55 protein-coding genes (2 of these 55 only partly in view) are annotated in these 57,671 nt (G+C 65.2%); 29 read left to right on the top strand and 26 right to left on the bottom strand.

What is annotated here, in order from left to right:
• The 3 genes in view from G6N27_RS04145 to G6N27_RS04135 are tightly spaced (at most 47 nt apart) and all read right to left on the bottom strand, a layout consistent with a single transcriptional unit that may run on beyond the window.
• Positions 1–289, bottom strand: the 5' end (the start) of a protein-coding gene (locus tag G6N27_RS04145; RefSeq protein ID WP_163775202.1) for an ABC transporter substrate-binding protein. It extends 608 nt beyond the left edge of the window; the window shows 289 of its 897 coding nt (coding positions 1–289); its start codon is at positions 287–289; its stop codon lies beyond the left edge, outside the window.
• Between the two features lie 47 nt (positions 290–336).
• Positions 337–1,083: an SDR family NAD(P)-dependent oxidoreductase gene (locus tag G6N27_RS04140; protein ID WP_163775201.1), complete on the bottom strand. Its 747-nt coding sequence runs from the start codon at positions 1,081–1,083 to the stop codon at positions 337–339.
• Positions 1,084–1,106: 23 nt separating this feature from the next.
• Positions 1,107–2,660, bottom strand: coding sequence for an FAD-dependent monooxygenase (locus G6N27_RS04135; RefSeq protein WP_163775200.1), 1,554 nt, complete (start codon positions 2,658–2,660; stop codon positions 1,107–1,109).
• Positions 2,661–2,758: 98 nt separating this feature from the next.
• On the opposite strand from G6N27_RS04135, the gene G6N27_RS04130 reads away from it, so the two are divergent.
• The gene (locus G6N27_RS04130; protein WP_163775199.1) at positions 2,759–3,079 is read left to right on the top strand and encodes a hypothetical protein; all 321 of its coding nucleotides are present in this window, start codon (positions 2,759–2,761) and stop codon (positions 3,077–3,079) included.
• Between the two features lie 8 nt (positions 3,080–3,087).
• On the opposite strand, the gene G6N27_RS04125 is transcribed toward G6N27_RS04130, so the two are convergent.
• Both G6N27_RS04125 and G6N27_RS04120 read right to left on the bottom strand, forming a co-directional pair.
• Entirely contained in the window at positions 3,088–3,429 is a 342-nt protein-coding gene (locus tag G6N27_RS04125; protein ID WP_163775198.1) for an STAS domain-containing protein, read from the bottom strand.
• Entirely contained in the window at positions 3,429–7,541 is a 4,113-nt protein-coding gene (locus G6N27_RS04120; protein WP_163775197.1) for a SpoIIE family protein phosphatase, read from the bottom strand. The genes G6N27_RS04125 and G6N27_RS04120 overlap by 1 nt, the downstream gene beginning before the upstream one ends.
• Positions 7,542–7,867: 326 nt before the next feature.
• Here G6N27_RS04120 and G6N27_RS04115 point away from each other — a divergent pair, with 326 nt between their 5' ends.
• From G6N27_RS04115 to G6N27_RS04105, 3 genes are read left to right on the top strand one after another with little or no spacing between them, the layout of a single operon-like run.
• Positions 7,868–8,557: a C39 family peptidase gene (locus tag G6N27_RS04115; protein ID WP_163775196.1), complete on the top strand. Its 690-nt coding sequence runs from the start codon at positions 7,868–7,870 to the stop codon at positions 8,555–8,557.
• 24 nt (positions 8,558–8,581) lie between these two features.
• Positions 8,582–9,136, top strand: coding sequence for a MarR family winged helix-turn-helix transcriptional regulator (locus G6N27_RS04110; protein ID WP_163775195.1), 555 nt, complete (start codon positions 8,582–8,584; stop codon positions 9,134–9,136).
• A 4-nt stretch (positions 9,137–9,140) separates the two neighbouring features.
• Positions 9,141–10,385 carry an FAD-dependent oxidoreductase gene (locus G6N27_RS04105; protein ID WP_163775194.1) on the top strand — a complete coding sequence of 415 codons (1,245 nt, stop codon included), beginning with the start codon at positions 9,141–9,143 and terminating at the stop codon, positions 10,383–10,385.
• A 1-nt stretch (position 10,386) separates the two neighbouring features.
• Here the strand turns inward: G6N27_RS04105 and G6N27_RS04100 are convergent, their stop codons facing one another.
• The 4 genes from G6N27_RS04100 to G6N27_RS04085 form a co-directional block, all read right to left on the bottom strand.
• The gene (locus tag G6N27_RS04100) at positions 10,387–11,244 is read right to left on the bottom strand and encodes an ABC transporter permease (protein ID WP_163775193.1); all 858 of its coding nucleotides are present in this window, start codon (positions 11,242–11,244) and stop codon (positions 10,387–10,389) included.
• On the bottom strand, positions 11,244–12,080 hold the full coding sequence (locus tag G6N27_RS04095; RefSeq protein WP_163775192.1) for an ABC transporter ATP-binding protein: 837 nt from the start codon (positions 12,078–12,080) through the stop codon (positions 11,244–11,246). Before G6N27_RS04095 ends, G6N27_RS04100 begins: the two co-directional genes overlap by 1 nt.
• On the bottom strand, positions 12,077–17,590 hold the full coding sequence (locus G6N27_RS04090; RefSeq protein ID WP_308207568.1) for a type I polyketide synthase: 5,514 nt from the start codon (positions 17,588–17,590) through the stop codon (positions 12,077–12,079). The genes G6N27_RS04095 and G6N27_RS04090 overlap by 4 nt, the downstream gene beginning before the upstream one ends.
• 85 nt (positions 17,591–17,675) lie before the next feature.
• Entirely contained in the window at positions 17,676–19,448 is a 1,773-nt protein-coding gene (locus G6N27_RS04085; RefSeq protein WP_179963345.1) for an NAD(P)/FAD-dependent oxidoreductase, read from the bottom strand.
• Between the two features lie 187 nt (positions 19,449–19,635).
• Here G6N27_RS04085 and G6N27_RS04080 point away from each other — a divergent pair, with 187 nt between their 5' ends.
• Entirely contained in the window at positions 19,636–20,928 is a 1,293-nt protein-coding gene (locus tag G6N27_RS04080; protein WP_163775191.1) for a cation:proton antiporter, read from the top strand.
• 137 nt (positions 20,929–21,065) lie between these two features.
• Positions 21,066–21,419: a DUF732 domain-containing protein gene (locus G6N27_RS04075; RefSeq protein ID WP_443677584.1), complete on the top strand. Its 354-nt coding sequence runs from the start codon at positions 21,066–21,068 to the stop codon at positions 21,417–21,419.
• Positions 21,420–21,431: 12 nt separating this feature from the next.
• Here the strand turns inward: G6N27_RS04075 and G6N27_RS04070 are convergent, their stop codons facing one another.
• The 6 genes from G6N27_RS04070 to G6N27_RS04045 form a co-directional block, all read right to left on the bottom strand.
• Entirely contained in the window at positions 21,432–22,430 is a 999-nt protein-coding gene (locus G6N27_RS04070) for a lytic transglycosylase domain-containing protein (RefSeq protein ID WP_372513000.1), read from the bottom strand.
• A gap of 123 nt (positions 22,431–22,553) precedes the next feature.
• Positions 22,554–22,697, bottom strand: a complete 144-nt coding sequence (locus G6N27_RS04065) for a hypothetical protein (RefSeq protein ID WP_163775190.1) — start codon at positions 22,695–22,697, stop codon at positions 22,554–22,556.
• Between the two features lie 31 nt (positions 22,698–22,728).
• The gene (locus G6N27_RS04060) at positions 22,729–23,004 is read right to left on the bottom strand and encodes a cytochrome C oxidase subunit IV family protein (protein ID WP_163775189.1); all 276 of its coding nucleotides are present in this window, start codon (positions 23,002–23,004) and stop codon (positions 22,729–22,731) included.
• Positions 23,004–23,570 (bottom strand): cytochrome c oxidase subunit 3, encoded by a 567-nt coding sequence (locus tag G6N27_RS04055; protein ID WP_163775188.1) that lies wholly within the window; start codon positions 23,568–23,570, stop codon positions 23,004–23,006. The genes G6N27_RS04060 and G6N27_RS04055 overlap by 1 nt, the downstream gene beginning before the upstream one ends.
• 28 nt (positions 23,571–23,598) lie before the next feature.
• The gene (locus G6N27_RS04050; RefSeq protein ID WP_163775187.1) at positions 23,599–24,375 is read right to left on the bottom strand and encodes a hypothetical protein; all 777 of its coding nucleotides are present in this window, start codon (positions 24,373–24,375) and stop codon (positions 23,599–23,601) included.
• Positions 24,376–24,550: 175 nt separating this feature from the next.
• Entirely contained in the window at positions 24,551–25,324 is a 774-nt protein-coding gene (locus G6N27_RS04045; RefSeq protein WP_163781306.1) for a FadR/GntR family transcriptional regulator, read from the bottom strand.
• Between the two features lie 97 nt (positions 25,325–25,421).
• Between G6N27_RS04045 and G6N27_RS04040 the strand changes: the two genes are divergently transcribed.
• The 14 genes from G6N27_RS04040 (at position 25,422) to G6N27_RS03975 (ending at position 37,993) form a co-directional block, all read left to right on the top strand.
• Complete coding sequence (locus tag G6N27_RS04040; RefSeq protein ID WP_163775186.1) at positions 25,422–26,501, top strand: acyl-CoA dehydrogenase family protein; 1,080 nt, start codon at positions 25,422–25,424, stop codon at positions 26,499–26,501.
• A 105-nt stretch (positions 26,502–26,606) separates the two neighbouring features.
• Entirely contained in the window at positions 26,607–27,773 is a 1,167-nt protein-coding gene (locus G6N27_RS04035) for an acyl-CoA dehydrogenase family protein (protein WP_163775185.1), read from the top strand.
• Positions 27,773–28,540 (top strand): SDR family NAD(P)-dependent oxidoreductase, encoded by a 768-nt coding sequence (locus G6N27_RS04030; protein ID WP_163775184.1) that lies wholly within the window; start codon positions 27,773–27,775, stop codon positions 28,538–28,540. The genes G6N27_RS04035 and G6N27_RS04030 overlap by 1 nt, the downstream gene beginning before the upstream one ends.
• On the top strand, positions 28,540–29,742 hold the full coding sequence (locus G6N27_RS04025; protein ID WP_163775183.1) for a thiolase family protein: 1,203 nt from the start codon (positions 28,540–28,542) through the stop codon (positions 29,740–29,742). Before G6N27_RS04030 ends, G6N27_RS04025 begins: the two co-directional genes overlap by 1 nt.
• Entirely contained in the window at positions 29,739–30,965 is a 1,227-nt protein-coding gene (locus G6N27_RS04020) for an acetyl-CoA hydrolase/transferase family protein (RefSeq protein WP_163775182.1), read from the top strand. Before G6N27_RS04025 ends, G6N27_RS04020 begins: the two co-directional genes overlap by 4 nt.
• Positions 30,962–31,903: a hydroxymethylglutaryl-CoA lyase gene (locus G6N27_RS04015; protein ID WP_163775181.1), complete on the top strand. Its 942-nt coding sequence runs from the start codon at positions 30,962–30,964 to the stop codon at positions 31,901–31,903. Before G6N27_RS04020 ends, G6N27_RS04015 begins: the two co-directional genes overlap by 4 nt.
• A 29-nt stretch (positions 31,904–31,932) precedes the next feature.
• Positions 31,933–32,691: an SDR family NAD(P)-dependent oxidoreductase gene (locus G6N27_RS04010; RefSeq protein WP_163775180.1), complete on the top strand. Its 759-nt coding sequence runs from the start codon at positions 31,933–31,935 to the stop codon at positions 32,689–32,691.
• Positions 32,692–32,722: 31 nt separating this feature from the next.
• Positions 32,723–33,508: an enoyl-CoA hydratase/isomerase family protein gene (locus tag G6N27_RS04005; protein WP_372513001.1), complete on the top strand. Its 786-nt coding sequence runs from the start codon at positions 32,723–32,725 to the stop codon at positions 33,506–33,508.
• Positions 33,509–33,526: 18 nt separating this feature from the next.
• On the top strand, positions 33,527–34,339 hold the full coding sequence (locus tag G6N27_RS04000) for an enoyl-CoA hydratase/isomerase family protein (protein ID WP_163775178.1): 813 nt from the start codon (positions 33,527–33,529) through the stop codon (positions 34,337–34,339).
• 2 nt (positions 34,340–34,341) lie between these two features.
• Complete coding sequence (locus G6N27_RS03995; protein WP_163775177.1) at positions 34,342–35,148, top strand: enoyl-CoA hydratase/isomerase family protein; 807 nt, start codon at positions 34,342–34,344, stop codon at positions 35,146–35,148.
• A complete protein-coding gene (locus G6N27_RS03990) occupies positions 35,145–36,077 on the top strand; it encodes a DUF7064 domain-containing protein (RefSeq protein ID WP_163775176.1) in 933 nt (310 codons plus the stop codon). Before G6N27_RS03995 ends, G6N27_RS03990 begins: the two co-directional genes overlap by 4 nt.
• On the top strand, positions 36,077–37,102 hold the full coding sequence (locus G6N27_RS03985; protein WP_163775175.1) for a phosphotransferase family protein: 1,026 nt from the start codon (positions 36,077–36,079) through the stop codon (positions 37,100–37,102). The genes G6N27_RS03990 and G6N27_RS03985 overlap by 1 nt, the downstream gene beginning before the upstream one ends.
• 127 nt (positions 37,103–37,229) lie before the next feature.
• Positions 37,230–37,592 carry a DUF732 domain-containing protein gene (locus G6N27_RS03980; protein WP_163775174.1) on the top strand — a complete coding sequence of 121 codons (363 nt, stop codon included), beginning with the start codon at positions 37,230–37,232 and terminating at the stop codon, positions 37,590–37,592.
• A 14-nt stretch (positions 37,593–37,606) separates the two neighbouring features.
• The gene (locus G6N27_RS03975) at positions 37,607–37,993 is read left to right on the top strand and encodes a DUF2834 domain-containing protein (protein ID WP_163775173.1); all 387 of its coding nucleotides are present in this window, start codon (positions 37,607–37,609) and stop codon (positions 37,991–37,993) included.
• Between the two features lie 6 nt (positions 37,994–37,999).
• On the opposite strand, the gene G6N27_RS03970 is transcribed toward G6N27_RS03975, so the two are convergent.
• From G6N27_RS03970 to G6N27_RS03920, 11 genes are read right to left on the bottom strand one after another with little or no spacing between them, the layout of a single operon-like run.
• The gene (locus G6N27_RS03970) at positions 38,000–38,641 is read right to left on the bottom strand and encodes a CAP domain-containing protein (protein WP_372513008.1); all 642 of its coding nucleotides are present in this window, start codon (positions 38,639–38,641) and stop codon (positions 38,000–38,002) included.
• Positions 38,642–38,690: 49 nt separating this feature from the next.
• Entirely contained in the window at positions 38,691–39,296 is a 606-nt protein-coding gene (locus G6N27_RS03965; RefSeq protein WP_163775171.1) for a hypothetical protein, read from the bottom strand.
• Positions 39,293–39,874 carry a mammalian cell entry protein gene (locus G6N27_RS03960; RefSeq protein WP_232064856.1) on the bottom strand — a complete coding sequence of 194 codons (582 nt, stop codon included), beginning with the start codon at positions 39,872–39,874 and terminating at the stop codon, positions 39,293–39,295. Before G6N27_RS03960 ends, G6N27_RS03965 begins: the two co-directional genes overlap by 4 nt.
• A 29-nt stretch (positions 39,875–39,903) precedes the next feature.
• Positions 39,904–41,364, bottom strand: a complete 1,461-nt coding sequence (locus G6N27_RS03955) for an MCE family protein (RefSeq protein ID WP_163775169.1) — start codon at positions 41,362–41,364, stop codon at positions 39,904–39,906.
• Complete coding sequence (locus G6N27_RS03950; RefSeq protein WP_163781305.1) at positions 41,365–42,483, bottom strand: virulence factor Mce family protein; 1,119 nt, start codon at positions 42,481–42,483, stop codon at positions 41,365–41,367. It abuts the gene before it with no gap.
• A 35-nt stretch (positions 42,484–42,518) separates the two neighbouring features.
• Complete coding sequence (locus G6N27_RS03945) at positions 42,519–43,823, bottom strand: virulence factor Mce family protein (protein ID WP_276044783.1); 1,305 nt, start codon at positions 43,821–43,823, stop codon at positions 42,519–42,521.
• The gene (locus G6N27_RS03940; protein WP_163775167.1) at positions 43,823–45,154 is read right to left on the bottom strand and encodes an MCE family protein; all 1,332 of its coding nucleotides are present in this window, start codon (positions 45,152–45,154) and stop codon (positions 43,823–43,825) included. The genes G6N27_RS03945 and G6N27_RS03940 overlap by 1 nt, the downstream gene beginning before the upstream one ends.
• On the bottom strand, positions 45,151–46,179 hold the full coding sequence (locus G6N27_RS03935; protein WP_163775166.1) for a virulence factor Mce family protein: 1,029 nt from the start codon (positions 46,177–46,179) through the stop codon (positions 45,151–45,153). Before G6N27_RS03935 ends, G6N27_RS03940 begins: the two co-directional genes overlap by 4 nt.
• 56 nt (positions 46,180–46,235) lie before the next feature.
• The gene (locus G6N27_RS03930; RefSeq protein ID WP_163775165.1) at positions 46,236–47,585 is read right to left on the bottom strand and encodes an MCE family protein; all 1,350 of its coding nucleotides are present in this window, start codon (positions 47,583–47,585) and stop codon (positions 46,236–46,238) included.
• A gap of 4 nt (positions 47,586–47,589) precedes the next feature.
• A complete protein-coding gene (locus G6N27_RS03925; protein ID WP_163775164.1) occupies positions 47,590–48,444 on the bottom strand; it encodes an ABC transporter permease in 855 nt (284 codons plus the stop codon).
• A 9-nt stretch (positions 48,445–48,453) separates the two neighbouring features.
• Positions 48,454–49,224 (bottom strand): MlaE family ABC transporter permease, encoded by a 771-nt coding sequence (locus tag G6N27_RS03920; RefSeq protein WP_163775163.1) that lies wholly within the window; start codon positions 49,222–49,224, stop codon positions 48,454–48,456.
• A gap of 332 nt (positions 49,225–49,556) precedes the next feature.
• On the opposite strand from G6N27_RS03920, the gene G6N27_RS03915 reads away from it, so the two are divergent.
• From G6N27_RS03915 to G6N27_RS03875, 9 genes are all read left to right on the top strand, one after another.
• On the top strand, positions 49,557–50,288 hold the full coding sequence (locus G6N27_RS03915; RefSeq protein WP_163775162.1) for a FadR/GntR family transcriptional regulator: 732 nt from the start codon (positions 49,557–49,559) through the stop codon (positions 50,286–50,288).
• Between the two features lie 137 nt (positions 50,289–50,425).
• Positions 50,426–51,535, top strand: a complete 1,110-nt coding sequence (locus tag G6N27_RS03910; protein ID WP_232064855.1) for an amidohydrolase family protein — start codon at positions 50,426–50,428, stop codon at positions 51,533–51,535.
• Complete coding sequence (locus G6N27_RS03905) at positions 51,441–52,514, top strand: DODA-type extradiol aromatic ring-opening family dioxygenase (protein ID WP_163775160.1); 1,074 nt, start codon at positions 51,441–51,443, stop codon at positions 52,512–52,514. Before G6N27_RS03910 ends, G6N27_RS03905 begins: the two co-directional genes overlap by 95 nt.
• A complete protein-coding gene (locus G6N27_RS03900) occupies positions 52,514–53,350 on the top strand; it encodes an alpha/beta fold hydrolase (RefSeq protein WP_163775159.1) in 837 nt (278 codons plus the stop codon). The genes G6N27_RS03905 and G6N27_RS03900 overlap by 1 nt, the downstream gene beginning before the upstream one ends.
• A complete protein-coding gene (locus G6N27_RS03895; RefSeq protein ID WP_163775158.1) occupies positions 53,347–54,657 on the top strand; it encodes an aromatic ring-hydroxylating oxygenase subunit alpha in 1,311 nt (436 codons plus the stop codon). The genes G6N27_RS03900 and G6N27_RS03895 overlap by 4 nt, the downstream gene beginning before the upstream one ends.
• On the top strand, positions 54,654–55,157 hold the full coding sequence (locus G6N27_RS03890) for an aromatic-ring-hydroxylating dioxygenase subunit beta (RefSeq protein ID WP_163775157.1): 504 nt from the start codon (positions 54,654–54,656) through the stop codon (positions 55,155–55,157). The genes G6N27_RS03895 and G6N27_RS03890 overlap by 4 nt, the downstream gene beginning before the upstream one ends.
• Positions 55,154–55,918, top strand: coding sequence for an SDR family NAD(P)-dependent oxidoreductase (locus G6N27_RS03885; protein WP_163775156.1), 765 nt, complete (start codon positions 55,154–55,156; stop codon positions 55,916–55,918). The genes G6N27_RS03890 and G6N27_RS03885 overlap by 4 nt, the downstream gene beginning before the upstream one ends.
• Positions 55,919–55,954: 36 nt before the next feature.
• A complete protein-coding gene (locus G6N27_RS03880; protein ID WP_163775155.1) occupies positions 55,955–56,758 on the top strand; it encodes a 2-keto-4-pentenoate hydratase in 804 nt (267 codons plus the stop codon).
• 91 nt (positions 56,759–56,849) lie between these two features.
• Positions 56,850–57,671, top strand: the 5' portion of a protein-coding gene (locus G6N27_RS03875; protein ID WP_163775154.1) for an AMP-binding protein. It continues 723 nt past the right edge of the window; the window shows 822 of its 1,545 coding nt (coding positions 1–822); it begins with the start codon at positions 56,850–56,852; the stop codon falls past the right edge of the window.

The following is a 57,671-nucleotide window of genomic DNA, read 5'->3' as shown; positions in this document are numbered from 1 at the left end:
GGAGGTCCGCCATGGACTGCACCTCGGCGTTACCCAGAAACCAGAACAGCGGATGGTCGGTGCTGACGCTGAGCGCGGTCCAACCGATTCCATCGGTCAGCCTGGATAACAGCGTGCGGCCCAGGCCGATCACCGCACCGCGGCGCAGCCGCTCCGCCGACCAACCAATCCCGTCGCGGATGGCGACGTGGACCTTCTCGGCCTCGAAGTAGCCTTCCTGATCAGCGACGTAGGCGACCAGCTCCTCATGCAGGCCACGGCCGACATAGGCAAGATCGATCGTGTCCATCAGCTGACCCTTTCCGATCAGAGAATTATTCTGCGCCGCAAGCTGTTTCAGTCCATTGCCAACCCGCCGTTGACCTCCAGGCAGTGGCCGGTGGTGAAACCGGAATCCTCACTCGCCAGGAAAGCCACCGTCTTGGCCACTTCCTCGGGACGGACCAGGCGCCCCATGGGGTTGGTGGCGCCCAGTCGACGAACCTCTCCGGCCTCGAGCAGCGCATCCGGCGTCGCAGTCGCCACCGTGGCCGGTGAAACGAGATTGGCGGTGATGCCGTGTGGCGCCACCTCGAGCGCGACGTACCGGACGAACTGGTCCATCGCCGCCTTGGCGGTACCCAGCGTGATCATGCCGTCGCGCGGTCGGCGGGACAGCACCGTGGTGAGAAAAATCAGCCGTCCATAACTACGGGAAATCATCCCCGGCACAACCGCTTTCGTCACCAGGAATGCGGCGTGCAACTCGCGCTCCAGTTTGCCACCGAGCTGCTCCCAGCTCAGATCGGCAAACGAGGTGACATCGTAAGGAATCAAGGCGTTGTGCACGAGCACGTCGACTCGGCCCCAGCGCCGATTGGTGTGCTCGAACATTGCGGCCACATCATCAGGTGCGGTGACGTCGGCGCGAATCGCGACGGCCTCACCGCCGGCCGCGGCCGCGGCCCGCACGACCTCCTCGGCTTCCGGTGCGCTGGACCGGTAGTTGACTACCACCCGAAAACCCTGCTGTGCGAGGACGAGTGCGGTTGCGGCACCGATCCCGCGGCTGGCTCCGGTGACAACGGCAACACGGTCGCTCATGCTTTCTCCTGTTGGGTGGGCGGTCAGATGCCGAACCACTGGGTGAGCACGGCACGTAGCTGGTGTGTGTCCTCGCGCGCGGGCTGGGCCTGCGACGACGCCCAGGCCACGTAACCGTCGGGGCGCACCAGCACGGCCGTGGCGCCCACCGCGTCGACAGGCCGTCCGACCGCGACCGTGAGCCGGTCGTCGGTATCGGTCACCGCGGCTGCGAACGCGCCGTCCTCGGTCAGATCGACCAGTACCGGTAGCCCGGCGCGGGCGAGCTCGGCGACGCGTTGCCGCCCGGAGGCGCTCGCCACGGTGAAGTCGGGCACCCACCGTCCGACGAACGGATGGGCGCCGTTGCCTGCCGTGTAGTGGTTGTCCGCGCCGGAGAGCAGGTCACTGATCCGCAGGACATTGTTGGGATCGCTGAGTAGTTCGGTGAAAAGATCGCGCAGCGCGGTGACTTCCGGGCCCGGACGGAAAAGTGCCAGTTGTGCTCGGGTCTGCATGACGAGGCGTTCGGCAGCGGGCCGCCGCTCGACCTCATAGGTGGCAAGCAACGCGGGTGCCACCCGCCCACTCGACACCGCCGCCAACTTCCAGCCGAGGTTCACGCCGTCCTGCAAACCAAGGTTGAGGCCCGGTCCACCGATCGGCGCATGGACGTGCGCGGCGTCGCCGACCAGGAACACCCTGCCGACCTGATAGTGGGACGCAATCCGAGAGTTGATGCCGGCGACGCGCCGTAGATCAAGGGGTGCGTCACGAGATACCGGCCGCAGCGGCACATCGGTGCCAAGCACACGCTCTGCGCTGGCCTGCAATTCGGCCAGGCTCATGGGCGGCTCACCGGCGGTGCCGTCGTTGCGTTGTTCGTGAGGAGCGTTGTCGAGCTCGTAGGTCATCATCGCCACGCGGCTACCCATCTCGCCGTAAACGAAGACGCCGCGGTCAGTTCGGTGGAACTGCTGGGGCGGGAGGTGGCCGGGTCCGCGTGGATCCGGCGGGATCGGTTCAATCCACTCGTCGGGTGGCACTACGTCGAACCCGATCCGGATGACCAGGTCGTAGGACGACATTCCGGGAAACTCGATGCCGGCGAGGTGGCGTGTTGTGCTGGTGCCGCCGTCCGCGCCGACCAGGTATTGCGTCGTGAGATCGTAGCTGCAGTCGGGGCCGGCGACATGGACCGTGATGCCGTCGTCGCGTTGATCGAAACCGGTCAGGGCATGGCCCCACCGAATGTCCGTCCCGTAGTTGCCCGCCCGCTCGGCAAGCAGCTGAACGAGACTGAATTGTTGGACAGGGATGGCGAACAGTTGGGAGGCCGGCACCGCGGCGAGATCCAGGGAAAGGCCGGCGAAGTTCGCATGCGGGACGGGTATCGGCGCATCCGCACCGGTTAGCGCGCTGTAGAGACCTCGGTAATCAAGGATCCGCGCCGCTTGGCCCACTATGCGGTTCACCCGCGCTGCCGGATTAGGGCCAGGTGCCGGATCCAGCACGATCGGCCGGATCCCGGCGAGTCCCAATTCGCACGCCACCATCAGCCCATCCGGGCCAGCCCCTGCGATCACGACGTCAATCACGGGCTCACCTGGCTTCTTCAGGGGGCGTGCAGCACCGTGGAAAATGCTACGACGCGACACGTCCCTGGTACAGGTGTCGATCCTGACTGCCGGCGCCAATGGCCGCAAATGGGCGAGGTCCATACGGCCGTGACCTGATCGGCCACGTCGAGGAGCCCTTCCCCGATCTGACGCTGGGAGTCGGTCGCCGCCTGCGGCCCGTCGACGTGATCGTCGTCGGATGGAGTTGCAACTACGGCGACGGACGCCTGTACCGCAACGTCAGCATCGCGGAGTTACGCGACGGCTGTGCCACCACGGTCACCGACTACTGGGGTGAACCTGCCGCCAAACCGGAAAGGCGCCACTCGATCACCGACCGCCTGGACATGCCGCCTGACGGAATCTGTAATGCCGCACAGCATCTCGACCATCACTGAGCTACGCGTCAGGCCGGCGTCGAACCGCCGCCGTCCGGCGTAGGCGCCGGTTGAACCGTGGCGATCTCGCTGAGCCCGGTGATCGTCAGGACCCGCATGAGGAATGGGTGGACGATGAGGTGCAGGCGATCAATCTCGTCGGCGTGCTTGAAAAGTACATTGATGCCCGCGCTGTCGAGGTATTTGACCGCGCTCATGTCGACGGTGATCGGTCCGCGGGTGCCGTTGGTGGCGCTGGTCAGCGCCTCGGTGAAGACATGGATGTTGCTGGTGTCGATTTCGCCCGCCGCAATGACCCGTGGCGTCCCATCGGCGCCACGGTCCGTTTCAAGGGTGAGCGGGGTCATCATTACGGGATCCTTGCGTACATGTGAACTGTAGTACCCGCGTCATTGGAATGGATGCTCAAGTCCTGCACCAGACATCGCATGAGCGAAATGCCGCGACCCCGGTAGTCGCTGGGCACGTGGCGCGGTGTCTTCCAGACGCCGGTGTCGACGACGCTGACCTGGAGCCCGTCGGCGACGGCGGACGCACGCAGCGAGATGGTGCCCTCGGGATGGCCGCGGTGACCGTGTTCGATCGCATTGGCGACGGCTTCGCCGGTGGCGATGAGCATGTCCTGAACCTGATCCGGCTCGACACCGGCCTGGGTGAGCCACGTTCTCAACGCAGCGCGGCTCGGGGCGAGATGGCGCACGTCGGCGGTGAAGTCCATCTCCAGCGGAGCCGGCTGCCGATAGAGCAGGATGGCGACGTCGTCGGGATAGCCGCCGGTGGGCTCGAGCTCAGACATCAACTTGTTTGCCACGTCGTCCAACTCGCTCGAGCGGCCGTTGCCGACGAGGCCGGCGGCGCGGGCCATGCCGTCCTCGATGGAGTTGCCGCGACGTTCGACCAAACCGTCGGTGTAGAGCAGCAGTGTCGAGCGGGGCGCCATTGTGGCGTGAGCCTCGGGCCTGGGCTGATTTGGGCGAACCGTCAGGGGAAAGCCCTGTCCGCCGTCGAGCATCCCGGTGGTGCCGTCGGCGTGCACGATGATGGCCGGCGGATGGCCGGCGCTCGAGTACACCAGTTCGCCGGTGGCCAGGGTGAGCACGGCGCAGAACGCCGTGGTACAGCCGGCGCCGGGCAACCGCGCGGCGAAACGGTCCAGCCCGGCAAGCACAGCGCGGGGACTGGATTTCTCCAGCAGCAACGCCCGGCAGGCGCTCCGCAGCTGACCCATCACCGTGGCGGCGGCCAAACCATGACCGACGCAGTCGCCGACGATCAATGCGACGCGGCCGTGGTCGAGCTTGACGACGTCGTACCAGTCCCCCCCGACCTGCAGCGGCAGGCTCGCGGGGTGGTAGCGCACGGCGAATCCTCCGGGCAGCGTCTCGGGCCCGAGCATCGCATGCTGCAGCGCCACAGCGGTTTCGCGTTGCGCGTCCACCTCGTAGACCCGCTGCAGGCCCTGGCCTAGGCGTCCGGCCAGCACCGTGAGCAGCGTGTGGTCTTCGGTGCTGAACGGCCGCTGCTCAGCGAGTTCGACCCAGATGACCAGTACTCCGCCCGGGTGGCGCAGCGCGATCCCTGCCGCGCCCGCCTCGTCGGTCAGGGTGGTCAGCAGGTCGGCGGCTCGCAGCGACGCGATCAGCTGCTGCTCCCGCGGCAACAGCTCGGCCCATCCGACGGGATCCCCCGCGCAGATCACTTCGGGGGCGGCGGCCTCGCTGAACGTAACGGCGAGAACGCGCCGGGCCTGCCAGACCCGGCGCAGCTCCTCGGCCGCTCCGCGCAGGGCGCTGTCGACCGTATCGGCTTGTGCCAGTTGTTGATTCAGTGCGGCCAGGGCGCTCTGACGCTGCACGAGATAGTGCTCGGCGGTGACGTCCCGCATGGTGCCGACCATGACCGGTCGCCCCGAGTCGGGATCTTGGGCGTGGCTGAAGTTGGCTGCGACCCACACCCGGTGCCCGTCGCGATGATTGACCGGGACGGTGAATTCCCCATGGGTGCTTCCCAGCATCTGCTCGAACGCCACTTCGACCAGATGATGGGCCTCGGGGTCGGTGTCGGCGTCCGGCCACCACGGGTGCGTGGCCGGATACGGCAGGTGTTCGCGGCCGTAGCCGAGGATCTCGCTGAACGCGCTGTTCATTTCGATGACGGCGCCGTGTTCGTCACACACGAAGAACGCCTCTTGCAGTGAGTTCAACAAGGCGGTGCGCCAGCGGGCCTGATGAGTGCGAAGCCGGGCGAGTTCGATATTGGCGCGCACCCTGGCCAGCAGCTCCGCGGCCGCGAATGGTTTGACCAGGTAATCGTCGGCGCCGGCCAGCATGCCTTCGATGGACGCTTCCTGACCGGCACGCGCGGACAACAGCAGCACCGGCACGGCGGCGACCTGCGGATCCTCGCGAAGCGCCGCGACCAACTGGAGGCCGTCCATACCGGGCATCATGACGTCGCTGATGACGAGGTCGGGCATTTCGGCGCGGATCGCGTCGAGCGCCTGCCGGCCGTCGGTGGCTTCGCTGACCTGGTAGCCGGACGTCCGCATCAGACTGGTCAGGTATTCGCGCATGTCGGCGTTGTCGTCGGCCACCAGCACCCGCGGCCGTTCGCCGTCACCGTCGGCCGGGATCATCGGTGCGGTGCTGTCGTCGGGCGACACAGAATCGGCCTCGGACGGCAGCCAGCGCAACGCCTCCTGCAGGTAAGGGTTGGCAACAGTGCCGGAGGTCGCGCGAGCTGCCGGCGCCGGGGCAAGCTCGTCGACCGGTAGATGGGCCGCACCGAAGGGCAGCCGCACAGTGAACGTCGAGCCTGCACCTTCCTCGCTGTCGGCGGTGATCGTGCCGCCGTGCAAGCCGACGAGTTCTTTGACCAGCGCCAGCCCGATTCCGCTGCCCTCCGTGGACCGGGCGCGGATTGTCTCGACCCGGTGAAACCGCTCGAACAGCCGCGGTATCTCGGCGGCGGGAATGCCGATCCCGGTGTCACGTACCGTGACGATCGCGGCGGTGTCGTCGCGTCCGACCTCGACCGTGATCGAGCCGTCGAAGGTGAACTTCAGCGCGTTGGAGAGCAGGTTGAGCATGACCTTCTCCCACATCTCGCGATCCAGATACACCGGCTCGTCCAACGGCGGGCAGTCCACGGTGAACATCAATCCGGCCCGGTCGATCGCCGAGCGGAAGACGCTGGCCAGCTCGGCGGTGACCGACGGCAAGTCGGCGGGCTCGAAGCGTGCCTGCATGCGCCCGGCTTGGATGCGGGAGAAGTCCAGCAGGGTGTTGACCAGCTTGGTCAGCCGCAAGCCGTTGCGGTGGATGAGCTCCAGCTCCGCGCGCGCCTGCTCGTCGACGCCGACGGTCCGGGCGCGAAGTTCGTCGACCGGCCCGAGGATCAGCGTCAACGGGGTGCGGAACTCGTGGCTGATATTCGAGAAGAACGTGGTCTTGGCGCGGTCGAGTTCGGCCAGTGACTCGGCGCGCTGCTGCTGCGCCCGGAAGCTGCGTGCGCTGCTCACTAACGACGCGACGTGTCCGGCCACCAACTCGATGAAGCCCAGGTAATCGTCGTCGAAGCGGCGGTGCCGGTTCAGCCCGGCCACCAACAATCCGAGTGACGCGCTGCCCTGCTGCAGCAGCGGCACCACCAGCGCCTGCGTGGGCGGCTCGCGCCAGGCACCTGTGGGCAGATCCAGAGGTAGAGCGTCGGCTTCGATCAGCTCGGTCTCACCGCGCGAGGCCTTCAGGACGGGCCACACCGCGGCACCGTCGCTCGGAAGTGTCTCGGGCGCGGCCGGATGCTCGCGCGAGATGCCGCTGACGCCCGCCAAATGTGCGTCGCCGTCCTCGCCGAACAGATAGGTCAGGGTGAACGGCAGGTCGTACGGATTGGCGGCAAGCTGTCCGGACGCAAAGTCCAGCATCTGCCGCTCGGTGCGCGCCACGCTGGGATCGGACCCGAGGTCGCGCAGCGTCGCCATCCGCCGCTCGGCGATCACCCGGTCGGTGTCCTCGCTGACCACGCACAGCATGCCGACCACGGCCGCGGCGTCGTCGCGCAGCGGGCTATAGGAGAACGTGTGATACGACTCCTCGCTGTAGCCGGACCGCTCCAGCAGCAGCATCAGGGCCTCGTCCCAAGTCGCCTCGCCGGTCGACAGGACGTGCTCGATCCGAGGACTGACGTCGAACCAGATCTCGGACCACACCTCGCTGGCCGGACGGCCGAGCGCCCACGGGTATTTCAGGCCGAGCGTGTCACGGCGATACGCGGCGTTGCAGAAGAACGTCAGCTCCGGGCCCCACGCCATCCACATGGCAAACCGTGACGACAGCAGGATGTCGACGGCCGTGCGAAGGCTTTGGGGCCACCCCTCGACGGGCCCCAGCGGGGTTGACTTCCAGTCGACAGCGGCGAGATCGCGTCCGATCTCCTGGTCTGCGCGGAAGACCACTGACATCCCTTTCACGTTCTCTGGGCCGGCCGGCTGCCGCTGCCCTCGCCGGTCAGCGTCGTTCTATAAAGAAAACCACTTACCGAGCGGTCGCGGCCAGCGTTTGCGGGAAGCGTCGTCCCTGGTCATCCCGCTCGACTGGCCGCGCATCAGGTACATCGTGGGTGCGGGTTCCCCTTTTCGCCGGCATCCAAGCCAGCGCACTCAGGGCAATCTCCGCGTGGCGTTGCGGCGATTTCGCGAGGTCTCCCCGGACGATTGTGTGTACGGCCATCGGAGCCCGTCCCGAATATGCCAACCATGCCGCTGTGGCGGCTCGAGCGAGGGCGCCCATGACGAGCACAGCGAGACAGGCGATCGGCGCGGCAGCGCGCACCGCACAGATCGTTGCGCTGTTGTGTGCTGCCGCCGTCACGTCGACCGGGGCGGTGCACGCGACCCCTGACCGTCACATCCTTGAAGCGAGCACAAACCACGACGTCGCCGCGTACGGGGACCCTTCATCCGCCGCGTCGTATTGGCGCCAGCAACACACTTCCGATTGTGGCGAAATGGCGGTGGCCGTTGTCGTGGGCCAGATCACCGGCGACCAGCCCACCGAGCAGCAGATGATCGCCCTGGCCGAAAGCATGCCGAGCACAGCACATCCCGGACCGATCTGGAGCCTTTCCCCCGGGACCGACATCAGAGACCTGCCGGTGCTATTGGCGCACTATCGCGTCCAAGCCGACAACGTGCAGACCACCATCGGCGCGCTCGAGCAGGATCTGGCCGAAAAGCGCGGTGTCATCGTCATACTCAACGCCGAAACCATCTGGAACCGCGCCGGAAAACGGGACGTCGGGAACCACTTTGTGGTGGTCACCGGCATCGAACCCAGACCGGGTGTGGTACACCTCAACGACAGCGGCATCAGCAGCGGCCGAGACGAGCGCGTTCCCACTGCCACGTTCGAGCAGGCCTGGGCCACTAATCACAACTCGGCAGTGGTGACGACGCGAGGCGTGTCATTGTTGAGGTGAAACCGCCGAGGGGGAATCGGGCACATGGCCGAGCGCGAAGCTCATAGCGCACCGCCGAGTCGAGCAGAACTCGAGAACTTGATGGGCGCGGATCTGCGCGCGATGACGGCCGGGTCGGATCGCCTCGGCCGGCACTTCGCGCGCCAGCACCATCTGCACAACAGCGATCTTCGGGCGTTGCTGCACATCATGGTCGCCGAAACCGCGGGAGAGCCGCTGAACTCGAGCCAACTGCGCGAGCGGATGGACATCTCCAATGCCGCGATCACATACCTGGTCGACCGGGTGATGAGCGCAGGACACATTCGGCGCGAAACCGACCCCTCCGACCGGCGAAAATCGTTGCTGCGCATGGAGGATGGCGCCAGAGTGCTGGGCCGGGAGTTTTTCGGTCCGCTCGGCGCTCACCTGCACTCGGCGGTCGCCGAGCTGTCCGACGACGAGCTGCTGGCTACCCACCGGGTACTGATGGCGATGAACGACGCAATGTCGGCGTTCGAAGACGAGCTGCAGACGGCCTCCGGACGGTCTGCCCAGGACGCCCGCTCCGACAACGGGCATTCCACCGAAGGGCGTTGAGGTCATGGTGAGCGACGACGCTGACGTGCTCGTAATCGGTGCCGGCCTGGCCGGCCTGCGGTGCGCGGGCGTGTTGGCGGCGGCGGGCCGCGAGGTGCGAGTGCTCGAGTTGGGTGACGACGTCGGAGGGCGCGTTCGCACCGATGCCATCGACGGCTTTCTGTGCGACAGAGGCTTTCAGGTGCTGAACTCGGCCTATCCGGAGCTACGCCGAGCTGTCGATATCCCCGCTCTCGGTCTCAAGCCCTTCGGAGCCGGGGTTGCGGTGCGGCGGGAGCGCAGCGCCGCGATATGGGCGCATCCGCTTCGCGAACCCTTGCGGGTGCCCGCCATGCTCATCGGCGGTGGCATCAGGCCGACGGACGTTCTCGCGCTGTCCCGCTGGGGGATTGCCGCGCTGCGGCCGGGCAGACTCACATCGCCGGAGCGGCCCGACACGACTCTCGCCGCGGCGTTGGATCGAGCCCGGGTCCGCGGCGAGGTGCGCCGCGTCGTGGACCGGTTCCTCGCCGGCGTGCTGCTCGAGGACACCGGCAGCACGTCCAATGCGTTCAGCCTGCTGCTGGCCCGGATGTTTCTGCGCGGCGTTCCGGCATTGCCGGCCGAAGGCATGCAGGCCCTGCCGCGTCAGCTGGCGGCGCCGCTGGACGACCGGATTGCCTTGAATTATCCGGTGACTCGCATCGAACGCAGCGCCGACGGCTGGGACGTGTGGGGCTCCGACGGCGTCACGCACGCGCCGAACGTCGTGGTCGCCGCGGGTCCCGTCGATGCCGCCACGCTGACCGGGTCGGCGCAGCCCGCCACGCACGGAGTCGTCACGGACTGGTGGGCGAGCGACGACATCCCGACGACTCCGCCGATGCTCTGGGTCGACGGTCGCGCCGACCCCGCCGGCCCGGTGCTGAATACCGCCGTCATCAGCAAGGCGGCACCCAGCTATGCGCCGCCCGGACGTCATCTGATCGCCGCGTCGGCACTGCTGGACTCCTCGGGTGCGGCACCGCCGGAGGCCGTCACGCGACAGCACGCGGGTGCCATCATGGGCATCGACTCGCGCAATTGGAAGCCGTTGATCCGCAACGTGATTCCTCATGCGTTGCCGGCGCAGCCGCCGCCGTTGCGGGCGAGACGACCGGTGCGACTCGGCGACGGGCTGTGGTGGTGCGGCGACCACCGTGACACCGCCTCGATTCAGGGCGCGCTGGTCAGCGGTCGTCGGACCGCCGAACAGATTCTGGCGACCTGAGTCACTTGGTGTCCGACCACCGGAAGACGGCCATACAGGCGATCAGGCCGCCAATGCTCCACGCCGTCAGCACGAGAAATATTCGCCAATGCTCCCAGCTCCCAGCCGGTTCGAAGGCGACCATGTCCGGTGGCAGCAGCACCGACCGGAACCCCTGGGCCATCCATTTGACCGGAAAGATGGAGCCGAGAGTCAACATCCACGACGGCAACGCCATCAGCGGCACATAGGTGCCGGAGATGAACTGCAACCCGACCGCTGGGCCGTTGGTGATGACGGCGGCCGACACGGCGTTGCTCGCGAAGTTGCTGATGAAAACGCCCAGCAGTGAGCAACTGACCACCCCGAGCAGAAATACCCACGTCAGCGTGAACCACCCGAAAAGGCTTGACGGCAGCCGAAGTTTGAACACCAAGATCCCCGCCGACACCAGCACGATCGCTTCGGCGAAACTGACCACCGCGACGAGCAAAATTTTTCCGATGAAATACGACGATGCTGTCGTCGGCGTTCCGCGAAGTCGCCGCAGCGCGCCGGTGTCGCGGTCGCCGGCGATGCCGATGCCGAGGTTGATGAATGACGTGGACAGAATGCCGTAGGCGAGCATGCTGGCCCCGATCACCGCGCCGGTGCTGGTGGTGCTGTGCGGGAGTTTCGCCGAGAAGATCGAACCCAGCAGCAGGCTGATCACCGCGGGCATCGAAAACGTCAGAGCGACCTGCTCGGGTCGACGGTAGAACATCTTCAACTCGGGCACGACCCGCGACAACCCGATTCGCAGGGGGGACGGCAGCGGTGAATCCTGCGCTGCCTGACGGTGTCTGGGCGTTGTCACGTTTGCGGTGTGGTCGATGGCCATCACGCCTGGCCGATCAGTTGCAGGTAGGCGTCTTCGAGAGTCGGCCGAGAGACCGTCAACCGGGAAAGTTCGTCACCGTCTCGCGACCGACGCCGGATCAATTCGGTGGGATGCTCGGTGTGCTCCACATGTTCCTCATCGCCCTCCATCCAGCGCACGGTCGCGGCCGAGTTCACGTATCCGATCAACTGTGCCGGCGAGTCGACCGCCACCACCCTGCCCCCGGCGATGACAGCGACCCGGTCCGCCAGGGTGGCGGCTTCGTCCAGGTAATGGGTGGTGAGCACGATGGTTGTGCCGTCGAGCGCCAAAAGCCTGATGAGATCCCAGAATTTCCGTCTGGCTTCTGGATCGAAACCGGTCGTCGGTTCGTCGAGGAACAGCAATTGGGGCATGCCGATGATGCCCAGCGCGACGTCGAGCCTGCGGCGCTGACCTCCGGACAGCGTGCGCACTTTCGAATCCGACAGCGAGCCCAGCCCGACGAGTTGCAATACCTCGCCCGGGATTCGGGCATCCCCGAAGCACTGGGCGAACATGCGCGCGGTTTCCGACACGGTCAACATGCCGAAATCGCTGGCCTCCTGCAGCACAATGCCGATCTTCGCGCGCCAACTCCGGCCCGCGGTCCCGGGGTCTTCGCCCAACACCACCACGTCTCCGGAATCGCGCTGCCGGTTGCCCTCGAGGATTTCGACCGTCGTCGACTTACCCGCGCCGTTGGGCCCGAGAATCGCGAATATCTCCCCGTACTCGACGTCGAGATCCAGATCCCGGACCGCGGGTACCTGCCCGTAGGACTTGCACAAACCACGGACCTGTATCGCGGGCGTCATTGCTGCTGCTGTCGCTCGAGTTCGACCAGGAGTTCCCGCATCTCGTCCTCGGACAGCTCGGCGAAGAGCCGGGCGACGTCGTCGTCAGGGAGTTCAGACCGCTGTTCGGTGTGCGCGTCAGCACCTGGCAGGCGAAGCTCGGCGAGCACGCGTTCGGCCAGTGAATTGACGCTGACCCCCCTGAGCAGTTCGAGCACCGGAAGGTCGATCGTGAACATCGCATTGATCCGCACCCGGAAATCCATTGCCATCATGGAATCCATACCGATGTCGTTGAGCAGTTCGTCGGGTCCGATATCGGTGACCTCGAGATCGAAGACCGCGGCGGCGAGGTGTCGAACTCGTTCTGCGACAGCGTCGATCCGGTCCGCCTCCGGGATCTTGGAGAGAACGTCGAGGAGCGACGAGTCCGCATCGGTCTGATCAGGCGACGCGTCGGCCGCGCCCAACTCGGAGAACATCGCGGGCAACTGCCCGCTGAGGCCGGCGCTACGGGCCAGTCTCCAGTCGGCGCTGATAGCGACGACGTTGGCGACCTTCTGGTTGAGGAGCCGATCGAGGATCTTGGCGCCCGCCGCCGGCGTGATGAGCTCGATCCCCCGCTGCGCGTACAGCTTTTCCAGCTTGAGCTCTTCGACCATTCCGATCGACCAGGGGCCCCACCCGATGGTGAGAGCAGGCAGGCCCTGCGCCTGCCGGTAATGCGCGAAGGCGTCGAGGAATGCGTTCGCGGCGGCGTAGTTACCCTGACCGGGCGATGCGATGACCGATCCCGCCGACCCGAACATCACGAAGAACTCGAGGTCGTGCCCGCCAAAACAGTTGTGCAGCATGCGTGTACCGGTGACCTTGGGCGCGAGCACCTTCGTGAAATCGGTCTCGTCCATGTTCACCAGAAGTTGGTCGTCGACAGATCCCGCGGCATGCACGACGCCGCGGACCGGTTGGCCGCCGTCGCTGATGTGTTGACTGAGCCACGAATTCAACTGCCCCGCATCGGTGATGTCGACGCTGGCGGTGCTCACCCTGGCGCCGAGGCCTTCGATGTCGCGGATCGTGTCGACGATCGCGCGCTGCGGATCGTCGTCAGCCAGCGAGGCCCAACATTCTCGCGGCGGGATCGCACTTCGGCCCAGCAGCGCGATGTGTCGTGCCCCCCGTTCGGCGAGGTAAGTCGCCACGGTGCGCCCCAGCGCCCCGGCTCCGCCGGTGACGACGTATGTGGCGTCCGGCGTGAGTTTGGTGGGGAAGGCTTTGGTGAGGCCGCTGCACGGGCGAAGCCGAGGGACGAACGTTGCGCGGTCGCGGATCGCGATCTGATCCTCGGTCCGGTCGGTGAGGACATGCGCGCAGATCCGCGCGGCGGTCTCAGCTTGGTCGTCGGCGTCGTCGATGTCGATCAGGCCGCCCCAGTGTGTGACGAATTCCTGGTGTCCGATCACTCGGCCGAGACCCCAAATGGCTGCCTGCTCAACGGCAATCGATTGAGTTCCGAGCACCGGCTGGGTGTTGGCGGTGACCAGGTAGAGGCGCGGCTGAATGTCCTCTCGGTCGGCGAAGGCTTTCACCAGACGAAGAATCGTGAAGACACCGACCTGGTGCGTCTCGTCTCCCCCATCGGCTTCGTCGGCGATGTCCATCGGCCAGCAGTCGATGACGCCGGCAAGGCTGCCCTCCGTCTCCAGATGCGTGTCGAGCAGTGCGCGCAGATGCTCGGGTTGCCGCGGGTTTACCGCGTACCCGCCGTCAACTTCGGTGAGCGCGTTGACCGGATGGTGCGCGACGGTCCGCACGCGGTGGCCACTGCCACGCAGTTGCTCGGCGATCGCCGCTCCGACGCCGGCGTTGTCGACCAGAACGAGCCAGGACGAACTGTCCAATGACACCGCGGTCTCACGCTCTGCGTCGGGGCCCGCGACCCAATGAATCTCGGTGAGCCCCTTGTCGATGCGGTCGGATGACACCCGCGACGAGGCGCTGAGTGACTGCACGGTGAAGCCGCTGAACACGGCGAGCAGCTCACCACTGTCGTCGGTGATTGTGATGTCGCTTTCGACCTGTTCTCTGGTCGCCGACACGACACGCACGTGGGCGGTCATCTTATCTTCAGGTGACCGGTAGATGGCGCTTCGCCGGATCCGGGTGGGCAGGTACGGGCTGTCTTCTGCGTCGCGGTCGAGAATCGGTGCGCCGAACAGTGTTTGGAAGGCGCCGTCGATGAGTGCCGGGTGGAATCGGTAGTCGTCGACGTCGTCGGCGATGGCCGGAGGGACCGCCATCTCAGCCGCTGCCCAGCCGTCGCCGGATGCGAGCCTGCCGATGGACTGGAATGCATCACCGTAGCCGAATCCCATGGCCTGGGTGCTGGCGTAGAACTCGTCACTGCTGATGGTGCTGGCCGGTTCGGTGTCGCTGGTCACATCGAGTCGGTCACGCGAGCGCGGAAGCGTGTTCAGTTCCGCGGTCGCCGTCACCGTCCACTTCAGCTCACCGTCCGCTGTCGCGGTGAACGCGGCGAATTCCACTGCGCCGGTGTCCTGGTTGAGCGTGGTGCGCAGAATCGGATCGCAGGTGTCGTCGAGGATGATCGCGCGCCGGAGCACCAAATTGTCGACACTGTGTTCTGCCGACCCGTAGATCTCCTTCGCCGCTGCCAGTGCCATCTCGATGAACACCGCGCCGGGCACGACAACGCTGCCCTGCACCTGGTGATCTGCCAGGAATGGAATGACGGCGGTGCTCAACTCCGATTCCCAGGTCGGGTGCACGGCACACACCGGCTGCCCCAACAACGGATGCACCGGCTTGTAGTGCAACTCCTCGGCCGCTTCCTCGGTCTCGTACCAGAACCGCTTGCATTGCCACGGATACGACGGAAGCTTCACCAGCCGGGCGCCCGCGCGCGGATGCAGTGCCTCCCACGCAATGTCATGGCCGTGACAGTGCAGCGCGCCAACGCAATTCATCAACGTACGACTGTCGTCGTCATTGCGGCGCTGGGTGGGCACGACGGCAATCTCGACCCGCTGGGCTCCGGCGATCTCGATGATCGACGGCGACAGCACCGGATGCGGACCCAGCTCGACGAAGTGGGTGTACCCGTCGTCGAGCATCCGCCGCACGGCGGGTTCGAAAAGGACTGTGGCGCGGGTATTCTGCCACCAGTAGGCGGCGCCGGCCGCGTAGCCGTCCAACCGTTCGCCAGTCACGGTGGAGTACAACGGTATAGCCGCCGGCGTCGACGACAGTGTCTGCAATGCGGTGTGCAGGTCGTCTTTCACCGCGTCCATGTAGTGGGTGTGATACGGCACCTGCACGTTGAGATACCGGTTGAAGATCGTGGCTTCGTCCAGCTGACGGGCGATGTCGTCGAGAACCTCGCTGTCGCCCGCGACCGTGATGGCCGATGGGCTGTTGATTGCGGCGATGGATACCCGCCGGCCGATCTCGTCGCGCGTCTTCTCGTCGATCGCCTGGGTGAGCGCCTCGGCGCCCACACCGACGGCGAGCATGCGGCCCGATCCGCTGGTGCGTTGCTGCAATCGGCTGCGGTGATAGATCACCTGGATCGCCTGCTCAAAGGTCAGAAGACCGGCGAGGTGGTGGGCCGCCACTTCCCCGGCACTGTGTCCGATCACCGCGTCCGGTTCGATCCCGAACTCCTTGAGCTGCGCAGCGAGTGCGACCTGGATGGCGAAGTTGGCGGGTTGCGCGACATCGGTGTCCGCCATCCGGGAGGAAGTTTCGTCGGCTCGTAGTTCGTCGATCAACGACCAGTCGGCGTACCTGGACAGCTCCCGATCGCTGCGGACGATGCTCTCGGTGAAAGCGGGATAGACGTCGAGCAGTCCGCGGCACATCTTCCACCATTGCGGGCCCATGCCGCTGCAGACGAAGGCCAGCTTGGGTGGGTTCGAGTGTGCGCGGCTGACGGAGATGTGCTCGCCGTCGGCAAGGGAGTGCAGCTCGTCACGCGCGTCGGTGATGCTGCCGGCGATGACGGCTCGTCGAAAGCTGTGGTGCGAGCGGCGTTGACTGAGCGTGTATCCCAGATCTGACAAGGTGAGCTCGGGGTGAGCGCTCACATGCTCGGCCAGCTGCCGCGCGGTCGTCACCAACGCTTCCTCGGTGCGCGCCGAGATCGGCAGGACGGTAAGCGGCAGGTGCTGCTTGGCCTCCGGCTCCGGGACATCGTCGGGCGCGGGGGGCTCGGCCAGCACGACGTGGGCGTTGGTGCCGCCGAAGCCGAACGAGTTGACGCCCGCGATGCGCCGCGTGGTCTCGGGGAACTGACGACCGACGCGAGGGATGTCGATATTAAGCTCTTCCAACGGGATTGGACCGCTGGGATTCTCGAGATGCAGGTTGGCCGGGATGAAGCCGTGTTTGAGAACCAGTGCCGTCTTGATCAACCCGGCGACGCCGGCGCCGGCTTCGAGGTGGCCGATGTTGGTCTTGACCGATCCGATCAGCAGCGGATCTGTCGTCGCTCGGTCTGCGGCCAGCGCGCGCGCGAGCGCCCGCATCTCGACCGGATCGCCCACCGGGGTCCCGGTGCCGTGCGCCTCCACATAGCCGATGTCGTTGGGCTGGACGCCCGCTCGGCGCAGTGCCGTCGTGATCGCCGCTTCCTGGGCCTGCTCGCTGGGTACGGTGATGCCGTCGGTGCGACCGTCCTGCGATACCGCGGTGCCGAGGATCTGCGCGTAGATCTCGTCGCCGTCTCGCAGCGCCTGCGCGAGCGGCTTGATGACGACGACCGCACCACCTTCGCCCCGCGCGTAACCGTCGGCAGAGGCGTCGAAAGCCTTGGAACGGCCGTCGGGACTTAGAAACCCGCTCTTGGATTCAGCGATGGCCGTGTTCGGGCCGACCATGATGTTAACGCCGCCGGCCACTGCGAGATTGCACTCGCCGTTCCAGATGCTCTGTGCGGCAAGGTGAACCGCGACCAGCGAGCTCGAACACGCCGTGTCGACAGTCATGCTCGGTCCGCGGAAGTCGAAGGTGAACGAGATCCGGTTCGCCAGCATTGTCATCATCATCCCGGTGGCGGAATGGGTTTTGAATCGGTAGCGGCTGGTGCGGCCCTGATTCTGCAGGAGTTGGTAGTCGAGTGTGAAGCCGCCGATGAACACACCGACGTCGGTGCCGGCCACCTCGTCGGCGGAGATGCCGCCGTCTTCCAGCGCTTCCCACGTCGCCCGCAGTAGCAGGCGCTGTTGCGGGTCGATCAGGTGCGCCTCACGCGGGGATATGCCGAAGAATTGCGGGTCGAATTGATCGATCTCGCTGAGGAACCCACCTCGACGGGTGACCATCTTGCCGACTTTTGCCGGGTTCGGGTCGTGGTACTTCGCGGCATTCCATCGTGTGGCGGGAACCTCGCAGGTGGCGTCGATCCCGTCGCGCAGCAGGCGCCAGTAGCTGTCCGGGGTATCGGCGCCGCCGGGAAGGCGACAACCGATACCCACGATCGCCAAGGGCGGGTGTTCGGCAAGCATGTTCATCCTCTCGCCCTGATGGCCTGGTTCATAACGGAGCGCCCACCGAGCGTGACGTCGGCATCCCGGACGACTTGGATTAGCGTTCTGGTCAACTGAATTCGAGTGCAGGTGCGGTGCCGAGGATCCAGTCCCGGCTGATCGGGTTGGTGACCTGGTCCTCGCGGTAGATTGCCCTGAGGTCTCGCAGGAACGAGTCTCGTTGCCACGCCTGCACTTGCTGCATGACGTCGTCGTCGGAGAACCGACCGCTCTTCTCCGCGAGGACCGTTTCGACCAGTTGGCCCGCTATTTGCCGCAGCAGTCGGGCGTTGGCGTGAAAGCCCTGGGCGAACTCCGGCGACCTGCCGATCATCGCGGTGTGCAGGGTCACCATGAAGTTGTGCGGCGCATATAGGTCGACGAATTGTGCTGCGGGACGCGCAGGCTCAACGGCCGCCCACTCGCGGAAGAATTGCTGCATCCGGTTGCTGAGGTTGATCATGCCGTCGAGGTACGGCACCACCTCGGGATCGTCGGCGACACTGACGAATCGACCGTTGCTGTAGAGGAATCCCAGGAAACCCCAGTAGAACGCGATATCCCAGATTACTTTTGCCGACATCACCACCGGCGACCCCATCAATGGGTACTGGTGGCAGTAGATGGCAAGCCACATATCGGTCAGGGACCGGAAGAGCGAGTCGCTGATCCGTGACCGGGCGACGACATCCTCACCGTCGAGTTCGCGCCCGATCATGTCGGTGATCAGCCCGTTGCCGATCGCGATCAGGTCCAGCCCCGACGAGTACAACGGATCCAGGAACACCCCGGAATCCCCGGTGACACACCACCGGGCGCGACCGTCGTATACCTGCGTTGCGCCGTGGCTGTAGTTCTTCATCACGCGGAAGTCTTTGATCAGGTGTTCGTGCTCGGCCAGCACCGCCGCGCATTGCGGTTCGTATTCGCGAAGCCATGTTTGGGCTTTCGCGAGTGTGTTGAAAGTGTCGAAAGCATGCACAGCGGGGTCGGCAACTATGCCGACGCTGGTGGCGCCGGACGCAAGTCGGATCAGCCAGACCCAGTACCCTTCGCCCATCAGATGATTGGTGGACAACGAACGATCACCTTCGACCAGCCGTGCCTGCCAGCTCTCGTCGTCGCTCCACTGGCCGACGTCGATGTCGGTCGCGACGCGCAGCCATACCGCATTGCAGTTGTGTTCGTTGGCCCGCTTGAGGTGCATCTGCCGGGGCAGTGTCCTGTTTCGCCCGGACGCGTCGACCACCCATCGGGCGGTCGTGTGAGTGACCGTGTCGCCGTTCTGAATCGAGACGGTGTGCGCGCCATTCTCAGCACCGAATTCGACAGACCGGACTCGCCCGGCGGTGATCACGACACCCGCCGCCAGACAACGCCGATTGAGCTCGTTCTCCAACCGGCCGCGGTCGATTTGGTACGTGACCTGAGGTGTGAACGAGGAGCTGCCGAGTTCCGTTCGCTGGGCGATATCGGAGTTGCCGTTGTGCGAGAAGAACATCCGCAAGCCCATTTTGCGGATCTGTGACGAGTTCAGATGGTCGGCCAAACCGAGGCGATCCCGCAGGTAGTGCGCAGAGATCTCGACGGTCGACTCACCGACCGTGTGAGTGATCTCCGAGACGGGGTGCGACGTGGATTCGACGACGAGGATCCGCGTCTGCGGGCGGGCGCTGCGCATCTCCAGCGCAAGGGTGAGCGCGGCAATTCCGCCCCCGATGATCGCCACATCGTGGTCGGCGGCGGAGGGCCGCGGCTGATCTGAGAGATGAGCTTTGATCCGTCGTGCCAGCGCGTCCCGTGCCTCGGAGCTCAGTTGCGACAGCTGCGCCTGCACGTCCACGGGTACCCCTCCCGCATTTGGGATCGATAAGCTACTTAATAGTTAAGAAGCTACACTAATCCCGGTCGCTGGCAAGCGCAGATGCGTGGCCCCAGCAGTGCCCTGGCAAGCCGTCACCTGCATCCGCGGAGGAATTATGGGGAAGTTGCTCGATGCCGCAGCGCGACAGACTGCTGGGATCTGAGCCATGCCGGCAGCAACCGCTGTTCACTTCTTCCTCGAACTGGCTGCCATCCTCATAACGTGCCGTTTGGTCGGACTGGCGTCGCAACGCCTAGGACAACCGCAAGTCGTCGGCGAAATGATTGCCGGCGTGGTACTCGGGCCGTCGTTGCTGGGTCGTATCGCGCCCGGCGTTCAACATCAGTTGTTTCCGCCGGGACCAGCAAACGTCGTGCTGTACACCGCGGCGCAGATCGGCCTGGTGCTGTACATGTTTCTGATCGGCCTCAATTTCGACATCGGTCTGATCAAGCATCGTCTGGGCACCGCGGCCGCGGTTTCGGCAGCGGGCATTCTCACGCCGCTCGCTCTTGGCGCGATGATCGCCATGCCCCTGTTGCATGGCGGAATTTATTTCGATAAAAGCGTCACGCTGGTCATGGCGATGATGTTCCTGGGCGCCTCGATTGCGACGACCGCATTTCCCATGTTGGCCCGGATCATCTACGAAAGAGGGCTTTCCGGAACGCCGCTGGGAACGCTCGCGTTGGCGTGCGGCGCCACCGACGATGCGATGTCCTGGTGCATTCTCGCCACGGTTCTCGCCATTCATCGCGGTAGTGCGGCCGTGGCCGCAACAGCAATCATCGGCGGAATTCTGTACACCCTGTTGCTTCTCACAGTCGGACGTAAGGCATTGCGTGTGCTCGGGACGGTATCCGAACGCCGAAACACGATCAGCCCGGCGGTGCTGAGCACGGTCTTGATTTTGCTGATGGCATGCGCCTGGTTCACCGACGCTGTCGGTATCTATGCCATATTCGGCGCCTTCATCCTCGGCGTCGCGATGCCATCCGGTTTCTTCGCGCAACGGCTCACTGCGATTCTCGAGCCGCTAGTCACCACGTTCTTGCTGCCGCTGTTCTTCGTCTACTCAGGGCTGAACACTCAGATCGGTCTGGTCAACAGTCCGAAACTGTGGGCGGTGACGGCAGGAATTCTCGTCGTGTCGATCGCAGGAAAAGGTATCGCCTGTACATTCGCCGCGCGGTTGCGAAAAGTTCCGTTCCGCGAATCGGTCGCTTTGGGTTCGCTGATGAACGCCCGCGGACTCATCGAGCTCATTCTTCTCAATATCGGACTGCAGGCCGGCATCATCACCCCGACGCTGTTCAGCATCCTTGTCCTCATCGCCATTGTCACCACACTGATGGCGACACCCATATTCGAGTTCGTCTACGGACGCCACCGGACCACGGCGCAAAACAGCCGGATCGAGCCAGAGCACGCGGACGCTGTCGTAACCGCGCCGACCTGACCGCGCTCCGCCGCCGGCTTCTCTCGAATTAGACGAGTTTTCGTTTCTTGCTTTAGCTATTGTTCACGTTTGCGCCGCAATCGGCTGGCATACTGTGGCGGCCTCACGGAGGCCAAACAATACCGAAGGGACAACACGTGGCAACAACTCGCTGGCTGGCCAGATCCATCATCCCGGTGATGGCCGGTGCTGCACTGTTGAGCGGCGCAGGCATTGCGACTGCGACTCCCGCCGATGACGCATATCTCGCACAATTGCGCGCCGTCGGCCTCTCGTGGCCCCCCAGCACGGAAGAGGCGCTCATCGGCGAGGCGCACCTCATCTGCTACGACCTCACGTGGGGTTGGCAGCCGCAGCAGATCGCCGACGATATCCACGACCACCTGAACAAGAGGGGTGTGACTCTGTTGGATGTCGGAACCATGGTCGACGCCGCGCACAAGATTTACTGCCCCGGCAACGTGTGCGACGCTCCCACCCTTTGCACGTAACGGCGCCAGCCGTCACTGACCGATACAGATGACCGTGCAGTCGCGGGCGCTCGGGGTCGGCGACTGCATCGGCCACGTCGGCGACTGATGCACCGGTCCCGGTGGGCTTAGGTCGATCAACGGCATCTGCGCCAGCGGATCGGTTGGCGCCAGCCCGTGAATGTTCAGCGGGAGTCCTGGCCCGATGCCCTCGGGATGCTCGTAATGAGTATCGCCGAGCGGTGGCGCCGGCCCGGTCAGCGGCGGCAGGTCCACCGGGACGACGCCGGCGGCGTACGCCTCAGACCAGCCGAGCACGTTGCGGGCGTATGGCATCGAATTGTTGTACCGCAGGATCGCTGTCATCACTTGAGACTGGTCTCGTAGGTTCAGGCCACCGCTGCACAGATATCGCGCCGCCGCAAGCGTCGAATCGTAAAGGTTCTGCGGGTCGGCCACGCCGTCGCCGTCTCCGTCGGACACGTACCGCGCCCAAGTACCCGGCAGGAACTGCATCGGGCCCATCGCGCGCGCGTACGTGACACGACCGACGGAACTGCCTTGCACGACAACCTCATTGCCGGGCAGTGTGCCGTCCAGGGCGGGGCCGTAGATCGGCTGGATCGCGGTCCCGCGAGAATCGGTCGCACCGCCGTTGGCGTGCATGGACTCGATGCGTCCAATGCCGGCCAGCAGATTCCAGCTGATCCCGCAGCCGGGATCGGACGCTGCCATAGTGTGCTCTGCGTTCTGGTACGCGGACAATGCCATCGACGGGATACCCAGTGCACCAGTAGGTTTCATCACCTGCGCCGGCGGCGGCGTCGGACCGGCGACGGCAGCCACGACGTGCAGGCCCGTAGGCGTATGTGCGGCCGCAACTGCGACCACTGCGGGGCCGGACTGAACATCCTCGACGGGCGCTACAGCGACGACCGGAGCGGCTGGAGCGGCGAGCAAAGCCGTTGTCGACGTGAGGAATCGCGGAGACGCCGCGCCGGCCAAGCCGCTGAATACCATTGGCGCGATCACCGCGACACTGGACAACCACGTTCGCGTCGCGCGAATTACCCGCCGGCGCAAGGCCCCGGGGCGGCGGCGGTTCGGCCGTGCAGCTACGACGGCGTGAGACGCAACACGGTGACGTGCCACTGGTCAACCCTCTTGCAGGGCAACGCGGGCAACGTGGTGATGCGCGCATCCGCTCATCGACGGCACCTGCCCTTCGTGAAACACCTTCGGCTGCAGGATGTAATCCTCACGCACCCGCGTGCTGCACGCTTCCCCCGAAAGAGCCACTTGGCTCTCCTCTTGGGGGCATGTCGGTCGCCTATGTCATTGCTGGAGTGGCGAACCAGAATCCCAGGATCATCGTCGGCACGGCCACGGCCCAGGCCTGAAAGGCAATTCGCACCGGAATCGGGGCATCGCGCAACTCCATGAAATCCAGCATCACGTAGCTCACCTTCACCGCGGCGATGACGAAGATTCCGATCACGCCGACGGTGGGCACGAACAGATCCTTGGACAATCCCCATGTCGTCGCACACGTCAACGCCATCAGGCCCAGCCACACCATGGTGACCCGCTCGCGCAGAACGGACATCAGACTGCCCTCTGTAGATACAGCAGCGGGAATATCAGAATCCACAACAGGTCCACCAGATGCCAGTACGAGGCCACACATTCGGGCACCACGCGTTGCAGACTGCTGTAGGCGCCGCGGCGCGAACGGGTCCACACATAGGTCAGCAAGCTGGTGCCGAACACGACGTGTAAGAGATGGAGCCCGGTCAGGGTGAAGTACCACATGTAGAACTCGTTGGTGGCCGGCCTGATCCCGGCGGCGAATTTCTCAACGTACTCAACCGATTTGGACACCATGAACAACAGCCCCGTGGCGATTCCGCCGAGGAGATAGCGAGGCACTCGATCGACGAGACCGCGCTTGAGGGCCTGGATGGCAAGGGCGACCGACCATGAGCTGGTCAGCAGGATCAGCGTGTCGATGCCACCCAGGTTCATGTTGAGGGTGTGCCGCGACGCCTCGAACACGGCTGGATTGTGCAGCCGCGCCTGCATGAAGCTGCCGAACAGGACCGCAAAGATGACGGAGTCGGCGCCGATTGCAACCCAGACGCCGTCCACTCCCGGAAGGCGTCTGGGCGTCACGCGTTCGGCGGTGACCGCCTCTCTGCGACTAAGCGTTGACACGCCCAGCGGCCTCGTCCTCGGCCTTGATTCGGTCGACAGCCTTGATGATGAAGTACGAAAGCGACGGGATCCAGAAGAACCAGGTGAAGAACGCGATCCAGAAGCTGATCACGCCGTTGAAGGCCAGTGGGCCGGTCGTCACGAATGGGATTGCGCTGACCACGAAGAACGACGCGAATGTGACCCAGCCCCACCAGATTACAGGTTCCGGGACCAGCTTCTTCTCCCGCTTGTCCCGCATGAACACGATGCTGACGGCAGCGATCTGCAACGAGGTGACAAAGTAGGCCAAGTCGATCAGAAGCCAGCCCATCCAGTAGAGCATGTGCAGGATGCCGGGAGTGAGATTGTTGACCTCATGCGCGGCGGTGAGCCAGAACGCGCAAGCCGTCATGACAGGCGCACATGTGATCGTGCCACCCATCATCTCGAGCTTTGACAACAAATTACCGGGACCCTCGACACGTTCCATCACCCGCGCGATGGCCACGCTCCACGACATGTAGAAAGCGGTCATCGTGAGGCAGACACTCATCCCGATCATGATCGGGAGCCTGAGGTCTTTGTAATGCGCCATGACCTCCTCTGGGGTCGCGCTGGGCGGAAACGGCGGAATGTTGTGAGCCAGCAGCCCCCAAAGGCAAAAGAACGCGGCCAGAAACACCGGGCCCGTCCAGGCCAGAATCTTCCAGGTCGTGTAATCGGTCCGGTACGGCGATGAGGCACCCGGGACGGAGGTGGCGGGTTCGGCGTATGTGGCCATCGGACCGGCTCCTTTGATCGAGGATTTGCAAAGCACATGGGCGGTCCGGGACCGCCATGCCCAGCACGGCATCTCCATCGTCGCCGACGCAGACCGTCGCGGGCTTCCCCCGAAAGGGCGCTTTTTGCCCCCCATTTGAGGCACCCGCGACAAGCGTGGGCGTCGTCGGCCCCCGCTACCGCTCGCCGACGTCGATCGCGTCGCGCTCGTCGGATTCGGCCAGAGCGGCGGCGTAACTGTGGACATGGCGGCGCATGCGGCGGGCGGCCGCCGCGGCATCCCGGCCGCTTATCGCGGCGGTGATCGCCTGGTGTGCCTGGCTTGTCACGGCACGAACCTCGGCGTCGACAAAGGCTTCGTTTTGTGTGCCGGCGTAGATCGCCTGCGACAATGCGGTCATGAAGCCGATCAGCAGCTCGTTGTGACCGGCGACCGCGACACCGACATGCCAGTCGAGGTTGGCCTGCAGAAATTGCTCGAGATTCGCCTCTGGATCGGCGATCGCTTCGTTGGCCCGGTCGAGTTCGGTCAGGTCCGCATCGGTGCGGTTGCGCGCGGCGAGTTCGGCGCAGAACGGTTCCAGGGCCTCTCTCGTCTCCATCAAGTCGACGAGTTTGATGCGTCTGCCTCTGATCAGCATGCTCACTGAGCTGACCATCGATTTCGTGGTCGGTCGTTGCACGAAAGCGCCGCCTGCTCGGCCCGCTTTGACCCGAACCAGATTCTGTACCTCGAGGATTCGCAATGCTTCTCGTACGGTGGCCCGACTCATCTGGGTCTGCTTGACCAGGTCACGCTCCGCCGGCAGGGGGACACCCTCGACGAGTTCGCCACTGAGAATCCGTTCGCGAAGCTCGCTGGCGAGCACGTCAGATGCCTTGGGTACTTCGAATGGGCTGAGTTTCACGTCTGACCGCGACGGTGTGGACGCGGCGTTTGCTGCTTCCATCACATGCCCTTCATAGTTTATGGTCAGACCTAAAGTACCATTTGTTCAGTTCGCCGTACCAGGCTCGGTACTCACAAATTGGCAGGAGACGACGCCTATGCGATGGGAGCTCTCCGACGAGCAGGAGTTGTTTGTTACCTCGCTGCGTGAGTGGCTGGCTGAACGCGCTGACCCGGCCGCAGTTCGCAGCTGGCTGGACGCCGGCGACCTCTCGAGCTTTGACCGGCTCTTCGTCGGAGAAGGCTGGGCCGGCGTCGGTTTCGACGAAGAGCTCGGCGGTCAAGGCGGTGGCCTGTTGGAGATCGCGCTCACCGCGCGAGAGCTGGGGCGCGCAGCAGCACCATCGGCCGGTTGGCAGCAGGCGGCAATCATTGTCCCGGCACTCGTCGACGAGCCGGCGTTGGCGCGCAAGGCATCCGAGTCCGGCGAAGTGACCGCGCTGGCGATACGGGCAGACCGCATTCCGGCGGCGCAGCCAGGCGTTGAAAACCGGGCGGGTCGGTTGCGCGGGCAGATACCGGCTGTGCTGGGTGCCGCGCGGGCGCGTCAGTTCCTGGTCCCGGTCGTCGCGGAAGGATCCGCGGCGTTGTGGCTGGCCGATGGCGCTGACCCGGGCGTGCGGATCCATCCCCGGTCGCTGCTGGACCGCTCCCGGGACGTGGCCGATGTCCATCTCGACGACGTCGCGGCACGGCGCATTGAACTCGACGCAACCGCGACCCTCAGCGAAATCGCCACCCGGGCAGCGGTTGTGGTCGCTGCCGACGCGCTGGGCGCAGCTGAGCGAATGCTCCATCTCGCCGTCGAGTACAGCAAGCAACGCCAGCAGTTCGGCCGTCCGATCGGATCATTCCAGGCGGTCAAGCACGCCGCCGCGCAGATGCTGGTCACTACCGAGTCGTCGTTGTCGATCGTCTGCTACGCCGCTCAATCGGTGCAGGAGGGTCTGGCTGAACGTGCGACTCACGCGGCCGTCGCCAAGGCGCAGGTCACCGCCGCAGCCGCCGAACTCGCCGACAGCGCGCTGACTCTGCACGGCGCAATCGGTTACACCTGGGAGCACGACCTTCACCTGTTCTACAAGCGGGCCAAGCTCGACCGGGTGCTCTTCGGCACCCCGGCGGCGTGGAACGAGCGCATCGCGGGTGCGCTGCCGCTGCTGCCCGTCACGGCGTGACCGACGGCGCCGTGCCGAGGAGACAAATGCATCTTGCTTTTGGTCTGTCCATTAGTATGATTTGCAGTTAGACCCATTTCAGTAGTTGTGCGAGCGGAGAGCGTTGTGGACTTCGAGCTAAGCGACGATCAGCAGACGATCCGCTCATCGGTCGCTGAGCTGGCAGCCAAATTCGACGACCACTACTGGATGGCCAAGGATCAACAGCACGAGTTCCCGACGGAGTTCTACGACGCGTTCGCCGACGGCGGCTGGCTGGGTATCACCACGCCCGAGGAGTACGGCGGCCACGGCTTCGGCATCACCGAGGCGTCGATCCTGCTCGAGGAAGTCGCGGCCAGCGGCGGCGGCATGAACGCGGCAAGCTCGATGCACATGTCGATTTTCGGCATGCACCCGGTGATCGTCCATGGCTCCGAAGAGCTCAAGCGACGTACGCTCCCCCGCATCGTGACCGGCGACCTGCACGTGTGTTTCGGCGTCACCGAGCCCGGCGCGGGTCTGGACACGACCAAGATCACCACCTTCGCCAAGCGCGACGGTGATCGATACGTGGTGAACGGTCGCAAAGTGTGGATCTCGAAAGCGCTGGAATCGGAAAAGATTCTGCTGCTGACCCGCACCACGAAGTTCGAGGATGTCACCCGCAAGACCGATGGCCTCACGCTGTTCTTCACCGACCTGGACCGCGACAAGGTCGAGATCCGCCCGATTCCGAAAATGGGCCGAAATGCGGTCTCCTCCAACGAGTTGTTCATCGACGGCCTCGAGATTCCCGTCGAGGATCGTGTCGGCGAAGAAGGTCAGGGGTTCCGCTACATTCTCGACGGGCTGAACCCCGAGCGTTGTCTCATCGCCGCCGAGGCGCTGGGTATCGGGCGTGCCGCGCTGCGTGCGGCGGTGCGCTACGGCAACGAGCGGGTGGTATTCGGCCGGCCGATCGGCATGAACCAGGGACTGCAGTTTCCGCTGGCCGACTCACTGGCCCGGCTCGACGCCGCGGAGCTGATGCTGCGCAAAGCCACCTGGCTCTACGACAAAGGCAAACCCTGTGCGCGCGAAGCCAATACGGCCAAGTACCTCTGTGCCGATGCCGCGTTCGACGCGGCCGACCGTGCTCTGCAAACACATGGTGGCATGGGGTACTCGGAGGAATATCACGTCGCCCGGTACTTCCGCGAGGCCCGCTTGACCCGCATCGCGCCGATCAGCCAGGAAATGGTGCTCAATTATCTGGGTGAGCACGTGCTGCACCTGCCGAGGAGCTACTGATGACGCAGCAACGCGATGTGTTCCGGCTCGACGGGCGTTCGGCCCTCGTCACCGGTGCGGGAGGCGGTCTCGGGGAGGCGATCGCCCGGGCCTTCGCCGCGCGTGGGGCCGCCGTGCTCGTGACCGACATCGATAAGGAAGCAGCCGTCGCGACCGCGGAATCAATCAACGCTGTCGGCGGTACCGCGCAGCCGTACGTCCTCGACGTCCGGGATTCGGCGGCGGCAACCGAAGCCGCCGGCTTCGCAGCCGAACTCGGCGGCGGCGTACTGCACATACTGGTCAACAACGCAGGAGCCGTCGCGCCAGCCATGTTCGAAGACATGTCGGAGGAGAAGTTCCGCCGCATCGTCGACATCCACCTCATAGGCAGCTTCGTGACCAGTCAAGCGGCACTGGGACACCTCCCGACCGATGGGACCGGCAGGATCATCAACGTCACATCCGCGGCGGGTCTCACCGGGACCATCGGCCAGGTCAACTACGGCGCGGCCAAGGCCGGCATCGTCGGTCTGACGAAATCGTTGGCCCGCGAGCTGGCGCGCAAGGCCATCACCGTCAACGCCGTCGCCCCGCTGGCCGCCACCGCCATGACCGCGAACATCCGCAGCAACGAGAAGCTCGCCGCCAAAACCCTCGCCCGAATCCCGCTGGGACGATGGGCTTTCCCCGATGAGATCGCGCCGACGTTTGTGTTTCTGGCGTCAGACGCCGCGTCCTACATCACCGGGCAGGTCTTACCGGTCGACGGTGGGACGGTGATCTGATGCGCCACAACGTAACCGGGCCGTTCGCTTCGACGGGTCGCGAGGTCTACATCGCCGAGGCCGTACGCACCCCGATCGGCAAATCGCATCCCGAACGCGGGTGGTACCGCGACATGCACCCGAACGCGATGCTCGCCGCCTGCTACACCGAGTTGGTCCGGCGTAGCAACATCAAGCCTGCGCTGGTCGAAGACTTGATCATCGGCTGCACCGCGCCATTCGGCGAACAGTCACGCAACATCGCCCGCAACGCCTGGTTGCAGGCAGGCTATCCGCCGGACGTCCCCGCCACCACGCTGGACCGACGCTGTGGTTCGGCGCAGACCGCGGTCGAAATGGCTGCGGCGCTGGTGGCGTCCGGCACGCACGACGTTGTCATCGCCGGCGGCGTGGAACACATGGGTCACGTCCCGATCGACTCCCCCGCCAAGATCTCCGAACTGTACGGCGACCCCTGGCCGGCCGAGCTGCGCGACCGCTACGCCTTTGTGCACCAAGGCGAAAGCGCCGAGCTCATCGCCGACCGGTGGCAGCTGACCCGCGACGAGATGGACGCATTCGCCGCACGGTCGCATCAGAACGCCGCCAAGGCCATCGCCGACGGCCGGTTCGTCGACGAAATGGTGTCGATGACACTCGACGGCCAACTCCGCCCTGCCGACCAATGCGTACGCCCGGAAACCACGGTGGACACGCTGGCCAACCTCAAGCCGGCGTTCCGCAAGGACAACGGTCGCATCACCGCCGGGTCGTCATCGCCGATCAGCGACGGCGCCGCCGCCACACTGCTGTGCTCCGCCGACGCCGCGTACCGGCTCGGGCTGCGCCGCCGCGCCCGGATCCTCGACCAGACCACCGTCGGAGTCGACCCCGTGATCATGCTGACCGGGCCCATTCCGGCGACTCGGAAGATGTTGCAGCGCAACGATCTCAGCGTCGATGACATCGACCTGTTCGAAGTCAACGAAGCCTTCTCCTCGGTCGTGCTGGCCTGGCAGCGCGAGCTGCGCCCAGACCCTGATCGGGTCAACGTCAACGGCGGAGCCATCGCGCTCGGTCACGCGGTGGGCGCCACCGGCGCCCGGTTGCTGGCCACGATGGTCGCCGAACTCGAGCGTCGTGAAGCCGACCTCGGTCTGGTCACGATGTGCTGCGGCGGGGGCCTCGGGACGGCGACGTTGATCCAACGGGAGCCGACGTGATCGACTTCGGCAAGTTCCTCTCCCAGGGTGACGGTGTCTGGTGGGGTCAAGCCGCCGCGGAGGCGCGTCCGCTGGTCGACACGCTGATCCTGCAGAATCCCCGGATCGGTCCGATCCGCACGTTCACCGGATTGAGCTGGAACGACCAACTCGCCGTCACGATTCCCGGACGGATGTCGATGGTGTCCTACGGTGGACTCGGCGAGCTGAGCGAACTGAGCCGGTCTGGACGCCTGGACGTGGTGCCGTGCCACTATTCGGCGCTGCCAAGGATGTTCGCCGAACGCCGGCTGCCGTGTGACGTCGGCCTGATGCAGGTCTCCCCGCCCGACAAGGATGGAAAGTGCTCGCTCGGGATCGGTGTCGACTATGTCGCCGATGCGATGCGGCACACCCCGATCCTCATCGCCGAGATCAACCAGCGCATGCCGAGCACCGTTGGCACGATGCGGATTCCGCTCGACCGATTCGCCGCGACCATCAGCACCGATCGTCCGCTGGCTGAAGATCCTTCCCGCGCACCGGGGGCGACCGAGCAGCGTATTGCGGCCCGCGTCGCTGAGCTCATCGACGATGGGGACACCGTCCAGATAGGCGTCGGCTCGCTGGGTGCCGCGGTGCTCGATGCGCTGACCGGACACCAGGATTTGGGATTTCACACCGGCATGATCACCGACGGGTTGCTGCGGTTGGTCGACAAGGGCGTGGCGACCGGCAGTCGCAAGCAGATCGACCCCGGGCTGATCGTCGCGGGCACGGCGCTGGGTTCGGCAGAGCTGTATCAGCGTGTCCCCGACCTGCCCGCCAGGTTCCTGCCGACCAGCTATACCCATAGCCCGCAAGTGCTTTCGCAGCTCCACTCGCTGGTCTCGGTGAACTTCGCCGTCGAGGTCGACCTGACCGGGCAGGTCGGCGCCGAGGTCAGCCGTGGCGTGTACGTCGGCGCCGTCGGGGGCCAGGTGGACTTCACCCGGGCTGCCGCGCTCACCGGCAAGCGGTCCGTCATCGCGGTGCGCGCGACATCGGGTGGTCAGTCCACCATCAAGGCTTCGCTCGACGGCGGCGTGGTCACCACGTCGCGCTCCGATGTCGACACCGTGGTCACCGAATACGGCGTCGCGCACCTGCGCGGCTGCAGTCTGAGGGAACGGGCCCGACGACTGGTGGCGATCGCCGCCCCGGAATTCCGTGATCAGCTCGACCAGCAGAGGAGCACAGTGTGACGAGATTGCCCGCGCACGTCGACATCCGCGAGGTCGGGCCGCGTGACGGCTTCCAGAATGAACCGGAAACCATTGCCACCGCCGACAAGATCGATCTGATCAACCGGCTGGCCCGGACCGGCTTGCGGCGCATCGAAGTCGCCAGTTTCGTTCGGCCGGAAGTCATCCCACAGCTCTCCGACGGCGTTGAGGTGTTGCACGGCGTCGACGTGCCCGACGACGTGTCGCTGATGGTGTTGGTGCCCAACAGCAAGGGACTCGACAACGCGCTCAAGGTGCGCGAGACCTTTTCCGAGGTGGCGATCTTCGTCAGCGCGTCGGAGACACACAACAAGAAAAACGTCAACCGAACCATCGCCGAATCGATGGCCGACAACGACGTCATCGCCAAGCGGATCGTCGCCGAGGATCTGCGATGCGCCGCGGTCATCGCCACCTCCTACGGTTGCCCGTTCGAGGGCAAGGTGCCGATGAACCGGGTGCTCGACATCGCCGAACAGTTCGCCGCCGCGGGCGCCACCGAGGTGGGATTCGGCGACACCACGGGGATGGCCAACCCGGCTTACGTCGGCGAATTCTTCGCCGCGGCAATCGAACGGCTGCCCGGCGTCGAAGTCACCGCCCACTTCCACAACACCCGCGGCCAGGGTCTGGCCAATGCCTACGCCGCCTTGCAGGCCGGCTGCACCAGCTTCGAATCCAGCTTCGGTGAACTCGGTGGCTGCCCGGTACCGGTCGGATCCACCGGGAACATCGCATCGGAGGATCTGATCAGTATGTTCCACGAGATGGGCGTCTCCACCGGGGTATCGCTGCCGGCCATCATCGACGCGGCCCGCGCCGCGCAGGCTGTGCTCGGCCGCAAACTGACCAGCCACTCCATCGTCGCCGGTCCGATCGACTGGGCGCCGACGCCCGGCGCTCCCGCCTGCCACTGACCTACCAACCACATTTAGGAGACAACGACATGACCAACCGCGTCGCATTCGTCACCGGCGGAGCCCAAGGCATCGGTCAGGGCATCTCAGAGACCCTGGCCAGCAATGGGTTTCGCGTCGCGGTCGCTGACCTCAACCTGGAGGCCGCCGAAGCCACCGCGAAACGCATTGCCGAGTCCGGCGGCGAAGCCATCGCCGTGCACGTCGACGTCACCGACACCGACTCGGTGCGCGGCGCGGTGAAGACGGTTGCCGCCGAACTCGGAGACATCGAGGTCGTGGTCAACAATGCCGGTTGGGACGACTTCATGCCGTTCCTGAAGACCTCCGAGGACTTCTGGGACAAGATCCTCGACATCAACTTCAAGGGCGCGCTGCGCGTCATCCACGCCGTCGTTCCCGGCATGGTGGAGCGCGGTTTCGGCCGGGTGATCAACATCGGTTCGGACGCCGGCCGGGTCGGCTCGTCGCTGGAAGCGGTCTACTCCGGCGCCAAGGGCGGCATCATCGCGTTCACCAAGACGCTGGCCCGCGAGGTGGCGACCAAAGGGGTGACGGCCAACGTCGTCTGCCCAGGGCCCACCGATACCCCGGCCCTGCGCAAGTTCGCCGACAGTTCCGGGCAGGACGCCGACAAAGTGATCGGCGGAATGACCCGCTCGGTGCCGATGAAACGACTGGCCCAGCCGTCTGACATCGCCGTCGCCGTCGCCTTCTTCGCCTCAGATGCCGCGGAGTACGTCACTGGTCAGACATTGTCGGTCAGCGGCGGACTCACGATGGCCTGAGCCAATCCCCCAGCAATCGAAGGAGATTCGAGTGGCAACACCACAAGGCCGTGCAGCCGTGACCTGGAACCGGGACGGGTCCATCGTCGAGTTCATCCTCGACAGGCCGCCGGCCAACGCACTGGGACCCGAGCTCATCGACGGATTACACACCGCGATCGACTACGCCCAAGCCGTCGACGCCAAGGTCATCGTGGTGGCGTCAGCGGTGGACGGCTTCTTCGCGGCCGGTGCCGACATCAAACATATGTCGACGGTCGACTCCGCGTCGTTCCGGCGCTACGGCGACGCGCTGCGCGGCGCACTGGAACGTCTTGGCGCCCTGCCTGTCATTTCCGTGGCCGCCGTCGACGGACTTGCGCTGGGCGGCGGTCTCGAGTTGGCGATGGCGTGCACGTTGCGCGTCGGCGCCGCTCGGGCGCGGCTGGGTCTGCCCGAAGTCAAGCTGGGCCTGATCCCCGGCGCCGGTGGCACGCAGCGGCTTCCGCGTCTCGTTGGACGCAGCCGGGCGCTGGACCTAATGCTGACCGGACGCCAGGTCGAGGCCGACGAGGCGTACTGGATCGGATTGATCGACCGCCTCGCGGAGCCGGACACCACCGCGCGGGCGACGGCCTGGCAACTGGCCCGCGAGTTGGCCGCCGCCTCGACACCCGCCCAACTGGCCGTGGTGCGGACCGTCGACGCCGCATACGACCGCCCGCTGGCGGACGGCTTACGCTACGAAGCCGACCAGATTCAGGATCTCTTCGAGCAAGGTGAGGCCGTCGAGGGACTGCGCGCCTTCATCGACAAGCGCACACCCGAATTCGCGTGAGAACACGGAGCAGGCGTCATGATTGATCTCGAAACGCGTTATCAAACAATCCTTCTCGAGTCTCCCGCAGACGGCGTAATCCAGGTCACCTTGAATCGTCCCGACCGTCTCAACGCGATGACGGTCACGATGTTCGACGAGCTGGAGTCGGTGGCGCGCGCGGTCGGCGACGACCGCGACGTCCGGGTGATGGTGCTGACCGGTGCAGGCAAGGCTTTTTGCGCCGGATACGACCTCGACGAGGCCGAGGAACTGGCGTCGTTGCCGGCACTGGGCATGCTGGACCGTCAGGAGCGCGCCGCCCGCGCGCTCAGCGCCGTCCGTGCGGTACCGGTACCGGTGATCGCAGCGGTAAACGGCCCGGCGGCCGGTGGCGGCCTGTCGCTGGCGCTGATGGCCGATATCCGGCTCGGATCACCTGCGGCCAAATTCAATGCCGCCTTCGTACGCATCGGACTCTCCGCCGGCGATCTGGGCGCCTCCTGGCTACTGCCGCGATTGATCGGTCCGTCGGCAGCCGCCGAGATCGGTTTCACCGGGCGCATGGTAGAGGCCGATGAGGCAGAGCGGCTCGGTCTGCTCAACCGGGTGACGGGTGCAGATGACCTGCTCGACCAGACCCTCACCATGGCGGGCCAGATCTGCGCCAACTCCCCCGGCGGTATTCGGATCTCCAAACGCGCGTTACAGGCGAACATGGAAGTCACATCGTTTGCGGCCGCGCTGGAATTGGAGAACCGTGGGCAGGCGCTGCTGACGCGTTGCGATGACATGACCGAAGCGCTGCAGGCCTTCAAAGCCAAGCGCGCGCCGAACTTCTCCGGTCGATGAGCATGAGTACCGCCGCGGGGCAATGGAACAGGGTGTCACGACGCCCACTTGCCGACGTTCTCGACGAACTGCGCACGGCTCGTACTCTGGCCTTCGACGAACACGATGGCGGGATCGTCGTGATGTCGGTCAATCGCCCGCACCGGGCGAATTCGCAGACAATCGAGATGTTCGGCGAAATCGCCTGGGCGACGGCGATATTGCGAAATGCACCGCTGCGTGCGCTAGTCGTCGCCGGCGCGGGTGGGAAGACCTTCTGCACGGGCTTCGACCTGGACGAGGTCGATGTCCTTGCTCGGATGTCGGTGTCAGAATTCACCGACCTGGTCGAGACGGCGGCGTCCGGGTCCACCGGGTTGCGTGCCTTGCCGTACCCGGTGATCGCCGCGGTCAGCGGTCCGGCGGCCGGCGGGGGTCTGTCGCTGGCGTTGGCCGCCGACATCCGGATCGCCGACCACACCGCAAGTTTCAGCGCGGGGTTCGTGCGAGTGGGGCTATCCATCGGCGAACTGGGTACGTCGTGGAACCTGATCCGGCTGATCGGGCCCGGACGGGCCTCCGAGCTGGCGTTCACGGGACGCACCGTGCGAGCCGCCGAGGCCCACCGCATCGGGCTGGCGGACCTGCTCACCGAGACGGCGGCGCTGGACGCGGCGCTCGAATTGGCTGAGACGATCGCCGAAAACCCCGCTGACAGCATGAGATCGACCAAGAACGCGTTCGTCCGCAATCTCGAAATCAGCTCATTTCGCAGCGCTGTGGAAGTGGACACTCGCGGCCAGGCCCTGGCGATGCAAGCGCGGCGATGACGACTACTGGGGAACTGCGCGACGGGCTCGGTCTCGCTGACGATCTGCGGCACCGCCCGGTGGCCGGAGAACGAACGCGCGACAGCCTGTTCTGGGAACTGATCATGCCCGAGGAAGAACTCGGTGTGCAGGTCTACCTCTACCTGACCGGCAGCGGAAAAGCCGGCTACAACGTCTGCGTCTGGGGGCCGGACGCGCGACCGCTGGCGCTGCACCTGCATCAGGGTCGAGTGTCCGACGACGCCGACCTCGACAATTTTTCTTTCGACGGCCTGACCCTCGCGCAACCCGAACTGCGCCAGTCCTGCCTGCTCACTTACGACCGCGACGACGTACGAATCGAGTTCGCGTTCAGCGGCATTCACGATGCGTTCAGCTACCACCGCAACCCCGACGGTCTACCGCCATGGTTCGCGGTGAACAGGATCGAGCAGACCGGACGGGTGCACGGTGGGCTTCACATCGGTAGCCGCCACATCGGGTGGGACCGGATGGGGCATCGCGACCACTCCTGGGGAATACGCGACTGGGGTGTGCCGCAGCACTGGAAATGGTTCGTCGCCTACACCGAGTCGGGCCGGGCCCTCAATGGCTGGATCTGGATCGCTCAGGGCGAGTGGGGATTCGCGGGTTACGTCGTTCGGGACGGAGTGACGTTCCCGGTCCGCCACATCGACCAGCACGCCGACTACGACGATCAGATGCGCCAGCGCCGGCTGAGGGCGACGCTGACCGACATCAGCGGAGCGCGAACCGAGGTGCAGTTCGACGTCTTCGGCGTGGTCGAATTGCCGACTCACGACAGGTTGCAGACGGTCATTCGCGAAGGTGCCTGTCGTGCCGTCATTGACGGCGAAGAGGGGGCCGGCCAGTTCGAGACACATTGGCAGGGAAGCTACCTGGACTACCTGTCGGCGCGGGATGCGTGATGTGGACGTGGTCGCGGGCTGAGCTCGAACGACTTGGTCACTTTCTTGCCGTGCGTGGCTTGTGCGGCCCGACGGTGACAGCCCGGGCCATCGGCGACGGACACTCCAACCTGACGTTCTTGGTGTCAGACGGGCAGTCACAGGTGGTGGTGCGCCGGCCGCCACAGCCGCCGCTGCCGTCGGGCGCCCATGACGTGCTGCGGGAGGCGAGGCTGCTGAAGGCGTTGTCCCAGACCGCCGTTCCCACCCCGGATGTGCTGGCCACCGCGGCCACCGGCGAGCTGCTGGATGTTCCGATCTTCATCATGGAATTCGTTGCCGGCTCGGTGATCACGGAGTCGACACCGGCACCGGCGAATCACACGACGCTGCGCCGGCGCATCGCCGAGTCACTGGTCGACACCCTCGCGGTGCTGCACGAAGTGCCTTGGCGCGCTGTCGGGCTGGACGGTTTCAGCAAGCCCGACGGATTCAATGCCCGGCAGTTGCGGCGGATGCGGTCGCTGATCGCTGTGGATGGCGCTGTCCCGCCCGCCTTCGGTGCGCTGGACGAGTGGCTCGAGGCGCGGCTGCCGCCCGAGTCCGCAACGGCGATCGTCCACAACGACTTTCGCATTGGCAACATGATCGTCGACATCGAGGCCGGCGCTGTCGCCGCGGTCCTCGACTGGGAGCTCGCCACCATCGGCGATCCGCTTGCCGACCTGGGATACCTGCTCGCGTCGTATCCGCTTCCGGACGAGCCGCTCGTCCCGACATCGGCGATGGGTACCGCGGTGCTGGAACCTGGCTACCTGACCCGCGCCGAGCTGCTCGACCGATACGCCGACCGCACCGGGGCCGACGTATCTGGTGTGAATTGGTATGCCGCACTGTCAATGTACAAACTCGCCGCGCTCTACGAGTACAGCCGCAGGCGGTTCGAGAGCGGGGTCGGCGATCCGTATTACGCAGATCCTGGGCTGGTGAACTCGTTCCTGGCTGCGGGTGATCGGCTGGCGGTCGGGAATTCCGCATTCACCTGATCCGCCGAAGATCCTGCGACGCGGTCACTCTCGTCGGCGCAGAAAATCCCTGCCTAGGGGGACGTGACCTGGTGATCTTTCCCGTAACTTAATCGCAAGCCACCGATTGATCACGGATGAGTCAGCCATGAAGATCCCCACATCGCTCTTCGCACTGATCGCCGCCGCCGGCGCAGCGGTGCCGTCACCGGGCCCACAAGCGCACGCCGCCCCGGCACCCCAGGTGGAATACCTCTACGACGTTACGGCGAGGCGGCACTACAACTTTCCTAACAACGACGCGCTCGGCTATGGCTACCAGATCTGCGACAGGGTCACCAGGGGCGAGAGCTACGCCCAAGTGATGGGCGACGCGAAGAGCGACGTGACCCCCAACGACGAGTTCGCCACCAACTATCTGGTCTCCTACGCCGTCAATCTGCTGTGCCCTGACCAAATCTGGCAGCTGCGAAATTCAGCAGAGCATTACCGACCACCCCCCGACGGTTAGCGAGGAGCCCGCCAGTGTCCGTATCGACGTCGACGAATATTCGCCACGGGTTTTATGTCGTTGCTGGTGCCGTGGCGCTGATCTTGACGTGGCCCAACGCCTTTCAGTGGATGTCGAAAGGCGGCAATATCCTCAACCCGATCGCGTTCTTCGGCGATGCGATAGCGCCCGGCGGCACCGCGGCGTTCCTGAGCATCGACATGGCAATTGCCTGGCTGGTGTTCATGGTGTGGGTCGTGTCCGACAGCTCGCGGATAGGGCTGGGCCACAAGTGGGGCTGGGTGTTCGTGGCGTTGTCCTACATCGGCGTGTCGATGGCGTTCCCGGTGTATCTCGTCACCCGCGAGCGCTTCCTCGAGAAGCACTCTCAGACAGACGAATTGAGCGTCCGCCGGAGCTGATGGCGGTTACTGGGGCGGAATGCCCGGCGCTGGGCTGACACCCCGCAAAATCCACGCCCACCAGTTGATGCCGTGCTCGAGCTCGTCGCTGGCGTCGTAGTCGGGGCTGGGATCAATCGGGATGTTGTTCGCCTGCGAACCCGGCGGCAACGACTGCGCGACGTTTCGTTGGGCAGCATTGGCCGCTTGCCCGTAGACGGCCACCACGACGGTGCGGGCGGGGCTGTTCTCCGACCACACCCCGATCTGGCTGTTGGCGCAGTTCGCCATGATCGCCTTGTCCGCAGGGTTGTTGTACCACTGGTTCATCAGCTCGACTCCGCTGATCGCCAACGCCGGGTTGATCGCGACCGTTTCGGCCACTTGACCGTGGAACCCCGCCGCGTTGGCGCGGTCTTGCGGCGACGAGCCGTCAGAGCCGATATCGCCGTCGAGGTTGCGGTTGTTCAGCACGTCGTCCGTGTGTCGTTGGGCGGCCAGTTGCAGTTGCGGGTTGATCTTGACGTCGTTGGTGCATCCGGCCTGATGTTGAATGGTGTAGGTGTTGGCCACCACTCCGTCATTGAGTCGCTTGTTGTTTGGGATCAGCGTGTTGTTGTCGCCGTCCGCGTGGGCACCCGGCGTGCACAACAGTGGGCCGGCAGCCATCACGGCCGCGGCGGTCAGGGCGAACAAGTCGTTGCGCATGTCGATCTCCTTAGACCGGGTCGAATTTCGAGATCAGCCATCGGCCGTCGATCTTGTCGAGGCCGACCTGGACGCTTGATGCGCTGTTGGTCGGCACGTCCTGGCCGATGGTCAGGCTTTGGTTGATGAACAGCAGCACGACAGCGTGGCTGGCACTCGCCTGTACCGTCGCAGCGGCCGGGACAGAGGCCACCGCCGCGATCTGCTTCTGCTGCGCGCCCGGGATCACGACGTCGTGGGTGAGCGAGGTGTAGGCGTTTAGAAAGGTGCCGGTCAACCGGCTCCGCGCAGCGTCGAGGTCCTTCTGCACGGTCTCGGGCTTGTACGACAGCAGCGCGATGGCGCCGTCGGTGGCGGCCCGCAGGGATTCTGCGCCGGCCACCTGAGCTTCACGGACCGACTCTTGCTGCCATTTCAGGTATCCCGCAGCGGACGCCAGCAGCAGCGCCAAGACGGGTAGTAGCGTATAGGCGAGCGCCCGCGATTCACGGCGACGCCGGCCCGGGGCCGTTGGCTGCTCGTCGCGATCCGGTTCGCCGACCTCTGCGTCGGCAATCTCCGGCGCGGTGTCGTCAACAGGTCGGTCACTTGTGCGGCGCGGCTTCGGCCACCTCATGGCACGAACCCGACGTTCGAAATCTTCACTTGATCGCCCAGTTTCTGCACGTCGATGCGCATCCGCCATTCCCGCGGAACCTGTTGAGCCGCAGCGGCATCCGACGTCAAAACCGACACCGCCACCAGCGCCCGCGCGGAATCAGCCGTCTCCGACTCCAACCCGGCCTGCGTGATCGTGCCGACCGTCTTGGCCTTCGATTGCTTGAGCACCTCGATGAACGGCTGTGACCGTTTGGCGAAGTCGTCGTAGAACTCCCCCGTCGCCCCGTCGAGTATGCGATGCACGTCGGCGTCGGCGTGCTGCCAGTCGATCGTCGTCAGGTTCAGCGCGCCCTGCCTGGCCGTCTGCAGGAACTGTTGTCTCTTGGCCTGCGGCTGTTGCGACTGGTAGGCGTGAAAACCCAACCAGCCGACCAGGATTGCCAATGCGGCGACAATTGCCAGACCGAACAGTGTTGCGCGCCGCGGATCCCGCTCACCCTCCATCTCGTTTGCGGCCGGTTCGGAGGCACAGTCGTCGACATCCCTGATGTCCTCGTTATCCGTATGCGGTTCGGAATCAACCACTGCCTGCATGCCGTTCTCCTTCCGTTTTCGTCCTGCTGTCAGTTGCCCGGAGGCAGTAGCATCGTTTGCCATGACCTGCCGTTCGGTGCCGGCTGGGCCAGATCGGATCGGGTGTACTGACGGCCGTCGGGCCCGAGATAGGTGCCGGTGGCCGGGTTGTACTGGGCGGCGGCCACCGGGGGCGGGGGCGCCGGCGGGGGTGTTTCCTTGCGCGGCGGCGACCCGGGTGGCAGCTGCGGAACGTCTTGCCCGGTGTACGTCGCGTTCGGGTCGCCCTTCCAGGCGTTGCCGTCGTTGAGCGGCACATAGTTTTCGTCGCTCTCGCAGAGCTTGACCGTCGGTGCGCGCTTGCCGGGCCTGGTCTCGCACGGCAGATTCCGGGCGCCACGCACGCCGGTGATCGGCGACTCCTGTGGGATCCGGCAGTAGAGGTCGCCGGGCGGCCGCGGCGGAGCGTCCTCGAAGGTGGGCACCCGCTCCTGCTGCGCCGGCAGAAACCCGGTCGTGCACGGCGGCGGCAAGTTGATGTTCAGGTTGAAGCTCAGGTACTGGCCCTTGTAGGCCTGCTTGCTGTTCAAGTTGCCGAGAATGCCGGCCTGTTCGGCGTTGATCGACTCCGGAAAAATCACCAACAGCGACTCGATGTCATTCTGGTAGTCGAGCCCAACCTGGGCGACGCTGGTGAGATTGGCCATCAGAACCGGCAGCGTGGGTTGCACCCGCTCGATCAGCTGACGAGCTTCGTTCAGCGCCGGCCCGCCGTGATCGATCACGGCGGCCACCGCCTGGTCGTTTCTCTGCAACTCGGTCGTCACGGTCGCCAAGTGCGCCGCCCAACCCTGAATGGCGTCCGACGTCTGGATCTGCGAGTCCGCGACCGGCTGCCACTTGTCGATCAGGGCAAGCAGCGGGTCGAGGTTCTTGCGTGCGTCGATCGACAGGTTCGACCCGCCTTTGACGATGCGGGACAGTTCCGGGCCCAAACCGCCCACCGCCGTGTACGACTCGTCGATCACGGTCTTCAGGTTGTCGTGAGGTATCGCCTGCAAAGCGGTGTTCGCGGCGCTGAGCAACGCGTTGATGTCAGGGGGCACCGACGTGTCGGCGGGCTGAATCACGTCGCCGTCCTTGAGCGGCGGCGAGGTGCCGTTGCGGGGCAGCAACTCCACGTACGATTCGCCGATCGCCGATTGACTGTGCACCTCGGCCTTGAGATCTCGCGGAATCGCGATGCCGGATTTCAGCGACAGCAAGGCTTCGACGCCGGTCTTGGTCAGGTGCACCGACTGCACCCGGCCGACTTCGGTTCCGCGGTAAGTGACATTGCCGGTTTGATACAGCCCGCCCGATTGCGGCAATTCCAGCTGCACGGTGTACCGCCCGACACCGAACAGCATGGCCGGCAGTTTCACGAAGTGCAGGGACATCACCGACAGCGCCACCAGCGCGATCACGCTCAGGATGATCAGCTGCATCTTCATTCGCCTGTCCAGATGCATCTAGCGCCCCTGGTCCCAGCGGTACGGAATCGTCAGCGGATTGCCCGCGACGGACGGGGTGCCCGCCATGCACGGGCTCGGGTACTGGCCGATGGTGCGACCCCACTGCAGCTCCAGTTGGGTCAGGTGGCACTCGAACCGGGTACCGGTGAACAGTCCTTGGTCGATCCGGCTGAGGGTGAGGTCGATGATCGCGGTCAGGTTGACGTAGTCGCCCCGCATGAAATTCTCGAAGGTCTCGTTCGGGAACGGGAAGGTCGGGATCAGGCTGAGCGCACGGGTCATGCTCGGGCCCGCATTGGCCAGCGACTCCAAAACCGGTCCAACTTGTTTCAACTCTTTGACCAGGTTCGCCTGGGTCTTGTTGACCGTGTCCGCCGTGAGGGCGCTGAATTTGCCCAGCTGATCAGCCGCCTGGACCATGTTGTCCCGCTCCTCGTTGAGCACCGCCAAGGCATCGGGAAGGGTCTCGATGGCCCGGTCCAGGACGGGTTTCTGCGCGGCGAACTTTCCGACGAGATTGTTGAGCTTCTCCGCGGCCGCGATGATGTCGCCCTTCTGGTCGTTGAGATTCGCGGTGAACTTGTCGAGTTGGCCGATCAAGCTGCGCAGGTCGCGTTCGCGGCCGCGGAACGCGGTGCTCAACGCCTCGGTGATGTCCTGGACCTGGCCCAGCCCCCCGCCGTTGAGCACCAGCGACAACGCGGCCAGCGTCTGCTCGGTGCTCGGGTAGGCCCCCGCGTGCGACAACGGGATGAGTGAACCGTCGTGCAGCCTGCCCTGCGGCGGCTCACTGGTCGGCGGCGCCAACTCGATGTGCAGCGAACCGAGCAGGCTGGTGGTGCCGATCTTTGCGGTCGCGTTGGCCGGCAGACGAACGTCGTCGTTGAGTCGCATGGTCAACAGCGCATGCCAGCCCTGGCGCTCGATCTTGGTCACATGGCCGACCGTGACGTCGGCAACTCGGACCCGCGAGTTCGGTTGGATGTTGTTGACGTCGGGCATCTGCGCCTGGATCACGAACGAACTCGGGCCGCTGCCCTGGGTTCCGGGCAGCGCCAGCGAATTCAGTCCGCGCCAACTGCACCCCGACGTGCCGGCCACGGCGAGGCACATCATCACGCCCGCCACCGCGCGGCCGCGCCAGCTGAATCTCATGAGCCACCGCCGGGGACCATCATTCCGGGCAGTCCGGCTGCGGGGTTGGTGGCGACCGTGCCGGTGGCCGGGGGCGGCGCTATCCCGGGCGGCGGCGCATTCGTCGCTGCGGCAGCCGGCGCCGGCGGAACGTGATCCGGCCGCATCCAATCCTCGCTGTAGGTGACCTCGTTGGGCCTGGCCTGTGCTCCGACGAAGAGGTTCTCCCCGAGCGGCAGGAAATTGTACTGCCGGTTCTTGAAGATCGGTGCCAGGTATTGCGCGCAGAGTTTCGACGCCTGCTCGGCGCCCAGCCGAGACGCGGCCTGCACCGAACCGCACAGGAAGCTGATCGGGTTGGCGAAGTTGTTGACCGCCAGGGCGCCGGTCAGTGCACCGTTGGCCGGCTCGAAGATGTTGTTGAAGTCCTGCAGCACGGTCGGCCCGAGATGCAAGGTCTGCTTGATGTCATCGAGGCTTTGGACCACCGCCGTGGTGATCGACGCCAGCTTGTCGGATGCGGTGCCCACCGCATCGCGGTTGTCGGCGGCGAAACTCTGCACATCGCCGACGACCGCGTTGAGGTCTTTGATTGCCTGGCCGATCTTGTTCGGGTCGTCGGCCAGCACCGACGACACCGCGGCGAGATTGCGGTTCAAGTGCTCGAGCAGGTCGGCGCTGTCGTGCAGCGCCGTCACCAACGTGGACAGGTTCTTGAACGTGCCGAAGACGTCGTTGCTGTGGTCGCCGAGCGCGGACACGGTCTGCGACAACTTGATGATGGTGTCGCGGATGTTGGCGCCCTGGCCCCGCAGGTTGTCTGCAGCCGTGTTGATCAGTGCACCCAATGTGCTCACCCCGCCCGCTTGGGTGGGCTGCAGCAGTTTGGTGACCCGCTCCAGCTGCGCGCGCAGATCGTCCCACTCGACGGGCACCGCGGTGCGGTTCTGCGGGATGACCGCGCCGTCAGCCATCGTCGGTCCGCCGGAGTACGGCGGCGTCAGCTGAATGGCGCGGCCCGTCACCAGCTGCGGTGACAGGATCGCGGCCTTGGCGTCGGCCGGCACCTTGTACTTGCGGTCGAACCAGAAGGTGATCTTGGACCGCAGCGGCTGCGGCTCGATCTTGTCCACCTTGCCGACGGTCACGCCGCGGATGCTCACGTCGTCGCCGCGGAACAGTCCGCTGCTGTTGTCGAAGTAGCCGACGACAACGGTTCGGTCGGTCTGATCGCCGGCCCGCATCAACGCGACCAGCCCGCCGACGAGGATCACCGCGAGTGCGGCCGCCACCGCAACGCGGGACCGCAGCAGCCGCGCCATCACGATTCAGCTCCGGGCCGGGTGGGACCCGGGCCCACCTCGATGCTGCCCGGCGCGGGCGTGGGCTGCGGCACCGATCCGAGCCGGGGCGGCGCCGGCGCGGGGGGTCCCGGTGGTGGGCCACCGGGCGGCGGTGGCGGTGGCGGTTGCCGGTACGGGTAGCAGCCGGGACCCGGGCCCCCGCAAGGGCGGTCGCCCGGATTGCCGGTGATCGCGTCGGGCAGATTCTGTCGGGGCGGACCACCCTGGCCGGTCCGGGGGTAGGGCATCGGCAGTGGCGGCGTCCCGCGCTGACCGGTCGGCGGGTCGGTCAGCTGCGACGGCAGCAGTGTCGAGGGGTCCAATCCCAGATCGGAGAACGCCGAGTTGATGAACGGCTGGACGAACTGACCCGGCAGCAGGTTCACCACGTACGCCTTGAAGAACGGGCCTGACGCGACCGATTCGCCGAGTGACATCACATAGGCGTTGACCATCGGAATGACCTGCTGCAGTCGTTCTTTGCGGTTGTCGACGATCGCCAGCACCCCGTTGAGCTTGTCCAGAGCCGGACGCAACTGCTCTCGGTTTTCGCCGATGAACCCCTTCAACTGTCGCGAGACCGCGGAGATGTTGACTGCGACTCGATCCAGGGCAGCGCTCTGCGTCCGCAGCTGCGCCAGCAGTGCATTCGTGTCGTGCACCAGGCTGACCACCTGGTCGGTGCGCTTGGCCAGCACTCCGGTCGCCTGGGCCGCATTGGTCAACAGGGTGCGGAGCTCGGCGTCGCGCTCGTCGAGGGTTTCGGCGAATCGCGCCACCCCCTGGACAGCGTTCTTCAGGTCCGGTGAGGTGTGCGAAAAGGTTTGCGCGAGGGTGGCCAACGAGTCGGACAGCTGATCGGTGTTCAGCCCGCTGATCGTGGTGGCCAAGTCACCCAGGGCGTCGGGCAGCTGATACGGCGACACCGTCCGGTCCATCGGGATGGCACTGTCGAGTTGGCCGCTGCCGCGCGGCACGACGTCGACGATCTTGCTGCCGAGCAGGCCTTTGGTCTTGATCGCCGCCTCGGTGCGCTCCCCCAGATGGACGCGGTTGGTGACCTTGAACTTGACCAGTACGCCGGGCCCGTCCAGTTCGATGCTGGACACTTTGCCCACCGGAAACCCGGAGACCTCCACGCCGTTGCCGGTCTTCAGGCCGCCCGCGTCGGCGAAATACGCGGAGACGGTTCTGCCCCCGTTGAAGAACGGCAGCTTCTGGTACTGCAGCGCGGCCAGCACGACCAGGCTGACCGCCGCGATGCCGACGGCGCCGATGATCAGCGGGTTGCGTTCGGAGAACATTTTCATTTGGGCGCGCACCGCCCGGTGGGCTGACCGGCGACCTTCACGTAAACCGGTTGGCCGCCTTTGCCGTTCAGTTTGAGCACGATGTCGCACAGGTAGAAGCTGAAGAAGTCGCCATACATCGCTTGGCGGTCCATCACCCGGTACTTGTCCGGCAGCGTGTTGAGCAAATTGTCGAGGTAGTCGTGATCGGCCACCGCGATGCTCGCGGTCCGGTCGGTCTCCTGGACCACCTTTTGGAACGGCGCGCGGGCCTGCGACAGCAGGTCGGCGACCGACCCCGCGGCGGCGTTGGTGTAGGCCACCGCATTGGTGATCTCTGTCTTGTGTTCCGCCAGACCATGTATCAACTCCGACAGCGACGTCACCGCTTTGTCCAACCGGTCGCTTTGACCGCCGAGCGACCCGAGCACCACGTTCAGGTTGTCGACGACCTGACCGATCAGCAGGTCGCGGTCGGCCAACGTGTTGGTCACCGCGGCAGCGCCTTCCAGAAACGAGCCGATCGTCGGGCCCTGTCCGTCGAACGCCTGAATCAGCTGTCCGCTCAACGCATTGACCTGCTCAGGGTTCAGTGCCCGGAAGAGCGGTCGGAAGCCGCCGATCAATGCGTCCAGATCCAGCGCGGGCGCCGTTCGGTTCATCGGAATGGTCTGGCCGGGAGCAAGTCTCTGCACACCCCCGGCCCCTTCTTCGAGTGCGAGGTAGCGATCGCCGAACAGGTTGTCGTAGCGCAGGACTGCCCGCGTGCCTTCGGTGAGGGTCACCGACTTGTCGGCGGTGAACTCAACCCGCACAGTCGCATCGGAGTTGATCGCGATGTCTTTGACCTTGCCCACCTCGACCCCGGCGATCCGGACCAATTTGCCCTTGCGCAGGTTGCTCACATTGCTGAACTGGGCGTAGTAGGTGTTGCCCGCACCGAAGCGAAGCTGCGCGAAAACGGCGAACAACAGAAATGCGGCGAGACCGCACACCATCAGGAAGATGCCGAGGCCCACGATGGTGCCTCTCAGATTTTCCTTCATGGCTCGTCTCCTGCGTCTGCTGATCGTCGGTACTCGCGGTGGCGCTGATGGTCAGGTCACGGTGGCGGGCCGGGTGCGGCCGGCGGCTGCCCAGGAAACAGCGGCACCCCGCCGGGACCGTAGAGCGTCGCGTTAAATGGCGGCGCCGCATGGCCATTGGGCTCCGGGCCGACCGCCGGCCCGGGGAGGCATTGCCGAACGCTGGGCGGATACGGCACCGAGTGCGTGACCGAGAACCAGGACGCGATGCAGGGATGCCCGATGCCCCAGTTGGGCCGGATGTCGAGCCCGGTGCCCCAGCCGGTGTTGGTGACGAGCTGGCGGACCGGGAAGTTCTTCGATGCGTCCGGCAGCGACCCGCATCCGGGTTTTCCGCCGGGCCCACCCTTGGCTTGGTGGATGGGCAGGTTGTCCGGAAAGACGTACGGGTCGTTGCCCAGTAGTAGTGCGACGTCGAGCTGCAGTGTCCGGCCGTCGGCACCGCCCCACGCGGCATATCCGCCGTTGTTCAGGTACCACGTCACGCCCTGCAGGAAGCAGGTGTACTCGGGGTTGTATTTGTTCAGCAGTTCGGTGGTCGGTTCGAGTTTGTTGATGGATGTGATGAGGTTGTCCCGACTGGTGCCGAGCAGCTGGGTTCCGGCGTTGGCGAAGCCAACGGTGTTGAGCAGCAAGTCATTTAGCGCCGACCGATGGTCCACGATCGTGGTGCTGGTCGTGCTCGCGGCCTTCAGCGTGGTCAAGATGTTCGGGGCGGCCCCGTCGTATGCGTTGCTGAGTTCCCCGAGCTTGCGCCAGTCTTCGCGGATCGTGCCGTTGCGTGTGTTGAGCGCCAGCAGCACCTGATTGAGGTCGGTGGTGGCCTCGCCCATCCGTTCGCCCTGTCCGCGCACGCCCTCGGCCACCGCGGAGAGCACCGCGTTCAGCTTCAGCGGATCGACCATTTTGAGTAGGTCGACCACGTTCTCGAACACCGTGTTCACTTCGGTGCTGACGTTCTGCGAACGCAGTACCGCGCCGGCGGGCAGCCGGGCCGCGCTCGGGTTCGGCGGGTACACGAGGTCGACGAACTTGGCGCCGAACGCCGTGGTGGCACTGATCTGAGCCTGCACATTGGCGGGGATGTACGGGATCTGGTCGGGATCGATTTCCAGCTTCAGGTTGGCCGATTCCCTGCCTTCGCCGATGTCGCTGACCCGGCCGACCTGGACACCCCGCAGCATGACCTTGGCGTTGGTCTCGAGCACCAGGCCGGCCCGATCCGATGTCAGCGTCACCGGCACATACGACCGGAAGGTGCCGCTGAAGGCCGCCGTCGTCGCAAAGAGGAAGATACCGATCACCGCCAGCAAGATCAGCGTCCACCAGCCGCTCGCGATGCGATGTTGTCCCGCTCTGCGTTTCATCGCACTAGCTCGCCAGGTGGAAGTTGCCGGACTCGCCGTAGACGGCGAGCGTGATCATCACGATCTCGACCGCCGCGACAACCATTGAGGTACGCACGGCGCGGCCCACGGCCTCACCGACTCCGGCGGGTCCGCCGCGCGCGGTGTAGCCGTAGTAGGTGTGCACCAGCATGACGACGATTGCGATCGCCACGGATTGAATGAACGACCAGATGACGTCGCGGGGACTCAGGAACGTGTTGAAGTAGTGGTCGTAGACACCGGTGCTCTGGCCGTAGACGGCGGTGGTTCCGGCACGCGAAGCCAGGAAGGCCATCATCACCGCGACGCAGTAGAGCGGGATCACCACGATCACCCCGGCGACAACTCGCGTCGATGCCAGATAGCTGACGCTGCGGATGCCGATCACCTCGAGCGCGTCCACCTCTTCGTTGATCCGCATTGCGCCGATCTGAGCGGTTGCGCCGGCGCCGATGGTCGCCGACAACGCGACGGAGGCGGTGCCGGGGACGATCAGCCTGACGTTGAAGTACGCCGATGCAAACCCGGTGAGAGCTTCGATACCGACGGAGGCCAACTGGTTGTAGCCCTGGACCGCGACCAGGGCTCCGGTGGTCATCGTCAGGAAGCCGACGATCACGATCGTCCCGCCGACCATCGCCAGCGCCGCGGTACCCAGCCCCATCTGCGCGATCAGCCGCAGTATCTCGGTTCGATAGTTGGCGATCGCGTCGGGGATCGCGCCGATCGTCGTTGCGTAAAACCGCGTCTGCGAGCCGATTCGGTTCCATTCACCTGCCACCGCGTTCCTGGAGCGCTGCAGCCGCGGATGAAGCCTGCTGGGAAGTGCTACCGCCATGGGTTCACCTCACGACACCGTGAACTGGATGCCGACGGCGGTCACGATCACATTGATCGCGAACAGCACCATGAACGTGAAGACCACGGTCTCGTTGACCGCGTTGCCGACGCCGGCCGGGCCGCCGCCGACGGAGAGGCCTTTGTAACAAGCGATCAACCCGGCCGCATAGCCGAAAAGCGTTGCCTTGACCATCGACACGACGACGTCGGCGAGACCGGTGAGCGTGGTCAGTCCCGTCACGAATGCGCCCGCGGAGACATGTTGGACGTACACGGTGAACAGGAATGCACCGACAAGGCCGACCACGGTGACCGCGGATTCCAGCGCCAACGCCACTGTGGTGGCCGCCAGCACGCGCGGGACCACCAGCCTCTGTACGGGATTGATGCCCAGCACCCGCATCGCGTCGATCTCTTCGCGGATCGTCCTGGCGCCCAAATCGGCACACATGGCCGTGGAGGCGGCACCGGAGACCACCAAAACCGTGACAATCGGGGCGATCTGGTTGACAGTGCCGATGGCCGCGCCGGTTCCCGAGAAATCCCCGGCACCGATCTCGGTCAGCAGAATGTTGAAGATGAACGTCAGGATGACCGAGTACGGCAGCGTCATCATCAGCGCCGGTAGCATGGAAACCCTTGCGACAAACCAGCTTTGAAGCAGATATTCACGCCAGGCGAACGGCGGGGTGAACGACAGCACGGTGGCGTCCAGCGCCATCGCGAACATGTCGCCGACCAACCGGACCGGCTTGGTGACCTGATTCACCGTCACCATCTGAGCCTCCGGGGCACGACCGATGCCGCCGCGGCGAGGGCACCCTGAATCCGCAGCTGCAGATAGTCATGCTCATCCTGCGGCATGGCGGAAACGATATCGACGCTCTCAGGGCAGTGACTGCTCCACCAAGAGGGATTGTGGGTACCCCATCGGGGTCACTTTCCGGCAGATCGGTCGATGACGTGCAGTTTGCTGTGCGCGCGTCGAACAAACGTGCTCACAACGTCTTCCGTGGCGTGCGGGATATGCGGCCGGTTCTCGGGTTTATCTGAGAAACTTGCGGAGCGGTGCCGGTACGGCGCCCGGCGACGACCCGAAGGAGGCTGCGCGTGCAACGTCGCGAGCCTGCATTGCGATCCTCCCGGGCCGAGCGCGTCGCAGCCGATCTGGAGCACGAAATCCTCAGTGCGCGCCTGCCAATCGGCGCTCACTTGGGACGGCGCTCAGAAATCATGGACCGATTCGGTATCAGCCCGACGGTGATGAACGAAACGCTGCGTATCCTGCGCGATCGAGACCTCGTCGCAGTCCGGCCGGGACCTGGCGGTGGGATCACGGTGGCGAGCGCGCCGCCACAGGTTCGGGTCGGCGCGCTGGATCTCTCGTTTCAGCCGTCCACACCGCACCCGCTGGACCTGTTCGAAGCCCGGCTGTACCTGGAATTCGGCCTCACCAAAGCTGCTTTCGAACGTGCGACCAGTGACGATGTCGCGGCGATGCGCACGGCGATGGTAGCGATGCGTGCCGCCGCCAATGCCACCCAGTTCTTCGACGCCGTGCTGGCATTTCACCGCGTCGTGGCGGCGGCCGCCCACATCCCTGTCCTCGAAGGAATGCACCAACTCATCATCACCAGCATCAAGGCGGTGCTGACGCGGGTGGTATTCGTCCACGGTCATAAACCGCTGCTGGCCAGGAGCCTCGACGTCCACGACGACATCGTGGCCGCCATCGCACTGCACGATCAACCGTCATTCGTCGACGCGATCAACCGACACGACCAAGATCTGATTCGCGTCGACGACCCGGACCGCACCCCGATCACGCCGCAGCATCCCTGACCGGGCATCGCCGGCTACTCCCCTGTCTTTGAGCGCGCTCGAGGGTGCCCACCTCATCATGTGATCCACAACATTGTGCATGTATGTCTTGAATTATGCATGCACAATTGCTACGGTGGTCGAATCTCCCGTTCCACGTGTTATTTGGAGTTACGGCCATCGACGCTCATCGGTCCACCCGCACAGGCCTTTTCGATGTCCACACACATGCCATCGACGAATCTCTGCCGGATCTGAGCCGGGTCTACCCGCACGATCAGTGGCCCAGCATCGAACGCATCGGCGACACCGAGGCGCGCCTGATGTTCGGTGGACGGCCCTACCGGCGAATCGACCATCGCTGCTGGTCGCCTGAGGCGCGGCTTGTCGACATGGATCGCGAACGCGTTGCGGTGCAGGTGCTCTCGCCGATTCCGGTGACCTTCTGCTATCGTGCAACGGCGTCCGGCACAGCCGAATTGGCAGCAGCGCAGAACGACTTCTTTGCGCGGGTCGTCCACCAGCACCCCACCCGCTTCACGGCGCTGGGCGCCGTCGCCCTGCAGGAACCCGACCGGGCTGTCGATGAGTTGAGACGGTGCATGCGCGAACCGGGATTTCTCGGTGTCGAAATCGGCACCAGGGTCGGCGATATCGAGCTGGCCGATCCGAGCCTGGACCGGTTCTTCGCCGTCGCTCATGAACTGGGCGCACTGATACTGGTCCATCCGAGCGACCAGGATCTGCCGCCTCGACTGACCGGCCTCGGTCTGGGTTTCGGCGCCGGGATGCCCATCGAGACCGCGGCAGCCGCGGCGGCACTGATCACCAGCGGCGCTCTACTCCGCCGACCTGCGGTACGCATCTGCCTCGCACACGGCGGCGGCGCGCTGCCCGGCATCATCGGCCGGCTCGACAAGGCGGCGATCATGGCCGGTGAATCGGTCAACTCGGCTGATCTTCCCAGCCGACTCGCCGCCCAATTATGGTGCGATTCAATGACTTACAACCATCTCGCACTTCAGCAAGCCATCGCGGTCTTCGGTCGCGACCACGTGGTTTTCGGATCCGACTACCCCTTCCCGGCGATGCCCGACCCCTTCGACGACATCGTTGCCAACCTGCCGACCGACCTGCGTCGCAGAATCTGCCACACCAATTTGGAGGAGCATCATGGCGCACTTCCTGGGTCTGGGAATGACCCACTACCCATTGCTGGCCGGCACCGACGAGCATATGGCCGACCTGTTGCGCTGGACGTTGACTGACCCCGACATTCCGGCCGAGGCTAAAGATCCGGCCAACTGGCCGGAGTCGATGCGGGCCGAGTGGGGCGCCGACGGCGGTGTCGGATCCGCCGCTTTGCACCGAAAGCTACTGGTGGAGAACCTTGCTCGGTGCCGCGACGCACTCGACGCGTTTGCGCCCGACGTGGTGGTGGTCTGGGGCGACGACCAGTACGAGAACTTCCGCGAAGAGGTGATCCCCCCGTTCTGCGTGCTCGCTTACGGTGACGTCGATGTCAACCCCTTCGAGCTGATGAACGACCGCGGCATCCCCAACGCCTGGGGCCTGCCCGATGACAGCACCATCACCTTGCATGGCGACCCCGACTGTGCCCGTCAACTCGCCGACGATCTGATCGGCCGCGGCTTCGACATGGCCTACTCGTATCAGAAGCGGAACAGCTCTCCATTTCCGCACGCGATCCTCAATACCCAACTGTTCCTTGACTATCCCAACGCCGGCGCGCGCTTCGAATACCCGATGATCCCGATCACGGTCAACTGCTACGGGCAGCATGCGATCGCCCGCCGCGGCGGGCTGGCCCGATTCGCCGCCATCGCCGATGAACGACTCGACCCCAGCGGCCCGACACCAGCGCGCTGTTTTGCGTTGGGCCGCGCGGTCGCCCAGGCGTTCACAAGCACCGACCTGCGGGTTGCGTTGGTGGCCTCCTCCAGTTGGTCGCACGCGTTCCTCACTGACAAGACATGGCACATCACGCCCGACACCGCAGCCGACCGCCGGCTGTATCAGTTGTTCGTCGACCATGAGTACGACACGTGGCAAGCCACCCCGAGCCGCGACATCGTCGACGCCGGTCAGCACGAAATGCTCAATTGGTTCTGCCTGACCGGGGCGGTCGACGAACTCGGGCTGGACCTTTCGTGGTCAGAACTGGTCACCACCGATGTCTTCAACTCCAACAAATGTTTTGCGGTCTTCAACGAAGGAGGCGCGTGATGACGTCAGCAGTGGCAGGGATCGCGACGGAAGCGAGGACCGTCGAGGCCGGCGGTATCCAGACCAGCTACCTCGAGGCCGGTCATGGCGAACCACTCGTCATGCTGCACGGTTCGGGCCCAGGTGTGTCAGCGTTGGCCAACTGGCAGCACAACATTGGAGCGCTGTCGCAGCGATTCCGGGTGCTCGCTCCGGACATCGTCGGCTTCGGTGCGACCCACCGGCCCGACGACGTCGTGTATTCGTTGCGCACCTGGACCGATCACATCTGGTCGTTCCTGGACGCACTTGGCATCGAGACGACCGCAATTGTCGGCAACTCGCTCGGCGGGCGCATCGCGCTGCAGATGGCCACCGACCGACCGGATCGGATCATCAAGATGGTGCTGATGGGTGCACCGGGTGTGGGCATGACGCCGACCGAAGGGCTTGCCGCGTTGCGGGCATACGAGCCGTCACATGGCGCGATGCGCGATCTGCTGCGCAATTACTTCGCGGTCGATCCGACAATGATCACCGACGACCTCGTCGCAATCCGGTACGAGGCCAGTATCGCCGGAGGCGCTTACGAGGCCTACCGTGCAATGTTTTTCGATCCGAGGCACGCCGGATCGGAGCTCGGCATCAGCGAGGCCGAGGTGCGCGCCATAGCCACACCCGCATTACTGGTGCACGGTCGAGAGGACAAGGTGGTTCCGATGCAAGTCTCCGTCACAATGCTGGGGCTGCTGCCAAACGCCGACCTGCATGTGTTCAGCGCATGCGGACACTGGACCCAGATCGAGCGCGCGGACGAGTTCTCCACGCTGGTCGGCGACTACCTGGCACGCCGATGAGCACCGGTACCGAGCCACGGGTCGGCCGGGCGAGCGAAGAAGCGGCCGATCTACCGATAGTCGTCGACGACGCTGCGGCGCAACGCTTTCAGGTGCACCGCTCGGCGATGACGTCGCCGGCGGTGCACCGCGCAGAGGTTGAGCGGATCTTCGGCAAGTCGTGGCTCTATGTCGGACACGAATCGGAGATCCCCGAACCGGGTGACTTCGTCCGGCGGCAGGTCGGCGGGCGGCCGATCTTCATGGTCCGCGGCGTGAAGACCGGCAACGTCAACGTGTTCCACAACACCTGCACGCACCGTGGCGCTTTGGTGTGCCGGCAGGATTCCGGCAATTCCAAGGTATTCCAGTGCTTCTACCACGCCTGGACCTTCGATTCCGAAGGCAGGCTCAAGGGGGTGCCCGATCGCGATGCCTACGCCGGCGGCGTCGACTTCGATGATCTGGGGCTCAAACGGGTAGCGCGCGCGGAGTCCTACCGCGGCTTCGTTTTTGCCTGTTTCGACCCTGCCATCGAAGACCTGACCGATTACCTGGCCGGTGCAAAGGACTACATCGACCTCGTCGTCGACGGCTGTGGTGGGTCAGTCGAGATGGCCCGCGGCACCAACCAATACAGCTTCGGCGCCAACTGGAAGCTTCTGGTGGAGAACAGTTTCGACGGATACCACGCGGAGTCGACGCACGATACCTACTTCAAGTATCTGGTGTCGATCGGCACCGATCTGCGCGGCGGTGTCAGCGGTGGAGCCGTCGACTTGGGCAACGGTCACGCGGTGATCGAATACAGTTCCCCGTGGGGACGTCCGGTCGCGAAATGGGAGCCGCTGTTCGGTCCGGACGCGCACACCGAAATCGACCGGCTACGTGCGGATCTGGTCGCGCGGCACGGCGAGCAGCGGGCGCACGCGATGGCGGAGGTCAACCGTAATCTGCTGATCTATCCGAACCTCATCATCAACGACATCATGGCCGTGACGGTGCGCACCTTCTATCCGCCTACGCCCGACGCCGTGGACGTCACCGCGTGGGCTTTGGCTCCCCGCAACGAGCCGGCATCCCTGCGTCACCGCCGGCTCGACAGCTTCCTGACGTTCCTGGGCCCGGGCGGTTTCGCCACCCCCGACGACATGGAAGCGTTGGAGTCGTGCCAGCAGGGCTTCGCCAGCGGTGGCGTCGAATGGAACGACATCTCCCGCGGCATGGGGCGAACGCCGGTGGCGAACGACGAAGAGCAGATGCGGGTGTTCTGGCGTCGCTGGCAGCAACAAATGGGAACTGCGGCGGACCTGGCAGGTGCCCGGTGACCGCCGTGGCGTGGCAGCAGCACGTCTTGTTGAGGCAGCAGGTCGAGGACTTCCTCTACGCCGAGGCGGCATTGCTGGACGCGTGGGCGCTCGACGAGTGGCTGCAGCTTTTCGACGCGGATGCCAAATACGAAGTGCCGTGCAACGACGCACTCGACGCCGATCCAGCCCACGACCTGCTCCTCATCGACGACAACTACGTGCGGCTGACGGCCAGGGTCGCCCGGCTCAACAGCCGACGCGCTCACCGCGAGTACCCGCACTCCCGAACGAATCACCAGGTGTGCAATGTGCGGGTGCTGGACGGACCAGCCGACGCGGTGTCGGTGACCGCCTCGTTCACGGTGTGGCGATTCCGCGCGGGACGCAGCAGCTGCTACGTCGGGCAATACCGCTACCGACTCCGACACAGTGACGGCGGCTTCCGGATCGCCTCCAAGCGAGCGGAATTGGACATGACGGACCTTCGTTCCGTCTCCGACGTGGCGATCATCATATGAGCGGTGCGCTGGACGGTCGGACAGCGATCGTGACCGGGGCCGCATCCGGCATCGGCCTGGGCATCACCGAGCGGCTGATCGCCGACGGCGCAGTGGTTTTCGCGGCAACCCGCGACAAGGACGACCTCGAGCTCGTGTACGAGCAGGCGGCGATCGCCGGCGGATTCGTCGGCGAACTCCACCAACCCGGTGCGGCCGACGACATGGTGGAGTCGGCGGTCGCGACGCTGGGCCACGTCGACGTCCTGGTCAACAATGCGGGCGGCGGCGTGATCCTGGCGACCCTCGATCACACCGAGGAGACGCTGCGCGCCACCGTCGACAACAACCTGTGGACGACGATCTACTGCGTGCGAGCGGTGCTGCCGCACATGGTGTCTCGCGGACACGGTCGTATTGTCAACATCGGCGCGGATTCGGTGCGTACCGGACTGGTGGATCACGCGATGTACAACGCCGCGAAGGGCGGCGTGCACGCGATGGTCACCGGCCTAACGCGCGAGTTCGCCGCCGCCGGCATCACCGCAAACACCGTGGCGCCGTGCTACGTGCGAACACGCGAGGTGGCCAGGCTGCTCGACTCCCCGGATGCTCCGGCACGTCTGAGGCACGTCATCGAGGAAGCAACGGCCATCGTCCCGCTCGGGCGCCCGAGCGATCCTGCCGAGGTCGCCGCAGCTGTCGCCTTCCTGGCCGGCGAGGACAGCCGGTTCATCACCGGGCAAACGATGTACGTCAACGGCGGCAGCAGCATGGGCTGATGGCATGAGGCCCCATAACCTGAAGGGCCGAACCTGATGACGCTCAGCACAACTGGACTCCGCACTGCCGCCGATCGGCTTATCGCAGCCGCAGCAGGACCGCTGCAGTGCGATCCGGTGCGTGACATCCTCAGCGGGACCGACATCGCGGCGGCCTATGCAGTACAGCGCCTGCTGACCGACGACTCACTCGCGCGAGGGCGCACGATCGTTGGGCACAAGATCGGCCTGACATCGCCGGCCGTGCAGCACCAACTGGGTGTCGATCAGCCCGACTCGGGCGTGCTGTTCGCGGACATGCGGGTGGCTAATGGCGCGGTGGCCGAGACCAATACGTTGCTGCAGCCCAAGATCGAGGCCGAGATCGCGTTCATCCTCGCCGAGGACCTCGACGGCGATCTGTCGGAATCGCGGATCAGAGCCGCCGCCGGTATCGCGATGCCCGCGATCGAAATCGTCGATTCGCGGGTGCGTGACTGGTCGATCAGCATTGTCGACACCATCGCCGACAACGGCTCCTCGGCACTGTTCGTGCTTGGTTCGAACGCGGTGGCCGCAGACGATCTGGACTTCGCCGCGCGCACAATGCAGCTCACGCAGGACGGGATCGCGGTCTCCACCGGGCGGGGCTCGGATTGCCTGGGCGACCCGCTCAACGCGCTCCGGTGGCTCGCCCGCAGGGCCATCGAAAACGGTTCGCCTTTGCGTGCCGGCCACATTGTGCTGTCCGGCGCGCTCGGCCCCATGGTTCCGGTGCGGCCCGGAAGCGCGTATGCCGCTCTTATCGACCAAATCGGCTCGGTCGAAGTGTCTTTCGCCCCAGTGATCGGAGGACGCTGACGCGACAGCTCGTCGGCTCCCGGATCGTTGACTTTCAGACCCGCTGTCAGTATGGTCTGACCATTATTATAGTCGAGATCTAGGCGCAGCTTTGGCAGTCACCGCAGACATCCATTGCCTCCCTGACATGGCCCAGGCCTGGTCGGACGCGGCACCGGATAAGGCTGCATTGATCGATTCCGGTCGCGTGGCCACATACGGCCAACTGAACGTCCGATCGAACCGCATCGGCAATGCGCTTCTTGCCGCCGGAATACGGCCAGGATCGCACATCGGCTTCCTGGGCAGGAATTCCTCGGCGTTCTTTGAGATCTGGATAGGCGTGACGAAAGCGGGATCCGCGCTCACCCCGCTGAACTGGCGCAGCGCACCAGCGGAACTGGTGGAAGTCGTGCGGGACGCGAATGTCCCCCTGATCTTCGTCGGCCGTGACTTCACCGAAGTCGCCGAGCGGGTGTGCACGGCAGCGGGGATCAGCGTGACTATCGTCCCCGAAGACGAGTTGGACACGTGGGCCTCTGGTGTCGACGAGGCAGGACCAAGGATTGCATTGACCGCCGAGGCTACTGCGCTATTGGCCTATACGTCGGGCACTACCGCCGCCCCCAAGGGTGTCCCGATTTCGCACGGCGCCCTGATGCGCTGGTTCGATGCCGCCGCGATGGAACCATCAGTGAATTGGACCTCCGAGGACATCGGCCTGATGGCGATGCCGAACTTCCACCTGGCCGGAACCTTGGTCTCGTTACCGGCGCTGTATCACGGTGCGGCCCTAGCGATTTTGCCCGCATTCGATCCCCGGGCCTTCAAGGCCGCGGTCGCAGCGCTTCGCCCGACCGTAACCTGCCTTGTTCCGACGGCGATGCAGATGCTGCTTGACGACGCTTCGCCAAATCAGGGTGACTTCTCGTCG

Origin of the sequence: Mycobacterium cookii (assembly GCF_010727945.1) — a bacterium.
Lineage (GTDB): Bacteria > Actinomycetota > Actinomycetes > Mycobacteriales > Mycobacteriaceae > Mycobacterium > Mycobacterium cookii.
The sequence above is the reverse complement of the archived record's forward strand: the minus strand, read 5'-3'. Positions and strand labels throughout refer to the sequence as shown.

Bases quoted from the DNA above. Each gene is read 5' to 3' on its own strand.
- G6N27_RS04140 (WP_163775201.1), bottom strand. From the start codon at position 1,083: ATGAGCGACCGTGTTGCCGTTGTCACCGGAGCCAGCCGCGGGATCGGT.
- G6N27_RS04130 (WP_163775199.1), top strand. From the start codon at position 2,759: ATGGCCGCAAATGGGCGAGGTCCATACGGCCGTGACCTGATCGGCCAC.
- G6N27_RS04125 (WP_163775198.1), bottom strand. From the start codon at position 3,429: ATGATGACCCCGCTCACCCTTGAAACGGACCGTGGCGCCGATGGGACG.
- G6N27_RS04120 (WP_163775197.1), bottom strand. From the start codon at position 7,541: ATGTCAGTGGTCTTCCGCGCAGACCAGGAGATCGGACGCGATCTCGCC.
- G6N27_RS04115 (WP_163775196.1), top strand. From the start codon at position 7,868: ATGACGAGCACAGCGAGACAGGCGATCGGCGCGGCAGCGCGCACCGCA.
- G6N27_RS04110 (WP_163775195.1), top strand. From the start codon at position 8,582: ATGGCCGAGCGCGAAGCTCATAGCGCACCGCCGAGTCGAGCAGAACTC.
- G6N27_RS04105 (WP_163775194.1), top strand. From the start codon at position 9,141: ATGGTGAGCGACGACGCTGACGTGCTCGTAATCGGTGCCGGCCTGGCC.
- G6N27_RS04100 (WP_163775193.1), bottom strand. From the start codon at position 11,244: ATGGCCATCGACCACACCGCAAACGTGACAACGCCCAGACACCGTCAG.
- G6N27_RS04095 (WP_163775192.1), bottom strand. From the start codon at position 12,080: ATGACGCCCGCGATACAGGTCCGTGGTTTGTGCAAGTCCTACGGGCAG.
- G6N27_RS04090 (WP_308207568.1), bottom strand. From the start codon at position 17,590: ATGAACATGCTTGCCGAACACCCGCCCTTGGCGATCGTGGGTATCGGT.
- G6N27_RS04080 (WP_163775191.1), top strand. From the start codon at position 19,636: ATGCCGGCAGCAACCGCTGTTCACTTCTTCCTCGAACTGGCTGCCATC.
- G6N27_RS04060 (WP_163775189.1), bottom strand. From the start codon at position 23,004: ATGTCCGTTCTGCGCGAGCGGGTCACCATGGTGTGGCTGGGCCTGATG.
- G6N27_RS04050 (WP_163775187.1), bottom strand. From the start codon at position 24,375: ATGGCCACATACGCCGAACCCGCCACCTCCGTCCCGGGTGCCTCATCG.
- G6N27_RS04045 (WP_163781306.1), bottom strand. From the start codon at position 25,324: ATGGAAGCAGCAAACGCCGCGTCCACACCGTCGCGGTCAGACGTGAAA.
- G6N27_RS04040 (WP_163775186.1), top strand. From the start codon at position 25,422: ATGCGATGGGAGCTCTCCGACGAGCAGGAGTTGTTTGTTACCTCGCTG.
- G6N27_RS04030 (WP_163775184.1), top strand. From the start codon at position 27,773: ATGACGCAGCAACGCGATGTGTTCCGGCTCGACGGGCGTTCGGCCCTC.
- G6N27_RS04025 (WP_163775183.1), top strand. From the start codon at position 28,540: ATGCGCCACAACGTAACCGGGCCGTTCGCTTCGACGGGTCGCGAGGTC.
- G6N27_RS04010 (WP_163775180.1), top strand. From the start codon at position 31,933: ATGACCAACCGCGTCGCATTCGTCACCGGCGGAGCCCAAGGCATCGGT.
- G6N27_RS04000 (WP_163775178.1), top strand. From the start codon at position 33,527: ATGATTGATCTCGAAACGCGTTATCAAACAATCCTTCTCGAGTCTCCC.
- G6N27_RS03995 (WP_163775177.1), top strand. From the start codon at position 34,342: ATGAGTACCGCCGCGGGGCAATGGAACAGGGTGTCACGACGCCCACTT.
- G6N27_RS03990 (WP_163775176.1), top strand. From the start codon at position 35,145: ATGACGACTACTGGGGAACTGCGCGACGGGCTCGGTCTCGCTGACGAT.
- G6N27_RS03985 (WP_163775175.1), top strand. From the start codon at position 36,077: ATGTGGACGTGGTCGCGGGCTGAGCTCGAACGACTTGGTCACTTTCTT.
- G6N27_RS03980 (WP_163775174.1), top strand. From the start codon at position 37,230: ATGAAGATCCCCACATCGCTCTTCGCACTGATCGCCGCCGCCGGCGCA.
- G6N27_RS03970 (WP_372513008.1), bottom strand. From the start codon at position 38,641: ATGGCTGCCGGCCCACTGTTGTGCACGCCGGGTGCCCACGCGGACGGC.
- G6N27_RS03965 (WP_163775171.1), bottom strand. From the start codon at position 39,296: ATGAGGTGGCCGAAGCCGCGCCGCACAAGTGACCGACCTGTTGACGAC.
- G6N27_RS03960 (WP_232064856.1), bottom strand. From the start codon at position 39,874: ATGCAGGCAGTGGTTGATTCCGAACCGCATACGGATAACGAGGACATC.
- G6N27_RS03955 (WP_163775169.1), bottom strand. From the start codon at position 41,364: ATGCATCTGGACAGGCGAATGAAGATGCAGCTGATCATCCTGAGCGTG.
- G6N27_RS03950 (WP_163781305.1), bottom strand. From the start codon at position 42,483: ATGATGTGCCTCGCCGTGGCCGGCACGTCGGGGTGCAGTTGGCGCGGA.
- G6N27_RS03945 (WP_276044783.1), bottom strand. From the start codon at position 43,823: ATGGCGCGGCTGCTGCGGTCCCGCGTTGCGGTGGCGGCCGCACTCGCG.
- G6N27_RS03940 (WP_163775167.1), bottom strand. From the start codon at position 45,154: ATGAAAATGTTCTCCGAACGCAACCCGCTGATCATCGGCGCCGTCGGC.
- G6N27_RS03935 (WP_163775166.1), bottom strand. From the start codon at position 46,179: ATGAAGGAAAATCTGAGAGGCACCATCGTGGGCCTCGGCATCTTCCTG.
- G6N27_RS03930 (WP_163775165.1), bottom strand. From the start codon at position 47,585: ATGAAACGCAGAGCGGGACAACATCGCATCGCGAGCGGCTGGTGGACG.
- G6N27_RS03925 (WP_163775164.1), bottom strand. From the start codon at position 48,444: ATGGCGGTAGCACTTCCCAGCAGGCTTCATCCGCGGCTGCAGCGCTCC.
- G6N27_RS03920 (WP_163775163.1), bottom strand. From the start codon at position 49,224: ATGGTGACGGTGAATCAGGTCACCAAGCCGGTCCGGTTGGTCGGCGAC.
- G6N27_RS03905 (WP_163775160.1), top strand. From the start codon at position 51,441: ATGGCGCACTTCCTGGGTCTGGGAATGACCCACTACCCATTGCTGGCC.
- G6N27_RS03900 (WP_163775159.1), top strand. From the start codon at position 52,514: ATGACGTCAGCAGTGGCAGGGATCGCGACGGAAGCGAGGACCGTCGAG.
- G6N27_RS03895 (WP_163775158.1), top strand. From the start codon at position 53,347: ATGAGCACCGGTACCGAGCCACGGGTCGGCCGGGCGAGCGAAGAAGCG.
- G6N27_RS03885 (WP_163775156.1), top strand. From the start codon at position 55,154: ATGAGCGGTGCGCTGGACGGTCGGACAGCGATCGTGACCGGGGCCGCA.
- G6N27_RS03880 (WP_163775155.1), top strand. From the start codon at position 55,955: ATGACGCTCAGCACAACTGGACTCCGCACTGCCGCCGATCGGCTTATC.